Raw genomic sequence first — 57,671 nt, 5'->3', positions numbered from 1 at the left:
ATCTGCGCGCTGTCGCCCTTGTCCGCGGGGCCTGCCACGTACACGTTCCGCAGGGTGACGGAGCCGACGGCCCCGCTCACCGAGTTGGTCGTGGTGCGGGCGGCGTTGGTGAGTGCGTCCGTCCCGGAGGCGCACCCACTGAGGGCGGACGCGGCGATGGCTGCCGCGGCGAGAGATGACGTGACGATGGCCCGTCGACGCGCACGGCTGCGGAGACCAACGGTTACGTCGGCCCCGGCCGTGGTGTGCAGCGGACCACTGGTGTCGGTGGCTTCGGCGGGCGACGTCCCCTCGAAGGTGGACATCGCGGAACGAGCACCCAGACGGCGGCTCACGGCTCGGTGGCTCCTCCTGCGCAGGGACCGGCGCGCCTTGCGCGTCGGTGCCGAACGGTCGTGACCGGTCAGGTGGCCGTTGCGGGGATTCGCAGCGGCCGGTGCGCGCCGGTGTGGCCGCGGACACATCCGACCAGCGGAAAGTCCATGGCACACCGGAAGCGCACCCGTGCCACCCGCGAGACCCAGGCCGGGCCGCGGGTGCGGGGCTAACACTAGCCACCTCGGCCCGCTATGTGCGGCCCCAGCGTGTTGGGCGCGACTTCACGGACCTATCGGACGGCTTACGGCGGGCCCGAACGGCCCGTGCCGGACCGGCGTAGGCCCGGACCGGCCGACGCCGAGCGGTGTGAGCCGTCGGGAACCCGCGGCTGTGGCCCGGATGACTGCTGTCCAGCTGCTGTCCGCCCGGCCCGCGGGTGGAGCTGACCAGCCCGCGGGCTGACCTGGCCGGCGGGTGGAACTGGCGGAAGGGCTGCCGGCCGTGGGGGGTGGGCGATCGAGAGCATTTCGTTTCCGGCCCGTCCGGTGCAAGCCGATGCGGATGTCGTGGTCCGGCGGCCGCATGATCTGGCTCGCTTCGCCGGGCCAAGGTGGGACGTCGGACGGGGGTGCTCAGGCGGGCCTGGCACTCGAGGGGGAGGCCGGCCGGCCCCCGCCGGTCCGGTTGGAAAAGGCAGCAATGCCCAGGGATTGCAGGCCCTTGGTCACCCCACGGCGAGGGCCGCCGGCGTCCGCGATCAACGCTGTCGTCGCGCCTTCTGTGGTCCGTCGTGTACCCCGCTGGCCGGTGCCGGAGAGTGCTGGGAGGCCGCGGCTGCGGGGCCGGACCTTCGTGCCCTGCTGGGCCGGTGCGACGCCGGCCGGGCGGTCCATGACGCTTCCCGGAGGTACGCGGTGGACGGAGCCCGCGGAGCGGGCGGGCCGGGCGATCCATGGTCGACACGCCCGGCGGCGTGGGCGGCTCGCGCGGGGCCGACGGCGGGTCGAGCGCGACCGTTCGGCAGCCGGCGGTAGTGTCRCGACGCCCTTGATACCAACAACCGGACAACTTCCGCCGCATCACCATCTGTTTCGCTCGGCTGGACACCTCGCCCGCTTGATAGGCCCCGACCTGCGCGGATCCGGTCGGCCTGCGCGCCGGCCCGGTCGCGTGCAGTACCTGTCCGTCTCGGAGGGTGGCCGGAACACGACGATCGCGCTGTTCCCCGCCCTCGCCTGCAGCGCGCGTCTGACCTGCGGCGATGCGTGCGTGTTACGCTGGTAGAGGCGGAAGGGGCACGTGACACATGGCGTTCCAAGTCGGCGAGACCGTTGTTTACCCGCATCATGGTGCTGCTCTGATTGATGCGATTGAAACGCGCGTCATCAAGGGTGAAGAGAAACTTTATCTCGTCCTGAAGGTTGCCCAGGGCGACCTCACTGTCCGTGTTCCAGCCGACAATGTCGGCATGGTCGGCGTGCGTGATGTCGTCGGTCAGGACGGCTTGGAGCGTGTGTTCGAGGTGCTGCGCGCCCCGCACACCGAGGAGCCGACCAACTGGTCGCGGCGCTACAAGGCGAACCTGGAGAAGCTTGCCTCGGGTGACGTCAACAAGGTCGCTGAGGTTGTCCGTGACCTCTGGCGGCGTGATCGCGAGCGTGGTCTTTCCGCGGGTGAGAAGCGCATGTTGAGCAAGGCTCGGCAGATTCTTGTCAGCGAACTGGCGCTCGCCGAGGGCACCAATGAGGACAAGGCCGAAGCCATGCTCGACGAGGTTCTCGCCGGTTGATACCGGCCACCTCCGGCATGTGCGGTCGGTAACACCCGGGTGGGTATTGCGCACCGTTCGGTGTGAGCACAAGGCTTGATGTTTCCGACCGAATCCTGGATGCGGCGGATATCCATACCTGTGGGAGTGCCCCCGAAAGGGGGCCTCTCACCCGCCCGGGACCGCCGGGCGGCGATATATCCATGGACGCCGCGGAGGCCTTAGTTGGTGAACTCTCGGGTAGGGGCGGTCGTGCCGGCAGCGGGCCGGGGCGAGCGCCTCGGTGGCGGCACGCCCAAGGCGTTGCGGCCGCTTGCTGGTCGCCCGATGCTGCTGCGGGCAGTGGAGACACTGCTGTCGTCCACGCTCGTCTCCCAGGTCGTCGTCGCGGCGCCGCCCACCCTCGTTGACGTGGTGGGGCAGCTCCTCGGTTCCGGGGTGCGGGTCGTGCCAGGCGGCGCGGAGCGAGTGGACTCCGTCCGGGTCGCGCTGGACGCGCTGGACGACGACATCGGCGTCGTGCTCGTGCACGACGCGGCGCGCCCGCTGACCCCGGCCAAGCTGGTGGACGCGGTCGCGACGACGGTCCTCGATGGTCATCCCGCTGTGATCCCCGTGTTGCCGGTGACGGACACGATCAAGGAGATCGACGCGGACGGCCGAGTCGTGCGCACCCCGCGCCGGGACGGCCTGCGTGCGGTGCAGACCCCACAGGGCTTCCGGCGCGACATCCTGCGGGCCGCCTACGCGAACCGGGACCTCCCCGTCACGGACGACGCGGGCCTGGTCGAAGCTCTGGGTGTGCCGGTGACGACGATTCCCGGCGCCGAGGAGGCGTTCAAGGTGACCCGGCCGGCTGATCTGGTCCTGGCGGAGGCGCTGCTGGCGCACTCCCTGCCCCGTGACGGGCACCGGTGACCGCGCCGGCACTGCCCCGGGTGGGCACGGGCGTGGACGTCCACCCCTTCGAGCAGGGCCGCGACTGCTGGGTCGCCTGTCTGCTCTGGCCCGGTGAGACGGGTCTCGCCGGGCACTCCGACGGCGACGTGGCCGCGCACGCGGCGTGTGACGCGCTGCTCAGCGCGTCGGGCATCGGGGATCTCGGCGCGGTCTTCGGGACCGGACGTCCCGAGTGGTCCGGCGCGTCCGGCGCGGCGCTGCTCGGCGAGACGGCGCGCCTGCTCGCCGAGGGCGGCTGGCAGATCGGCAACGTTGCCGTCCAGGTGGTCGGCAACCGGCCCCGGATGGCTGCGCGGCGTCTCGAGGCGCAGGAGGCGATGGCGGCGGCCCTGGGCGCACCGGTGAACCTCTCTGCGACGACGACAGACGGCCTGGGCCTGACCGGTCGGGGTGAAGGGCTGGCCGCGGTCGCCACGGCGCTGGTGGCCCGGCTCTGACGGTCCCGGGTGGCCGACGCTCCCGGGGTGGCTGATTCCGCCGGCGGGTCCGGTTCCGGCCCTTTCCCGGGGGCGCCTCACCGTGGGCACCCGTTTTGTCGCATACTCGGGCATGCCTGACCCGCATCAGACGTAGGTTGGTGCCAGCGGGATGAGAGGGTGTGCCCGGTGAGCGAGTCCCGGAGGAGTGTGATGGCGGCGCGTCTTCCCGAGGCGGTCAGGGCTCTCGCGGATGCTCCGACGTACGTGACGTTGGCGACCATCCGGCCGGACGGGTCGCCTCGTCTGACCGTGCTCTGGATCGCTCGCGATGGCGACGACCTGCTGCTCTCGACGGTGCGCGGCCGGGCGAAGGAACGCGACATCGCCCGGGACCCACGGGTCGGGCTGATGTTCCTCGACCAGCAGGACCCGTACAGCTATGTGGAGATCCGCGGTGTCGCGACGCTCTCCGAGCAGGGCGGCAAGGAGCTCATCGATCTCCTGTCGGTCAAGTACAACGGCTCTCCGTACGGCTGGGACGGGCCGGACGAGGTCAGGCTGGTGATCCGCGTCGCCGCGGAGCGCGTTCTCACCACCGGCTGAGCCCGGGCGGGTCGCGGGATGGCGGCGCCGGATGGGTGGGGCCGCAGCCGTTTCGAGGGCCTCCCTTCGGCGTGGCGATGGCCGAGGCCGTTACCCTTGACAGATGGGTCTTCGCCTCTATGACACGCGCACCCGGCGCGTGCGGCCGTTCGTGCCGCTGCGCCCCGGTCATGTGGGTGTGTACGTGTGTGGGCCCACTGTCCAGTCACCGCCGCATGTGGGCCACATCCGCACCGGGCTGGCCTTCGACCTGCTGCGCCGCTGGCTGACGCAGAGCGGGCTGTCGGTGACCTTCGTCCAGAACGTCACCGACATCGACGACAAGATCATCATCAACGCCGATCGGGCGGGGACGACGGTCTGGGAGCTCGCTACCCGTCAGACCAGAGCCTTCGACGAGGCGTACCGGGCGGTGGGCGTGCTGCCACCGACGATCTCTCCGCTCGCGACCGGGCACATCCCGGAGATGCTGGAGATGATCTCCGTGCTGGTGGAGCGCGGGTTCGCCTACCCCGGCGCCGGATCGGTGTGGTTCCGGGTCGGCGCGTTCGCGGACTACGGCGCGCTCTCGCACCAGCGCCCCGCCTCGATGCATCCATCCCCGGAGGCCGAACCGGGCAAGGCCGACCCGCGCGACTTCGCGCTGTGGAAGGCCGTCAAGCCCGGGGAGCCGTCCTGGTCCTCGCCGTGGGGCCCGGGGCGCCCTGGCTGGCACCTGGAGTGCTCGGCGATGGCGGGCAAGTACCTCGGTGGGGTCTTCGACATCCACGGTGGCGGGCTGGACCTGGTCTTCCCGCATCACGAGAACGAGCGGGCCCAGACGGTGTGCGCGGCCGGCGGGCCGGCCGGCGGCGAGATGGCCAACTACTGGATGCACWTCGGCCTGCTCACCACCGGCGGGACGAAGATGTCCAAGTCGTTGGGTAACTCCTTCTTCGTGACGGACGCGCTCGCCACGGTTCGCCCGCAGGTGCTGCGCTATCACCTGCTCTCCGCGCACTACCGCTCGTCGCTGGAGTACAGCCCGCAGACGCTCGACGAGTCCGGCGCGGCGCACGACCGGGTCGAGACCTTCGTACGCAACGCTCTGGACATCCTGGGCGGGCCGGCGGAGGCCGCGGCGCTGGCAGGCACCGAGGCGGGCCAGGCGGGGTCGGCGGGCCCGGGCACCGTGGCCGGTACCGCGGCAGAGGGCGACCTCACGCCGGAGCTGGTCTGGTCGGAGTTCGCCGCGGCGATGGACGACGATCTCGCCGTCGGCCGGGCGTTGGCCGCACTGTTCGGGGCGGTCAGCCGAGGCAACCAGGTGCTCTCCAAGGCCCACAGCCGGGAGCTGGCCGGCTGGGTCGACGTGACCCGTCGGATGCTCACCGTGCTGGGCCTGGACCCGGTGGAGCAGTGGCCCACGGCCGGCGCCGAGCTGCGCCCGGCGCTCGACAGCGTCATGGGCATCCTGCTCGATCTGCGCTCGTCGGCCAGGGCTCGGCGGGACTACACGGAGGCGGACTCCATCCGCTCCCGCCTCGCCGCGTCCGGCGTCGTCATCGAGGACACCCCGGAAGGCCAGCGCTGGCACCTCTCCTGAGGCGGCCGGCACTGACCTCACTGGAAACAACGCAGCTCACTGGGACAACGCAGCTCACTGGAAACAACGCGGCTCACTGAAAACGACGAAGTGCACTGAAGCGATGAAGTGCACTGAAACGACGAGCCGGCACCCGGATGGATCCGGGTGCCGGCTCGGTCATACCGGGCACAGATCACTGTGCCCGAACATCCACCGCTCTCACTGTGCCCGAACGGTGATCCTCGTCCACGCGCCCACGTAGACACGGTCGCCGTCGCGCAGCGGAATCGCGCGACCGGGCTCGATCGGGTCAGGCTCGTCGTTGAGACGCGTCCCGTTCGTCGAGCCGGGGTCCCGCACCGCGTAGGTGCCGTCGGGCATCCGCTCCAGGGTCGCGTGCGCGCGGGAGATGCCCGGGTCCTCGGGCGCGCCCGAGAGGTCGATCTCCGGGTTGATCCCCCGCGACTCGCTGCGCCGGCCGATCAGCATCTGCTGCTCGGTCAGTGGGAAGACCCTCCGCGGGTAGAACTGGGGGAACGGCACGCGATGGTCGTCGCCGCTGTCGTAGTACTCGCGCTCCGCCTCGATGACGGCTTCCCACGCTCCGCTCGGCGGGGCGTCGTCCCAGTCATGCCCGCGGCTGCCGGGACGCCGGTCGTCCGCCAGGCGTGGGTCGCCCATCCTGTCGTCGCGGTGCTGCTCGCCGAACCGTGGGTCGGGCATCCGCGGGTCGGTGCCGTGGCGGCCCTCCGCGCCGCGCCGCGACCCGGTCTGCCGGGACGTGGCACCCGCGTCGTCGAGCGCTGACGGGCCGGCCTGCCCAGGCAGCTGACCGGTGCTGAAGTCGAGCCCGCAGGTCTCGCAGAAGCGCGCGGCCGGGTCATTGAGCGAACGGCAGTTCGGGCAGGGCGCGTAGCGGTCCGCGGCCCGGTTCCGGCCACCCGGGCCACCCGGGCCACCCGGAACCGGTGTGGCGCCACCGCCCGGCCCGCCCAGCGGATCCGAGTCGTAGCCGCCTCCGGGCCCGCCGAACGAGCCGTCGCGGTAGCCCCGTCGGCCGTCGGTGTCCGGTGCCGGCCGACCCGGGTCACCCGCGCCGTATCCGCCCCGGGCCTCGGGGCCGCCGTAGCCGCCGCGGCTCTCCTGCGCGCCGTAGCCGCGGTCGTCGCGCCCACGGGCGAACGCGGGCTCGGGCTGCTCACCACGGCCAGCCGCGTAGCCGCGCTCCTCGCGCCCGTAGCCGGGCGGCGTGCGGTCGTCACGGCCGCCGAAACCGCCCTGGTCGTCACGGCCAGCGAAACCGCCCTGGTCGTCACGGCCGCCGAAGCCGGCGCCGCGATCGTCGCGCTGGTACGGATCGTGCCGTTCCTCGCGTGGCCGCTCGCCGCGGCCGTCGGGCCGAGCGCGGTCGTCGGGCGCGTTCCCGTACCCGTCACGGGCGTACGGGTCCACCGGATAGCCCCGTGCGGACCGTGGCTCCTCGGCGTAGCCCTCGCGGCCGTAACCGCCGTACGGGTCGCCGCCGCGGCCCTGGCCGCGCGGCGGATCCGCGACACCGGCCGCGTCGCTCGGGGTACGACGGATTCCGAGCGGGTCGTAGCCCGCCTGGGCTCCGCCATTGGCCTGGGGGCCTGAGGGGTCCCGTTCCGGTGCCCGCCGTGCATACGGATCCGCGGAACGCCCGGCAGGCGCGCCGGCCGGATAGGCGGCCCCGCGGCCGCCCTCCTCCTGACGGAAACCATAACGATCCTGACCACCCACGATCCGAAGCCCGCACTGATCGCAGTAGTCGGGATCGTGGGACAGGTGCCCCTCCGGGCAGCGTGCGCTCACCTGATCACCTGTTCACCCGGACAGTCCTGGCCGACATCGACGAGTCGCGGACCATCATCTCGTCCATCTTCTCGACGTATTTCTTCAGACGAACCGTACCTGTTGTTGGAATGTCGATGTGAACCACCTCCCGTAGGAGGCAGCGGGTTGCGTCGTTGCCCCGGGCGAGCGCGCGCCGAAACACACGCCCACCTGCTGGTCTGGCAGCGATGTCGCTCCGGTCGGTGACCGGCGGCCCCGACGCGGGCAGCATTGTCAACCCGTCACCCTGGCCGCGACCACGGTGATGTTGTCGTGGCCGCCCTGGTCGATCGCGAAGTCGACGAGGTGGCGCGCGACGTCCAGCGCGGCGGCGTCGGGATCGAGATGGTTCACCAGTGAGGCGAGGACGTCCGGGCGGGACGAGTAGTTCCACAGGCCGTCGCTGCAGACGACCACAGTGGCCGGCGTCTCGATCGGGAAGGCGGCGGTGTGCGGGGTCACGTCCTCGGCATCGCCACCCAGCCAGCGCGTCAGGGTGTGTGCGCGCCGGTGGGTCTCCGCCTCCGAGGCGGGGATCAGCCCGGCCCGCGCGGCCTCGGCCGCCCAGGTGTCGTCCGCGGTGAGCCGCTCACACCAGCGGGGACCCAGGAGGTAGACGCGGCTGTCGCCGACCCACCCGACGGTGACCATCCCCGGGCCGTCCGCCGAGGGCTGGGTGATGATCGCGGCGGCGAAGGTGCAGGACGGGGCCATCCGGCCCTCGGCCGCACTGAGCTGGGCGATGGTGGCCTGGGCGGCCTCCACCGCGGTGTGCAGGGCGGCGTCGGCCTCGTCCGGGCCGAAGCCGCCGGAGATCCGCCGTGGCGCGGTTCGCGGCTCGTCGAACTCGGAGTACTCCTCCAGCACGTCGAGAACCTCGCTCGCGGCGCTTTTCGACGGTTCCTTGTAGGGGACCGCCTCGCCGGGCCCGTGGGCGCGCACAGCGTCCGCGAGGATGGCTGTGGCGGTGGCCGCCGCGGCCGCCGAGGCCTCGCCGGAGCCGGGAGTCGTCGAGACGCCGTCGCACACGACGGCGATCAGAGTGCCGTGGACGATGGCGACGCCCATCGCGTCCTCGTTCGTCGTGTGCCGGACCCCCCGGTCGCAGACGCCGGCCAGCGGCCCCAGGTCGATCTCGCGGTGGTCCTCGTCGCCGCCGCTGACCGGCGCTCCGGTGAACGCGAAGCCGCACGCCTCGCAGTACCGTGCGTCGGTGTAGTTGGGCGCGGCACACACCGGGCAACGCATGATCTCGTCGTCGCCGGACTCGTCGCTCGGGGTGCCGTGCTGCGCCAGCAGCATCGTCGCGGCGTCGGAGTCCGCCGGGTAGCCGTCCTCGGTGAATCCGCCGCCGGAGTACCCGGGGCCGGGATAGGCCCCGGCCGGATACGACGACGACTCATACGCGCGCTCGGAGTATTCTCCGTGATACTCGCTGTCACGATAGGTGCCGGGTTCCGGGGTGTAGCCAGCGCCTGGATACGCATCGCCCGGGTAGTTGTTCTCCGGGCCCGGGTACGAGTTCTCCGGGTAGCCGCCGCCCTCCCCGTAGGAGTTCTCGGAATAGTGTGCGGCCCTGAAACGGCCGGCTGAGTAGCCTTCCGCAGCCGGATCGTCCGGGTGGTACTCCGCCGAGCCATAGCCCTCGGCGTAACCCGCGGTGGGTGCCTCGTCGCCGTGATAACCGCCGGCGTGGCCGGCCTCTTCCGGATACCCGTCGCCAGGATGGTGGCCGCCCGGACGAGCCGGAGGGTAGCCGTGCCCGGGGTAGCTGTGCCCGCTGCGGGAGTTGAGGTCCATGGTCAGGCCACCGGCCGCTGCAGCGGCCCGCCAGTGACAGCGAGTCTGGGCGGTGTGCGCGGAGCCGTGTGGCGCGGAGCCATGTGGTTAGTGCCTCCTGCCCGTCCTGTGGGGACCGGATATATCACGTCGACCTGCTCAAATCCAAGGACGCCGAGATGAATAGTGGCATGATCCGTCAGATGCGTCGACGCCGGTGATCGCGGTGCCCGCCTGGGTGTCAACGTCCGGCCGTCCTGCGTGGATTGTGGGGAGTCCTGTCCGCAGTACGCCCGCCATCCGTGTGCGCTCCGCAAGCGCCGCCACCTCCTGGGCCTTTTGGCTGGTGGGAGGGCTCTTCGGGGCCCTCGGCCAGGCCCGCGGGGCGCGCCGGCGCCCAGCTGGCGCCGGCACCTGCCGCGACCTCGCCGAGCGCCGAGGCCATGTGCGCGGCACCGGTGAACCGGCTCCCCGGGTCGGCGGCGGTGGCACGAAGGAGGAACCGGTGCAGCGGTGCGTGCCGAGCCAGCACCTGGTCGACCTCCTGCGTCGGAAGGGTGTATCGATATGTTGACGTTCGGTGCGGAAAATCGAGTGCCGCGGCGGCCAACAGCCTGCCGAGAGCGTAGAGGTCCGAGCCCACCGACGGGGGGCTCATGGCAAGCTCGGGGGCGTCGAATCCCGCCGTCACGTGGAACGCGCCGAGGTGGCGGCCGGCCGGGCGCAGCGACTGGAGATCGACCAGCGTGACCTCCTCGTCGTTCCAGACCACGTTGCCGGGCGCCAGGTCGCAGAAGAGATAGCCACGCTCGTGGACGTACCGCAGCGCGGACAGCAGGCGCATCGCCCCGGCGATCGCAGCCGGCACGGGCAGCGGCGCACTCGCGACGGCTCCGGCCTCCCGCCGGGAGCGGAGCAGCTGCGACAGCGACGGGCCGGCCACGAACCCCATCACCGCGAAATCCGTGCCGCCGTGGCAGACCTCGCCCAGCATCGGGACGATCGCCGGATGCCGCAGCGGTGGGTCGGGCGGCAGGCGCCGCGGCACACGACAGGCTCCGTGCCGGCCATCCGGGCGTGACCGCGCGCGCCGAAGGCTCTTCAGCACCACCTGCCGCCCCGCACGGCGGGTGCCGTCGGTGACGCCGGTGTGGCTGGTTTCCGGTGCGGCGGCGTCACCGGCGCGTTCGCCGGCCTCACCCAGGTCGACGGCCAGAAACACCCAGCCAGCCGGCCCGGGGCCGCCCGCGGCGAGGCAGTCGACGACGCGGTAGCCGCCGACGACGTCCCCGGCCTGCAGCGGCGGTGAGAAGGAATAAGGCGTCCGGCATCGTGGGCAGAACCCGCTGGCCCGCGACCGCGGGCCGAAGCTCGCCCGACCGGCGACGCGACCGACGGGGCCGGCGCACACCGGGCAGCGGGCGCCAGCCGCGCCGCGCACCGGGGCTGGGCCGGGGCCCGCCCAGGAGAAGCCGCCCACCTGCCCTCCAGACACGTGCCCGCCCATCCCACTGAGGATAGGTAGCAAGTCGCGGATTCGCGGAGCCTCTCGGTGAACTCGTGGGGTCCACCTGTGCATCGAGTGGTCTGGGACCACTCGATCGGGCCGGACGTACCGCGCAACCGGTTTCGCCGACGTCCGACAGCCGTCCGACAGCTGTCAGACAGTCGAAGTCTTTCCCGACGCCCATGTCGATTTCGACGCGGGTGTCGCCGTGGGCAGTGCTGGTCGATGTGGGCATTGGTGATGGTGTCCGCCGCGTGGCGTGACACGGCCGGATACCGTTGGGGTACGGCTGTGTCGCGGCTGGCACCAGGCAGCGCCCGGCACGACCAGATGATCAGTTGGCTCGCGGGGCGGGTCGACGGCCCGAACACGCGAGTTACGAGGTGGTCTGTGATGGCCGGTGGCCAGAGCCGGGGTGGCGGCGGAGTCGCCCGTGGCGGGCAGGGAGGCCGGGCCGCGAAGTCAGGTTCCCACCGCAAGGGTGCGGCGATCGGTAGCGGCGGGCAGCGCCGCAAAGGGCTGCAGGGCAAGGGGGCGACACCACCGGCCGAGCAGCGGACCGGTCATCCGGCGCAGCGCCGTGCCGCCGCCGCCGCTGCGGCCGCCCGGGGCGGAGCAAGGCGTCCGAGTGCGCAGGGCCAGGCGGGGTCGTCGGCCGGCTCCGGCGCCGCCGCCGGCGGGAGCGGCGGTACCGGCGCACACAGCGCGCGGCGCGGCGAGACCGACGAGTTCGTGGTCGGCCGCAACGCGGTGGTCGAGGCGCTGCGGGCAGGGGTGCCGGCGAGCTCCCTGCTGATCGCCGGCGGCCTCGAGTTCGACGAGCGTCTCGCCGACGCCCGCCGCCTCGCCGGCCGTGCCGGGCTCACCGTGGTCGACGTCGGGCGGGTCGAGCTCGACCGGCTCTGCCCGAACGCACCACACCAGGGGCTCGCGCTCTCCGTCCCGCCGTTCGAGTACGCCCATCCGGACGATGTGCTCGCCGCCACCCAGGCCGCGGCGCCCGGTCTGGTCGTCGCGCTCGACGGCGTCACCGACCCGCGCAACCTCGGTGCCGTCGTCCGTTCGGCGGCGGCGTTCGGCGCGAACGGTGTCGTCGTTCCTGAGCGGCGCGCGGCGGGTATGACCGCGGCGGCATGGAAGACGTCCGCGGGCGCGGCGGCGAGGCTGCCCGTCGCCCGAGCAGTGAACCTGACCCGTACCCTGCGCTCGTTCGCCGAGGCCGGCCTGTTCATCGTCGGCCTGGCGGCAGACGGGGAGGTCGACATCGACGATCTCCAGGTTGCCGCGGATCCGCTGGTGCTTGTGGTCGGTTCGGAGGGGCGCGGCCTCTCGCGGCTCGTCGGCGAGTGCTGCGACCTGAAGGTCCGGATCCCGATGGCCGGAGCCATGGAGTCGTTGAACGCCGGGGTCGCCACGGGCATCGCGCTCGCTGAGATCGCGCGCCGTCGTCGCCTGGCGGCGCCCGCCTCCTGACCGGCCCGCCTTCTGACCGGCCTGGCTGTAGGCCAGCCAGCGGTAGCCGTCCTGTCAGCGGTACGCCGGCTGCCCGCCGCAGCCCGCGACGGTCGGCTTCCGCCGTGCGCCATGCTGCCGCGGGGCCCCGCCATGCCGTCATGGGCTGCGGGCTGCGGGCTGGCGGCGCACCATCGGAAGGGAACGCCGATGCGCGAGCGCTGCCGGCCGGGAGGTGTACGCCGTGAACGATGTTGTGACCGGCGGGGGGTGGGAGGCGCCAGCAGGCTCCGGACCGCCCGGGAAGCCAGCAGGCTCCGGGCCGCCCGGGAAGGCTGACGACCGAGCATCCGGTGGGCACCCGGCTGTGGAGGGCCCGGAGACGAGGGATCACAACGACGAGATGAGGCGCGTCCTCGACCTGGCGCGTCGTCATCTGCGGACCGATGTCGCCTGGCTGGCCAGGTTCAGCGGCGACCACCAGGTCATCGATCTCGTCGCGGGCGACGGTGACCTGGTCGAGAGCCTGGTCGGGTACCGGGTCGACAAGGAGCAGACCTACTGCGCCCGGGTGCTGGACGGCCGTCTTCCCGCGGTGGTGCCCGACGCGCGAGCGGACAGCCGTACGGCCAACCTGCCGGTCACGCGTGATCTGGGCATCGGGTCCTATGTCGGCACACCTGTCCATCTGGACAACGGCGAGCTCTACGGCATGCTGTGCGCGCTGGGCACCGAGCCGGACCCGAACCTGGGTGAGCGGGACGTCCGTTTCCTGAGCCTGCTGGCCGACGTCCTCACCGACACGGTGTCCGCGATCCATCGCGGCCACGCCGATGACGATCATGTCCGGTCCGTGATCGGGGAGATCATCGATTCCGGTGGGCCGACAATGGTCTTCCAGGCGATGTTCGACCTGCCGACGCATGGGATCGTCGGTGCGGAGGCGCTGGCGCGCTTCCCGCGGTTCCCATCGCCTGACGGCCTGCGGACCGCGCCGGGAAGTGGGTCCAGCGGCGATCCTGGTGGGCGGCGCGCCGACGGCGTCCTGTCGCCGGCCCAGTGGTTCGAGCAGGCGACGTCGGTCGGCCTGGGCATCGATTTGGAGCTGGCCGCGATCCGTGCGGCCCTGGCGGAGCTGCCGCGCTTCCCACGCGGGCTGGCGCTTTCGGTGAACGCGTCGCCCGCGACCATCGCGTCCGGGCGGCTCACCGAGCTGATCGACGGCCCCAGCGCCGACCAGGTGGTCGTCGAGATCGCCGAGCGCGAGGGCAACCACGAGCTGCCGACGACGCTCGACCGCCTGCTGGAGCTGCGTGACCTTGGGACCCGGATCGCGGTGGACAACGTGGGCGTCGCCTATGCGAGCCTGCGGAGAATGGTGCAGTTCCTGCCGGACGTCGTGAAGATGGACCGCTGGCTTTCGATGAATGTCGGTTCCGACGCGGCCCGGCGGGCGCTGGTCGAGGCGCTTGTCCACTTCAGCCGGCAGATCGGTGCGACGCTGGTCGCCGAGGGTATCGAGACCGCGGACGAGCTGCGGGTGCTGTCCGCCGCCGGTGTGGACCAGGGGCAGGGCGAGTTCCTCAGCCCACCCGGACCGCTGCCACTTCCCGCCCATGGCCGCTGCGTGGCCGTGAAACGCAGCCGACTGGCCGCCACGGCGATGACCTGAGGGTGCAGGAAGATGTGGTAGCTCTGGTTTCTGATGGGTCGGGATAATTGTCCCGGTGTGGTCTTCAGGAATTGTGATGGCTCTGCCGGCTTTTGTCATTGCCAGCGGAGGAGGCGCCCCTGCACAGTGTGGGCGTGAATATCTCGCGAATGAGTGGACGGACTTCCCGGGCGGCCCAGGCGGCCCGGGCGGCCCGCGTGGCACCGCCTCGGCCCGGCCGGACCAGTCGGCGCCGCCGCCGGATCCTGCTGGTTCCGGCGCTGATCAGCGGGTGTGCCTGCCTCGCCGCCTGTCTGGAGTCGGCGGGCGGTCGGGCGCCGGACGGTCAGGACGAGGGATGGGAGATCACGGTCTACTACACGGCGGTGGAGAGCTTTCACGAGGGGACGCCGCCGACCGTGGTCCGCGGCTGCCGCCAGCGGGAATGCTCCTTCGGTACCGATCTGCTCGGCACCTTTCCCGCCGGTTTCGTCCAGGCGGTGCACGACGAGGGGACCGGCCGGATCACCAGTGCGCCACTCGCCGGATCCATGCTCAACTGGTCCTACGACACCGGATTCTGGCTGGACGACATTCCAAGCGATACCGCGGGCCGGGCACTGGTGCCGTTCCGAAGTGCCGCCGCCGATTCCTCCGTGCTGCCGGCCGGCACCACGTTCGTGATCGAGGAATGTGGTGTCGAAGAGGACGGATCCGAGATCGACCCGAGTGCGTGCGAGGCGTTGCGGCGGGCTTCCTGGGAGATCCGTGACGAGTTCACACCCGGGCTCGGTGGTGAACGGCATCTGGACCTGTACATCGGCGAGGAGAACATCCCGGACTTCACCGAGAACAGCCCGCTCTATCTGACCGGAATCGGCGCGAGAATCCGTGTCACGGGGCCGCGGCAATCACAGTAGAACAGCAGGAGGCGCCATAGCGATGGCGGTGGCTGGCCGGCGGGCACGGAAGCCCAGGGGAGCTCCCGTGCCCGCCGACGGTCCAGCGGATCAGAGCCGATCAGCGGACCGACTGACCGGCCGGGGTCAGACCGCGGAGGCGGCGATGAAGGTGTACCCGAGGGCCTTCACGCCCTCGACCGTCTGCCGCAGATAGTCGACCCCCAGATACGGGTGGTAGAACATGCTCGCGAAGCCGTCCCGGACGATCAGGTTGCGGCGCGCCGCGTCGATGAGGTCGGCGGGAAGCCGGGCCGGGTGGTTGTTGAACGCCTCCGGCTCCACGTTGCCGATGTTCTCCGGAATGATGAACGAACCGTGGACGTCGGTGACCGGGTAGGGGAAGAACTGGCCGCCGAACTTCGTGTGGTCGATGGTGCCGCCGGCCAGCTGGTTGCGGAAGTACAGTCCGCGGTCGTAGCGGCGAGGGAACTTCGCCTTCGCCGCGGCGTAGTCAGGTGCGGAGGCCGCGTAGTGCGGGAACTCGAAGACCGTCGGCACCGACAGCCCGGCGGCCGTGAACGCGGCCGCGGACCCGTCCATCCGGCCGGCGGCCCAGCTCTGGCTGTCACCGGGTACGGGGCCGTCGTAGACCACGTTGTCCTGGGCATCGACGTGGGCACGGAAGAACTCGAAGTCGTCGGCGCTCGCACCGGAGTAGGGATTGGCGACGTTCGAGAACTGGTGCGTCCAGCCGTGCATGATCAGGGTTCCGCCGCGCTGGGTCATGTAGCGCAGTGCGGTGACGACGTCCGGGCGTGACGCGAGGGTGTAGTCCTGCGCCACCCCGTTGTTGTAGGTGCCGTTCGCGTCGACGTAGCGCGGGTAGACGGCGACCGAGAACGGAACGTTCACCGAGGAGAGATAGTCGGCGATCGCGCGCAGCTCGGCCGGGTCGGCGTCGGGCCCGACGTCCTCGATGCGTACCAGTGCCCGGTGCCGGGTGGCTGTCTGCGGGGCCAGCGCGTCGAACAGGATGTCGGCGAAGGCGAGATAGCGGTCGGTCATGTCGGCGTAGGCGAACGGGATCTCACCGATGTAGGTCAGGTTGTTCGAACGAAGTGCCCAGGGGAAGCGGGTACCGTTCGCGCGCACCGCCTCGGCCACCACCGTCGCCTTGGCCGGGTCGACGGTGCCGTAGTTCATGATCCCCGCGGCGTTGGTCGCGAGCCTGGTCAGATCGGTTCCCTTGTACCGGACCGCTCCGATCGACGTGGTGTCGAAGCCGGACCAGTTCCAGCCGTAGGTCGTCGCGAAGTTCGGCGCCTGTGCGGTGAGCTGCCAGATGTTGTCGTACATCCACAGCACCGGCCTGGTCCCGGCCAGGACGTCCGTCAGGAAGGCCGTGGGCACCTGCTCGTCGTAGGTCGATCCGATGTAGATCACAGCCGCGTACTGCGCCATCTGGCCGGCCGTGTACGACCTGACGGGCCGGGCCTGCCAGGTGCCGAAACGCGATGCCAGGTTCGCGGCCTGCATGGCGTACTGCTCGCCCAGCCATCCCCAGGTGCCGGTCGTGTCGTAGAGGATCAGCGTGCCCTGACCGGTCGTCGCCGCCGCGGCCAGGGGCGTTGCCGCTGTCGTTGCTGCCGCCGTTGCCGCCGCGGCCGATGACCCGGTTGCCGGCGTGCCTGACGATCCGGTCGCCGTGCCGGCGATGGCGGCGTCGCCGCGGCCGGGGGGCACCGGGCGCGGGGCCCGGCGCGGTGGTGGTGTTCGTGGTGGCGCCGGCGGGGCAGGCAGCGTGCTGAGCCCCTTGCCGCCCGGATGTACCTGTGGGGTCGCGGCCCGGGCGTGGCGGGGTGGATGCGGTGATCCGCCCTTGCCGCCGGCGGGTGCCGCGATGGCCGTGCCGGCTCCCACGGTGAGCGCGAGCAGGCCCGCCGCGGCGGCGGTCGCGGCCCCACGGGTACGCCGCCGGCGCCCGGCCGAGCTTCGCTCCCCGCAGGTGCGGGTGCCGGTGTGAGTGCGGGCGCCGGTGTGGGCGCGGGTGCTGGTGCGGGCCGAGCTCCGTGCGCCGCGGCTGCCGGCGAAAAGCTGTGTCAGGCGGCTCACGCGCCGGCCTCCTCGAGTCGTGCCGAAGCGCCGGCGGCGGTCTGCTCGGCCAGTACCGCGCTGGTTCCCAGCGTGATCACCCCCGAATGCGTCGGTTGGCGGGGAATCCGCAGCGGAATGTCGATGGCGCGGGCACCGGGGACGAAGGGGTCGGGCGCCGGTGTTCCGCACAGGCGGTGCTCGATCGCCGCGACGGCACGGCTCGCGGCCTGCCCGTCGCCGTACGGGTTGACCGCCTCCGCCATGGCCGCGTAGGCGACGGGATCGTCCAGGAGCTGGCCGACGGCGGCGACGATCCGCTCCGTGTCGGTGCCGACGAGGCGGGTGGTGCCCGCGCGCACACCTTCCGGCCGCTCGGTGTTCTCCCGCAGGACCAGCACCGGCTTGCCGAGGCTGGGGGCCTCCTCCTGCACCCCTCCGCTGTCGGTGACGATCACGGTCGCCGCCGCCATGAGGTGCGTGAACGCCGAGTAGTCGACCGGGTCCGCGACCAGCACGTTGGGCAGTCCCGCGATCGGCGGCAGCACGGCTTCCCGGACGGCCGGGTTGCGGTGGACCGGCAGCACGACCAGCAGCTCGGGCCGTTCGGTGGCCAGCCGGGCCAGCGCCGCGCCCACCTGGGCGAGCGGCTCGCCCCAGGACTCGCGGCGGTGCGCGGTGACGAGCACCATCTGACGTCTGCCGACCCCCGCGGGCTCGTCGAGCCTGGCCAGGTGGCGGACCTCGGCGAGCAGCGGGTCGTCGGGTGGTGGCGCCGCCGCCACGTGCAGCAGGGCGTCGATCACCGTGTTGCCGGTGACGAGAACCGACTCGGGACGGATGCCTTCCGCCAGCAGGTTGGCCCGGGCCGACGGGGTCGGTGCCAGGTGAAGCTCCGCCAGCTGGGCGGTCAGCCGCCGGTTGATCTCCTCCGGGAACGGTGACATCGGGTCGTCCGTGCGCAGCCCGGCTTCGAGGTGCACGACGGGCACGCTCTGGTAGAAGGCGGCGAGTGCGCCGGTGAACGCCGTGGTCGTGTCGCCCTGGACCACGACGGCATCCGGCCGCACCTCGGCCATCACGGCCTCAAGGCCGCCGAGCGCACGGGTGGTCACCCCGGACAGGGACTGCCGGTGCTGAAGGATCTCCAGGTCGTAGTCGGGGACCAGCCCGAACAGGTTGTTGACCTGGTCGAGCATCGTCCGGTGCTGCCCGGTGACGGCGAGCACGGGACGCAGCGACCTGGTTCGGCGAAGCTCGTGGACCACTGGCGCCATCTTGATCGCCTCGGGTCTCGTGCCGTATACGAGCAGCACCGTGTGACCGGTGGAGCGGTCGGCCACGATGAACCTCCCATACTTGATCTTCTATCGGTGGGTCGACTGTTGGTTGCTGGGACTGGCTGGTTGGTGCGGTGTCGCACCGGAGCGCCGGGCAGCTCGAGGCCGCCGGACGACCCGGTCGAATCAGGACGGCTGCCCGTCGGGCGGCCGTAGCTCGCGCGCGGCGGTTCGGCGGAACTCGACGACGGCGTCCTCGCAGTACAGGCCGATCGAGCCGGCGAGATACGGGCGCTCGGTGTCCTGCATCCGCACGGTCGGGACGCCGTCCACCGACACCGCCATCGAGTCCCCGGCGTGGACCACGTCGACGGTGTGCCAGCTGCCCAGCGTGCCGCGCGGTGATGGTCCGCTCGCCAGGAACCGCTGACCGCCGGGATAGGCGGGGTCCTGCTTGCTGAGCTCCCAGCCGTTCGGTTTCAACACGAAGGCGTAGAAGTGCTGCGGGTCGGTGTAGTTCCACAGCACCCAGCCGACCTCCCAGGGGGCCGGCGAGTCCTGGCGCAGCTGCTGGACGGTGCGGATCTGCGTGGAGAAGCGCACGTTGCGGTACGTCTCGGCACTGACGACGAGGCCGGCATGGGTGTGGTCGGGACCCTCCGCCGCCCGCGGGGAGAGCGTGATGACCAGGCCGTCGTCCGCCGCGTGCGCGGTCGTGTGCCCGTAGCCGTCGAAGATCGCGAGCCAGGGGCCGTGCGCCGATCCGTCCCGCCAGCGGGTGGGGCGTCCGTCCGAGCTGAGCTGGATGATCGCCCACACCCCGGACATCGCGGCGATGGCTCCCAGCAGCAGCAGGAGCAGGATCTGGAAAGGATGCCGGTGCCTGGCTGGCCGCTCCGCCCGGCCGACCAGAACGCGATCATTCCGCTGGTAGGGGTGATGCCCACTGCTCACCCTCGGTGTCCGTCCGAGGCTGCGGGCATCGGCGTGCGGGTGTCGGCACGGGGCGGCTCGGGTGTGCGGGCGGTCTTGTGCCAGCTGGTGCGGCGACCGACGACCCGGGCGAGTGCCCACCAGCCGGCCACGAACCACACCAGCGCATACAGCATGTAAAGGTGCACATAACCGGCCAGCCGCAGCATGCCGACACCGGTCAGCGGCTCACGTGACCGGTAGATCAGCCCGCAGACCAACGCCGGGCCCGCGGCCATCAGGTACGCACCGAGGAAGTAGCGCGCGTCCGGCGCGGGGCCGCCGGCGAACCAGCTCGTGAGCACCGCCACCGTGCTCAGCACGAAGGCGGCGGTCAGCAGCGACGCCAGCAGGATCAGCAGCGGGCTGGACAGATGGAAGAGCATGTCCGGCAGGGCCCGTGCCCGCGCCTGGCGCAGCACCCTGGGCATCAGCGTCCAGGACTGCAGATGGCCCTGGAACCAGCGGGAACGTTGCCGAAGCAGCCGGCCCAGCCGGATGACACCCTGCTGATGGACGTCGGCCTGCGGGCAGAACTGGTTGCGCCAGCCGGCGAGCAGCAGGCGCACGCCGAGATCGAGATCCTCGGTGAGGCTGTGCGACCACGGGGATCCTCCCAGCGACCGCAGGGCCGACAGCCGGACGAACTGGCCGTTGCCACCGAGGCCCACGTTGTCGAGCTGGCCCCGGCCGCGCTGGAAGACATCCGTGTAGATGACGAACTCCATGTCCTGCAGCCGGGCCAGCAGGCTGGTGCCCCGGTTGTTGATGCGGACGCCGGTCTGCACCCCGGCGGTTCGGGGGTCGGCGAAGTACGGGGCGACGGCCTCCACCGTGTGTGGGTCGAGGCGCCCGTCCGCGTCGACCACGGCGATGATCACGTCGCTGGGGTCGCGGGCGAGGATCTCCGCACGGGTCGCCAGATCCCCCATCGCCGCGTTGAGCGCGGCGCCCTTTCCCTTGCGGGCATGCGGTGGCGTGCGGCGCAGCAGCCACACCCTGTCGTCGGGCACATCGAGCACCAGCTGGGACGTCCGGTCGTCGGAGCCGTCGTCTACGACGAGGACCCGCCGGTTGGCGGCGGGGGACTGCAGGAGCCGTGCCAGGCTCGGCCCGATCACGGCCTCCTCGTTGAGGCACGGCATCACGAAGACGAAGAAGAGGCCGTCGGGTGGCGTTCCGGTCCAGGCGCGATGGACCCGGGCGAGCACCAGCATCACGCAGAGGTAGAGCATGCCCAGGATGATCATGACGGCGGCGAGCAGCCGGGCGCCGCCGCCGTCGGGGTCCAGCAGGTTCACGCGGCAGCGTCGGGGCCAGGCCGGGACGGCCGCCTACCCACCCGCAGCAGGAGGGCGACCAGGACTCCGAGCAGGCCTGTGCACGCGTACAACAGGAAGCCCAGCCCCACCACGCCCGTCAGCAGGCCCGAGAGCAGATCGAGCACGGCGGTCGCATGGTCGGTCGACGCCTGGTGGGTGATCGGGACAGCCGCGTCACCCGCTCCGGCCTGGAACGGGTGAACGGGACCAAGCCCCGGGCGGGCCAGTGCCGCGCCTGGGGGCAGGGTGACGTACATGGATCCTCCGAGCGAGTTCAGGCCCACCGCGCCGGGGTTTGGGCAGGCCGCGGCACGGCGGTGAGGTGGCCGTTGGTCGCGGACCAGCGGCGTCCCATGCCGTGGCTCGGCGAGCCATGGCATGGGCGTGGCGGAGCTGTTCCTCGGCAGGCCGTGACGGGGCGCCTTGGAACAGACCTCGGAAGCAACTGCCGCGGAGCAGGCTGGAACCGGCGGACCTGGGTTTCGCGGCAAAAGGACCTGCCGGGCCCAGGGTCGCGGATGACGGCGGCCAGCGTGCGTTGCCGGCAGGATTAGCCCGGTACGGAGACCTGGGCTGAGGTGGCCGTGCGTGCGATCAGGTTCTCACTGATCCYTTTCCGTCTCACGATGCATGATCAGGTGTGCCGCAGGCCCGAGTCGACGATGGAAAGGACTCACAGTTCCCGGTTCTCGGAAAGATGTGTGGGTGGCCGCCAGGGATGCGCGGCCCGATGACCTGGACTGGTGGTGGCTCTCAGCATTCAGTGGCTCGGCGCGATAATCTCGTCCGTGGTATGACGATTGCCGTGCCTGACATCGGCTCCCGCCCGCGGAGCTCTCTGGCAGGAGGTATCGCCGTGCCAGGAGGCAACGCCGGGGCGGGCGGTTATCGCCGGGCTGTGTGGGCGGCGAGGATGGCTGATGCGGCGCCAGGCGGCCGGCTCGATGGAGCGGCTGCGGCCTGCGCACCACGCGATGCGACCCTTCTGACCTGCGCCGCCGCGGCGCAGACGGGTCCTGCGGGCGTGACCGGCGTGACGTCGCCGGGATATTTTTGCCGCCCGTCGGCTTTTGCTTGCTCAGATCTTCCCCCCCATGGAGCCGTGCCTCCCCGGGACTGCAGGGCGGTCGACTGTGGACGACGGCCTGCGGTCTCGCTGAATCCTTAGTGGATCAGGGCGGGAGGGCGCCCCGTGCCTTGCGTGTTCGACTTCATTCTTGCACGTTGTGCGACCGCAGTGGTGGAGGTACTCGACTTTTCTTGTCGGCACCACTCGCATGACACGATGTGGTCTCGTGAGATTCAAATCTGATGAATATAGATAATTTTAGATGGGTGCTTCTGCTGGGTATTCCTGGTGTCGGCCCGGTCGGTCCTCGGTGGCGCCTGGCCAGTTCTGGGCCCAGCCCTCTCGGCGCCCGGTAGAACTTCAGGCGCCACAGCATGAACGGCATTGCGATCGGGCTGGATCGGTATTCCCCGGTCGTGGGTGACCGGGGCCGGTGGCCACGCGGGCCGGGTTGGGCGGGGCTGCCGCGCCGGCTGCTCCCAACCCGGCATCCGGGGGGCATCGGGAGCATTCCGTCGCCGCGCGACCCGGCTCCGTGGGCGCCCGCGGCGACGCCCTGGGCCGGGTCGCCATGAACCGTGGTCCCGTGATCTCGGATCACGGCGGAGCGGACGTCGCCCGCTCCGCCGGAATGAACCCCGGATGCCGTGACTGTTCACCGGGAGGTGCACGGCGAGGGGTGTTGAATCGGAGTGTTTCCATAGTGAAGTGTCGCCGGCGGTTATCGGTCGACTCTTGACGAGGGCCGGGAACCACGCTTCTCTGCGTTCCGGGGGGCGAACCGGACGCGGCTCGCCACCCCCTGCCATTCCGGCGGACCTGCCAGCGCAACGCTGGTCAGCGCGCGGCGCCGTCGACCCGCCCGGGGCGAGTTCGCCGTGCCGCCCGATCGAAAGGAGCGCCCGTGACCGGTCCCGTCGACGCGGGCGCCGGAGCCGGCGCGAGCATGGAGACCGGCGGGAGCAGAGGTGTCGGCGGGAGCAGAGGTGTCGGCGGAAGCGTGGATGCCGGCGGGAGCGTGGGCCTGGGCACGGGTGCCGGTGTGCGCGTGCACGCTGACGGCGCTGAGCGTGCGGGCACCGGCGCGGCCGGGCGCGCGGGCACCGGCGCGGCCGCGGAGCCAGTCCTGGCGCTGGACGTCCGTTCCTGGCGGCGCGTGCTGTTCCTGCTTCTGGATCTTCCGCTGGGGCTGGTCGGGTTCGTCTTCGTCGTCACGTGGTTCTCCCTCGCGCTGGGCCTGGCCATCACCGTCATCGGCCTGCCGTTGCTCCGCATCGGGCTGGTCGTCACCCGCGCGCTCGGCACGGTCGAGCGGGCGCGCGCCCGGGTGCTGCTGGGGCTGCACATCCCGGCGGCGTCCCGGCCGGCGCCACCGCCGCCCGGCTCGATGGCGCGACTGTGGTCCGCGCTGGCGGATCCGGTCGGCTGGCGGCATGTTCTGTACTTCTTCGTCCGCCTGCCCTGGGCGATCATCACGTTCGTCGTGACGCTGGTGTTGCTTCTGGTCGCCTGGCCGGTGCTGCCGGTGGTGACACGGGCCCTCGGCGCCGTGGACAAGGCCATGATCTCCGCGCTGCTGTCGCCGTCCGACCGGATGGAACGCCGGATCCGGGAGCTGGAGGCGGGGCGGGGCACCGTCGTCGACACGGCTGCCGCCGATCTGCGCCGCATCGAGCGAGACCTGCACGACGGCGCGCAGGCACGGCTGGTCGCACTCGCCATGGGGCTGGGGATGGCGCGGGAGAAGCTCGCGGAGGACCCCGAGGCCGCGGCGACGATGGTCGAGCAGGCCCATGACGAGGTGAAGCTGGCACTGCGCGAGCTGCGGGATCTCGCCCGCGGGATCCACCCCGCGATCCTGACCGACCGCGGCCTGCCGGCGGCGGTTGCCTCGCTCGGCGCGCGGTGCACCGTTCCGGTGCAGGTCACGGTCGAGTTGGCGCGGCGGCCGGCCCCGGCGATCGAGGGCATCGTCTACTTCACCGCGGCGGAGCTGGTCACGAACATCAGCAAGCACAGCCAGGCGGTCTCCGCGGCTCTCGACCTGAACCGGGTCGGGGGCCGGCTGCGGCTGGTGGTGACCGACGACGGCCGGGGCGGGGCACGGGTCGGCTCCGGGAGCGGGCTCGCGGGGCTGGCGGAACGACTGGGCGCGATCGATGGCACCCTGCTCGTGCACAGCCCGGACGGTGGGCCGACGCGTGTCGAGGCGACGGTGCCCTGGCGGGATCGGGAACCGTCGGGGCGATAAGCCGCCGCACGACCCCCGGCCGGCCGAATTCGAATCTCTTTCCGGCCGCTCCGGCGGGCCCCGAAAAGCCCGCCGCCGGGACGGCCGGTGATTACTGCCGGGGCACCAGAAGGCGGGCGAGTAACGATCGAGTTACCGGCCGGTGCACGGACCGGGCTGTGTGACGCGGCCCGCCGCGGCCGTCCGCAACCTTTTGACGTGGGCGGACGTCCACCCACTGAGCCCCGATGTGCTGGCGTTGGCGACCGTTGGAGCCATGGTCGCGCAAGCGGGATTCGGAACAGATCTGCCTTTGAATACACCATGCAAGACCATGACAACGCAAATGATCGATCATCTTTGCGTGCACGTTGTGGTGTTGCGGGAATCTCCCGGCAATTTCCCGCGAAGCCATTGAAGAGTCCTCGGAGCTGTTATAGCTTGCCGTAACCAGTCGTAATCGGTGCGTCAGTGCAGTGTCGTGTCTGGCGCGTGCCGCAATTTCCGGTAAATCCAGCGGAGTGTTTCCGGGACGTGTCTGGAATGTTCGTTGCCGGTGCCGCCAGGAGACGGGAAGGGGTGTAGATGCGCCTGTCCGAACTCGGATTCGATGGACTGGATGAATTCTCAGACGAGGTGTGGCGGGCGGTGGCACGCCACCCCTACAGCGGGGTCGACCTGCTGGCCGAATGGCTGCGCCGGCCGGAGCCGATCGTCCAGGCGGAGATGGAGCGGCTGGTAGAGGCCGGTCTCGTCCGTCAGGTCGGGCACCAGTGGGAGCCTCAGGATCCGGCGCGCGTGTTGCAGGCACGGCACGCGGTGCGTGAGGCGGCGCTGGTGGCCGAACGAGCCCGAATGGCGGATGAACGGGCTCAGCTCTACCGTTCGGGGCTCTTCGGGGACTACGTCGCCGGCCGCCGCAGAGCGGGGACGAATGCCGGCATCCAGGTTCTCGCCCGCGATGAGATCTTCCCGCGAATGGCCGAGCTCACCGGAAAGTCCACGCAGTCCATCCGATTTCTGCTCAGTGGTCCACCGCCGCCCGGCCTCGGTGGGGACGTCCCGGATCTGCTGGTCCCGGCCGCGGGCCGGGGAGTGCACATCGCCAGCGTCTGGACGCCCGGTGCGGTCACGGTGGCCAGGCGGCGAAACGCCGGGCGGCGGCTGCCGCCCATCGGTCAGGTGTATGTGGCCCCCGCGTTGCCGATGCGGGCGATCGTCTGGGACGCCACCGCTGCCCTGGTTCCCGTGCGGGACGACGATCTCGACGACGGGGCGTTCGCGGTCGTCGCGCCGACGCTCGTCCTGGCGGTCGCCGACATGGTGACCCGCACCCAGCGGGCGGCCGCTGTCCGCGGCAGTGCGGAGGTGGTCGTCGACGAACCGGCGACGATGCGCCGCCAGCGAGCACTGCTGCGCCTGCTCGACATGGGTCTGGACGACAGCCGGGCGGCCCGGGAGCTGGGGGTCTCCGATCGCACCGTGAAGCGTGACGTGGCCGAGCTGTGCCAGCGCTTCGGCGTCCTGAGCAGGTTCCAGCTCGGTGCCGCCGCCGCCCGGTCCGGATATCTGTCCAGGGGCGGCCGGGGCGCGGAGCAGGGTGGCGCCGCTGTCCCGCCAGCCGTGGGCGTCCCGTCAGGCGTCCCGTCAGCCGTTCCTTCGGCCGTTCCGCCAGCCGCGCCGCCGGCCGCTGGGATCCCGTCGACGGTCCCTGCCGCCGGCAGTCGAACGGTTGGAATGGCATGAACAGGACACGGCGTCCCTTAAGCGTCACATGATTACTCTTCCGGTCAACCGTCAACCACGACTACCGTCCTGCTCGCCGACGGGATCGAGATAGCTGCTCAGAGTTGCTCCGGCGTGGTGGATGTACTCGGCACGCGGCCGTGGAGCCACCCAGAGCGCTGACGGCTGGGCGTGGCGTGTCCCCTCCCTGCCACGCCCCGGTCCCGTCGGGTGACTTGACGTCCGGCGGACCCCGCGTCCCGACGAGAGGTGGCGGAGTGCGGAACTGGCCCATTCGCTACAAGATCACCGTGGTGCTGCTCCTGCCACTGCTTGCTCTGGTCGGCTTCGGTGGCTGGGTCGTCTCCGGTCAGCTCGCCGCGCAGCGGGCGAGCGAGCAGACGCGCACGGCGGCCCGGTTCCTCATCCACGTCAACGATCTTGTGTACTCCCTGCAGACGGAGCGGTACGCCGTCTCCAGCCTGGTGGGCTCCGGGTACCGGGAACGCGACTTCGCGGTCCGTTCGACGAACGCGCGAGGCCCCGTCGACGAGGCGCTCACGACCGTCACGAAGACCGCCGCGGAGCTGCCCGCCGGCCCGCGCAACCAGGTCCGGGACGCGGTCGCCGCGGCCCAGGGCCAGATGGGGGGCCTGGCGACCGTGCGGGCCGGGGTCGACGCGCAGACCCTGCAACCCGGGCCAGGGACCGTCACCTACAACCAGATGATCTCCGGCTGGCTGGACGTCGGCGCCGCCATGGTCGGCATCGGCAGCGAGGACACGGACGTCGTGCGGGTCGCGACCGCGCTGTCCGCGATCTCCCGGGTGGGTGAGTCGATCAGCCAGCAGTACGGGTACGTCTCGTCGGCGGCCGTGCTCGGTACCGCGGTGCCCGACAGCGTCACCCGGGTCCAGTCGGCGATCGGTACGGAGACCGCCTGGATGACCCAGTTCCGGCTGTCCGCCACCGCAGCCGAGGTGGCCCTCTACGACAAGCTGGTCGGCCCCACCCAGGCGGCGGTGACCGAGCTGCGCGACAAGGTGCTGCACGGCCAGCGGATCGACTTCAGCGCCTGGGCGGCGGCGAGCGGGGCGAAGTCCGAGCAGGTCCGCGCGGTCCAGCGGCAGGTCGTCGAGGAGCTGGAACATCGCAGCGGGACGCTGGCCGACGCGGCGCTGCGCCAGGCCGCGCTGTCCGGCCTGCTCGCGGCCGGTGTCCTCGCGTTGTCTGTCGCGGTGTCCGTCGGTGTCGCCAGCCGGATCGTCGGCGGGCTGCGTAACCTGCGCACCGGTGCGCTCGACGTCGCCCAGCGCCGACTGCCGGAGGTCACCTCGAAGCTACGGCAGGGCCAGCCCGTGGACCTTGAGGCCGAGCCCGCAGCCTTCCCGACCGCCGGCGGCGACGAGATCGGTGACGTCGCGCGCGCCTTCAACGTCACCTACTCGTCGGCCGTCACGGCGGCCTACGAGGTCGCCGAGGGCCGCAGCGTCGGCGCCATCCTGCAGACGCTGGCGCGGCGCACCCAGGGCCTCATCCAGCGCCAGCTCCGGCTGATCGACGAGCTGGAGCGCGACCAGCAGGACGGCGAGATCCTGACCAAGCTGTTCGGCGTCGACCACCAGGCCACCAGAATGCGGCGGCTGGCCGAAAGCCTCATCGTGCTGTCCGGCGGCCAGCCGGGACGCACCTTCCGCGGCCCGGTCCGGCTGGTCCAGGTGCTGCGGGCGGCGGTCAGCGAGGTCGAGGACTACACCCGGGTCCATGTGCACCTGCCGACGTCCGATGTCGAGATCGTCGGCTCCGCCGTCGGTGACCTCACCCACATGCTCGCCGAGCTCATCGAGAACGCCACCGCCTTCTCCCCGCCCGACACGCCGGTGACGGTGCAGGCCAGCCGGGTCGGCCAGGGCTGGACGGTGGAGATCGAGGACCGCGGGGTCGGCCTCGACGACGAGATGTACGCCGCGACCAACCACCGCATGGCGAACCCGCCGCCGTTCGAGGCCTCGACGCACGGCAGCCAGATCGGCCTGTTCGTCGTCGCGCGCCTCGCCGCCCGGCACCGGATCGCGGTGCGTTTCAAGCCCAGCGTCTACGGCGGTGTGCACGTGGTCACGATCATTCCCGCGGGTCTCATCCACACCGAGGTCGCCCACCAGACCGCGATGCTTCCGGCGGGCCGGGCGGGCGGCACCGGTAACACCGGTGGTACCGGTGGTGGTCCCGACGATCCGGGGCGGCGCAGGCCGGAGCTGGGCCCTGGGGGCGGTCCCGGTGGGGATCGCGGCACCGGTGGCGGCCGGCATGCGCCCACCGAGGAGTTCGCCCTGCCCGTCGGGACGGGAACGGCGCCCCACCCGGTCGGCGCGCGGGCCGGCAGCGGCATCGGTGTCGATCTGACCGGCGACGCGGACGGCCGTTCGAGCCGCTCCGGGGACACCGTCCGCGTGGGCCGGGGCGGTGACAACGGGCACGGCGACGGCTATGGACGTCCCGACGGGTTCGGGGCGGACGTGCGCCTCGGCGGGTTCACCGAGGCGACCCACGGGGCGCACGCCGCTCACAGCGATCACGGGGCCAACGGGGCCGGCGAGGCAGGCATGTACGGCACCCGCGACTTCGCCGAGGGCGCTCGGGGCTCGGCCGGTTCCGGTGCGGCCGCCCGGTCCGGTGCGGCGCCCGGTTTCGACCCGCTCGCGGCGGGGGCCGGCGCACCGCTGGGCTCCGGGGGACCGGGCGGGCACGGCGGTAGTAGCGGGTATGGCGGCAGTGGCGGGTATGGCGGCCAGGACGGATACGGCAGGCACGACGGAAACGGCAGGCCGGGCGGTTACAGCGGCCAAGACGGCGGTGGCAGCAGCGGCGGCAGTGGCGGCAGTGGCGGCGGCGGCCGGCGCGGCGGGTACGGCGAGTACAGCGGATACAGCGGTTCGAGGGTGCCACCGGACGACGTCCGGCCGGTGCGCCTGGATCCGGACCTGGACCCGTCCTCGCGTCGCGGCAGCGAAGGACGTCCGCCCGGCTTGGCTGCCCACAGCGCCATGGACCTGGCCGACAGCGGCGTCTTCGACCCCCTGTTCGGACCGCTGCGGGGCAGCGACGGCGCGGCCGCGACCGTGCCGGGCGGCACGGGCGGTGCGGGCGGCACCGGGGGCCATCCACGGCTTGAGGATCTGCCGCGCCGCCGCCGCGGGGCCCATCTCGCCGAGAGCCTGCGCTCCGAACCCGATGTGGAGCAGCCGGCCCGCCGCACCGCCCGCCCGCCCGACCCCGAGGCCGCCCGCGCGCTCGCCCAGGGCTTCACCAGCGCATTCGAACGCGGAATGCGTGACGCCGACGACCTCGACGGGAGATAAGCGATGCACCGACAGCCCGACCTCTCCTTTCTGCTCGATCGCCTGCGCGAGACCGTTCCCGACATCCTGTGCGCGGTTGTCCTGTCCGCGGACGGACTGCTGCTCGCCACGTCGAGCGGGATCGAACGCACGGCGGCCGACCAGCTCGCCGCGGTCGCGTCCGGCTTCGACGCACTGGCCCGCGGTGCCGCTCGCCAGCACGGCTGGGGCCAGGTCAACAAGACGATGGTCGACATGGAGAACGGCTACCTGTTCATCACCGCTGTCGGCCACAGCGCCTGCCTCGCCGTCTCCAGCACCGCCGACGCCGACGTCGGCCAGATCGCCTACGAGATGGCGCACCTGGTCAGCAGGGCCGGCCGGTTCCTGACCCCGGAGCTTCGCAGCCAGATGCGGGCGGCCCTGCCGTCCTGAGTCGACCTGGACCGCGTGCAAGCGGGGGAGGGAGGTAGACGGTGCCCGAGGACTGGTCCGGGTCGCCGGCACCGGGCGAGCACTGGGACGACGCAGAGGCGTTCGTCCGCCCCTACGCGGTGACCCGAGGACGCACGACGCCGGCGGTGCCGCTGGAGCTCGTCGCGCTCGTCGCGACCACCGACGGCGGCATGGCGGCGATCCGGCGGCGCGGCCGGCTCGCGCCCGAGGAACACGACATCGCGATCCTGTGCATGCGAATTCACTCGATCGCCGAGATCTCCGCCCGTCTGAAACTGCCGTTGATGGTGGTGCGGGTACTCATCGACGACATGGCGCGGGGCGGAATGGTCTCCGTCCACCGCCCCGAACATCCTGATCGACCCAGCCCGGAGCTCCTACGGAGGGTTCTGCATGGTCTCACCACTCTCTAGACGCGCACCCACCGCGGTGAAGGTGCTCGTCGCCGGTGGCTTCGGAGTTGGCAAGACGACGTTCGTCGGGTCGGTGAGCGAGATCGAGCCGCTCACCACCGAGGCGGCGATGACCAGCGCCAGCGTCGGCGTCGACGACACCAGCGCGGTGAACAGGAAGACGACCACCACCGTGGCCATGGACTTCGGTCGCCTCACGCTCAGCAACAACATCATCCTGTATCTGTTCGGTACTCCCGGCCAGGACCGGTTCTGGTTCATGTGGGACGAGCTCGTCCGGGGCGCGATCGGCGCGGTGGTGCTGGTCGACACCCGCCGCATGGCCGACTCGTTCCCCGCCATCGACTTCTTCGAGAACCGCCAGGTGCCGTTCCTGGTCGCGGTCAACCGCTTCGAGGCGAACTCCCATGAATACCCGCTCCCGATGGTCCGTGATGCCGCCGACCTCGCTCCGCACCGGCCGGTGATGTACTGCGACGCCCGGCGCCCGGACAGCGCGCAGACGACGCTCGTCCATCTCGTGCGCCATGCCCTGGAACTTGCCCTTACCGGAGAACCACTGGATGGTCCGTGACCGGCCGGGCTCGGCGGTGACGATCAGCTCGGGGGGATCTCAGGAGGCCGTGATGTCAAGCCACAACCTCGACCTGCCCCGGCCGCGTGGCCGAGTGCCCGGAATCGAGATGGAGGTCTATGTCGRCTGGGAGGACCAGATCGAGGTCGAGGACCCGCCGAACAGCCGGCGCCCCGCGGTCATGGTGCGCATGCCGGCCTATGTAGCCGGCGGGCTCTCCCACGAGCTGCACAGCCTGGAGACGATCCGCGGCGCGATCGGCGGTGACTGCAGCGAATGGGCCCAGGTGGCTCGGGCGCTGCTGGCCGCGGCCCGGATGGCGGCCGGCTCGGACCGGCATCCCGAGCTGGCCGATCTGCCGGCGGCGCCGTTCGCGGCCGGCCCGGACCGGCATCCCGAGCTCGCCGACCTTGCCGACCTCGCCGATCGGCCGCCGACGCCGTTCGCGGCCGGCTACCAGCGGATGGTGCCGGTGGACGGGCCTGTTCCCGGAGAATGCGCGTGACTCTGCTGCTGTTGACGGCCGAGGCCGGGACGGTGTTCGGCGTGACGGTCTGGGTGCTGCTCCGGATCTGGGCCCGAACGCGGGACATCAGCCTGGCCGACGTCGACTTCTACGACCCGCTGGCAGAAACCGGCCACCCGTTGGCAGGAACCGGCCAGGAATGCGGAACCGGCATGATTCCCGCCGCAATCACCACCACCTTCAGTGAACCCGCCGGCAGTCGGCGCCCCGGTAGTACCGACACGGCGGCGGACGGATCGGGTCAAGTGGGGCGAATAAGACTGCCGCGAAGTCCGTCGGCCGGTCCGTGGGTGATGGACGAGAACGGCGTGGCGGGATTTGCGCGTTCTCCGCTCGGCGCGGTCATCGGCGCTGTGAACATCGCCTTCCAGGTCATAGGCATGGACGGCGTGATCACCACCTGTCGGCGGATCGCCACCCAGCAACAGGGCGCTGACCTGCGTGAATGTTCCATGGATGAGCCCAGGAGGGGTTCCGGTCACTGGCCGGCGGCCGAGTCCGGTTCAGGAACCGATCCGCGTCGGCGGGGCAACCAGGTGAACGACTCCGACCGTAAAGAGGATCACGGGTCGACCGGGCGAGCGGTCGGCAATCTTACCCGCCGCACCTATGAGCAAATTGAGATCACCGGATGGAAGCTTGAGAGCTATTCATCAGGGAACGCGACGGTACGGTATGTTCTCACCCGGTTCGGGGGCGGCGATGACGTCGTCTCGGTGACGATGCGGGTCGAGGTGAACTGGGCCGATGGCGACTGGCGGGTCGTCGCTCCGCCTACGGGGGAGTGGTTCGACGCGTTCAGTGCGGACGGCGATATGTCCGGTTTCATTCTCTTTCCCGCACACGTTACGTCGCTGTCGTCGCCGCGCCGCTGACAGGCGGGTCCTGCCAGCCGTGGAGTCGGGGGTTCGTGCCCGCACAGGCCGACACGAACCCCCAACACCACGGACGGGGGGCTGGAGTCCCACATCTGTCGCGGGGTGCGAACGCGTGCATGGCGCCGCCTGAGCGTGCACGTCTGAAAGCCCCCGACATCTTCGCGCCAGGTCCGGGTGTTCAGGCGCCTCGATGCTGACGGCAACAAAGGAGCACATGAATGTTGAGATCGTCCGTCCGCCGCGCTTCCGCGCGCGCGACGCTGATCCTCGCGGCGCTGGCGAGCATGCTCGCCCTGACGGTCGGCGCGGCGCCGGTGGCTGGGGCGTCCGCTTCGGTGTACTACCTGCCGGTCGGCTGCTGGTCGGGCACCGCCACCACGGCCCTCGGCGCGACCGAGTCGGTTGAGTCGCACTTCTACCTGAACGGCAAGTTCGAGGTCTCCACACCCACCGGCGACTTCACGGGCAGCTGGAAGTCCACTGGCCCGCGCACCTTCACCTACGGGTTCGTCCGGACCCTGCCCGGCCCCGGCGGCGTGGTGATCGGCACCATCGACATCAAGCACTCGGCCACCTTCACCGCGTGGAACACGTACACCTCCACCGGGACGGCCACTGCCTACGACCTGAACGGCAACGTCCTGTTCTCCGGCCCGGTCAGCTCCACCGGAACGCGCACCTTCTAAGCGGCACCACGCACCCGGCGGCCGCACTGGCCGCGACGAGCAGCCCGACCGGCCGCATCCGACCCAACGGCGAGACCCGCCGATCCGGCCGGACGCGTCAACCGGATCGGTCGACCAGAGCGGTCGGTCGGGCCTCAGGTGCCCGCGATGCCAGACAGTCACAACACCCAGGAGCCCCGGTCCGCCGAACTCCCGGATTGATGCGCTTTCCTCCCCTACTGTGATCTTCGGTGGGAGGGGGAAAATTCATGAATCACGCCGCTCTGTTCTCCGCGGTGTTCATCGCGTTATTTGTCGGTCATCACCTTGGTGACCACGTCGCGCAGACCGACTGGCAGGCAGCCCGCAAGCACGGATCCGGCTGGGCCGCCGCCCGGGCGATGATCGGCCATCTGTTCAACTATCACCTGTGTATCTGCGCCGCGCTGCTCGGGCTCGTCGTGATCGACGTCCCGCTGCGGCCGGCGGGCATCGTGGTGGCGCTGATCTGGTCCGTCCTCACGCATGGATTCATCGACCGCCGGTGGCCGGTACGCGTGCTGCTCCAGCGAGGGCGGTCACCCCTTTTCGCCAAGAGCACCAGCAGTGGCGTGAACGGAATCTACCTCGCTGACCAGTCGCTGCATATCGGCTGCCTGTTCGTCGGAGCGCTGCTGGTGTCCGCGCTGAGCTGAGCCGATTTCAGGAATCCCGGCCTTTGGCGCCGATGAAGAGATGGTATTCCCCGACGACCCCGTCGCCCGGCGCCGGGGGCATGACCTGGCCGAAAGCCGCCTGGCCGCAGGTGAGGCGCTGCAGCACCGCCGAGGTCACGATTTTCGTGCCTGGGGAGAGCGCCTGCAGTGTGCGGCAGGTACTGCTCACCAGCGGCCCGGCCAGCCCGAAATCCGGAACGAACAGATCGCCGTGCGCGATGACGGCGCTGAAGGCGAACGGCGGCTGTCCGGCCTCGTCGGCCCCGTCGGCATCGTCAGGTTGGTCGGCCTCGTCAGGTTGGTTGGTCCGCGCCGTGGTCGGCGGATCTGCCGGTAGGCGGGAGAGCCGGTCGAGTGCGATGAGAAAGGCCGCGGCGTCGTCCGCGTTGTCGTGGGTCGCGAGGATGTTGTCGCCGGCGACGGAACGCAGCCGGCCGTGGGTCGTGCCCAGCGCCTCATGGTGAAGCTCGACCCAACGATGGAGCCGTTCGTTCAGCGTGGTCAGGGACACACGGGCGGCGAGGGCGTTCAGGCCGACCAGGTCGGTGACGGTGAGGAACGCGTTGCGCTCTATGCCGCGGTAGCGGTCCGCGAGGAGGCGGTGCACCTGCACCGGCCGGGGAATCCCGTTGAGAGCCAGTTCCCCGACGAGGTCGAAGCCGAACTCCGCCGACTTGGCCGCGTCCCGCGTGGTCGACGTCACGTACACCTCGTTCGTGGGTACGTGCTTCTCCATCCGCGCGGGCACGACGACGCCCTCGCCCAGCAGGTCGTTCTCGAATCTGATCGTGTCGCAGGTGTGGATCGCGACCCGGCAGCCCTCCACCCAGTCGCCGATCGGCAGACGCGGGCCGGAAATGAACAGGTTGACGATCTGTGCCGCCGCGTGCAGCGAATCGGTGGCGGAGCGGAAAGCTGTCAGATATCCGTCACCGGTGAACTTGATGATCTCGCCGCCGAGCTCCTCCACGATCCTCCGAATCGGCAGGACCGCCTCGGTCATCATTTCGGTCATACGAACCCGTGGAACGGAGGCCATGGCCCGGGTGGAGCCCACCAGATCCACGACCAGCACGGTCGTGGTTTCCATTCTCACTATGCCGCCTGCCTTCCCGAGACCCGCCGCCGCCGCGGGCACGGCCGGAATCATAGCGGCGTGCAACGGCCAGCCATGGCGGATTCGAGGGAGAACCCGCGGGGCTTCACGGGGTATCCACCCTGGCCTACGTAACCGGCCGCGGTGCGCCCGCGGTCCGGTGCAAACTGTGCTAGCCCACTTCGGCCGGGACCCGCACCGGGCCGCAGGCCCTTCCCCTGGTCAGCGTCAGGACCGTTCTCGTGGTCGTCCAGTCCGGGTGATCGGGTGACCCCGGTCCGCGCGAATCGGCCCGTATGCGTGCCACGGCGACCGGCCGCATATGCCGTTATTCCGGGTTGCTGCCGGGTATGTCCATTTTCTGGGAGGGCGGGGAGAACGAGACGAGGGCCTGTGGTTCTCAAAGCGAACCACAGGCCCTCGGTTCATGAGCTCTGGATGACGCTCCTGGAAGGCAGGCAACCGTGATCTCGGCGGCTTCGGTCCCTGCTGGTGTCTACCAGCCCCAACCGCCGTGCCGACCCCAGCCGCCCCAGCCGCCCCAGCCGTGGCGCCAGCCCCAGCCGCCCCAGCCCCAGCCGTGGCGCCAGCCCCAGAAGAACGTTCCGGTGACGTCTCGGAAGTAACCCTGTGCCCGTATCGACGGTGCCGCGTACCTGTCCTTCATCGCCGCTTCCTCATCCCGAGTCCGCGTAGGAGTGATCCTCCTTCCGCTGATCGGCCGCACGCCCGCCAGCCCTGCCGGTGCGGTCGGGCGCGCCCACCAGGGTCAGGGCGCTCAACCGACCACCTCTCATCGTCGCTCGGCCGCCTTCACCAGTGGTTCAGAAAGGGTTCATCGCTGAACCGTTTCCCTCTCACGGCTCGTGGCCAGGGCCGCCGCAGGCCTGGGTCGACGATGGAAGAGGCTCGCTCTCCGGCCACGAGACCGGCGCGAGGCTGATGGCCAGATCGTGGATCTCACGCCGCCCATGACCCAGGACCCAGATCTGGGTGCCGGCCCGTTCAAAGCGCACATGGCCCTGATCGGGGTCGTCGGCAGGGGACCACCAGCGTGCCGGCGTGCCGTCCGCCAGTGCGATCGGCTTCCATTCGGCGGGGTCCGCCATCCGCGCGCCCCGGGACTGGACAAACCACACCCGGCTGATCGGGAGACGTCCTCCGTAGGAATGCGCGACTATCGCTGGCCCGTCCTCGTCGTTCTCCAGAACACCCGCGTAGGTCAGGTCGCGGGGGGCGAGCACCGTGAAATCCACCTCGCGGGCCAGCGCGGCAAGCGGTCGGGCCTGGCCGCCGAGGCGCTCGGATTCGGCGACGGCGCCGACTGAGCCCAGATCGAAGCGACGCGGGTCGATCGGCGCGTCGAACCGCGGGGCGCGCAGGCTCAGCTGCTCGGTCTTCCGCTCGCCGGACCAGGYGGTCAGCTCCAGCAGCACGCCGGTGGCATCGTCCACGACCAGGTCGTAGGAGTCGCCTTCCGGCAGGTTGTGCAGGCGGGGGGCGAAATTCTGGTCGCGCGGAACCCCGCGTACCCAGGTCGCCGTCCGTCCGTCCCGTTCCTGCGCATCAGGCCGCGGGGCCGCCAGGTCCAGACCGGACAGGACCAGCCAGGGCCGCACAAGGACGAGCTCGGATATCCCCACGGCGGTCAGCCCGAATTCGGCGGCGGCGGGCCGCGAGCCGTAGACCTTGCCGCAGTGACGCCGCCGCCACTGCAGGCCCCGCACGACGACGCCGTCGCTGTCGAGGTCGCCGTCGCTGTCGCCGTGCCAGTCGACCCGCAGCGATTCGGGCGTGGCCTGGAGCGAGCCGCGCCGCGTGTCCATCCCGGCAGGAGCCTGCTGGTTGCCCGGCGCGCCGGGTGGTGAGACCACGACGCGGAAACCGCGGGTGGCCTGCGCCATGCTCGCCGCCGCCACCGCCGCGTGGTCGACCCAACCCCGCAGGTCGGCCTGTAGCGAGCTCCACCGCCGGGCCGACGTGGACATCGCCTCCAGCGTGTCTCCCAGGGCGGTCACCGGGCGGATCCTGACACAGGATCCGCCCGGAGCGCAGCCCGTCACATCCCGGATGGAGAAGTGGCCGCCGCCGCGGAACCGTTGGTGGACAGGAACATCCGTCTCGCGACAGATGTCAATGCCGGGTTGGGTCCCGGCGGTCGCTGCCGGGTGCCTATTACCTGTCGTGTGACCGGTCGCGGTGAATCCGCGGCAATCGACGCTTCTCCGAAGCGCGGCGAGACCGACCGGGTACGACTCGTGGCGCGGCCGCCTGCCGCACCGGCTGGCTGTCCGGCGGTGTCCCACACGTGGCATATTCAGCCTGCGTGGAGTATGCGCGCCGCGTGACCCCATAAGTCGTAGCCCGGACCTCTGAGGAGCGCCACCGACGATGACCGAGACCGGTGTTCTCGTTCAGGAGCCTCGGCCTGGCGACCCCGAAGTGCTTGGGCGGCACCGGGTTCTGGGCCGGCTCGGCGCCGGTGGCATGGGTGTCGTCTATCTCGCTGAAGGTCCGTTCGGGCGGGTGGCGGTCAAACTCGTCCGTGCGGAGCTGGCCGATGACGCGGATTTCCGCCGCCGCTTCCAGCGCGAGGTCCAGGCCTGTTTCCGGGTGGGGGGCGCACGTACGGCCCGGCTGGTCGACTTCGAGCTCACCGCCGACCGCCCGTGGCTCGCGACAGAGTTCTTCGACGCTCCCAACCTGGCCGAGCAGGTGCGGGCGGACGGCCCGCTCGCCGCGGACGCGCAGCTGGTCCTGGCCGCGGGGCTCGCCGAGGCGCTGCTCTCGATTCACACGACGGGTCTGGTTCACCGCGACCTCAAGCCGTCGAACGTGCTGTGGACGCCCAGCGGGCCGAAAGTAATCGACTTCGGCATCGCGGCCGTGACCGACACGGTCGCCCTGACGTCGACCGGTCATTTCGTCGGCACCCCTGGATGGCACTCGCCGGAGCAGATATCCGGCCAGGAGGTCACGGCCGCCGCGGATATCTTCGCCTGGGGCGCGCTGCTCTGCTACGCCGCGAGCGGAAAGGCGCCGTTCGGCACCGGCAGCCCGGAGGTTGTGCTGGCCAGGGTCGCCGTCGCGGAGCCCGTGGTCGACCGCGAGCTGATCGCACCTGCGCTGCGTGATCTGGTGACGACCGCGATGATTCGTGATCCGGCGAGCCGGCCGACCGCCGTGGATCTTTATGAAGCTCTGGTGGGGCTGGTGCCCAGCGACGCCGCCTTCCCGGTGACCCGGGTTCTCGGAGCCAACCTGGCGGACACCCCACCGTCAACCCCGGTGCGTGCGACCTGGACGGATCAGCCTTCGGCGGATCAGCCCGCACGGGAGAGCGTGCCGCCGGCCGCTCCGCCCGCAACCGGACCCAGCGGACCCAGCGGACCCAGCGGACCCAGCGGTGCGCGCCGGCTCGTCGCGGTCCTGGCCGTGCTGCTGATCGCCGCGGTGGGTGGGATCATCGGCCTCGTCCTGACTCAGAAGGACGACACCGGGTCGCCCGCCGAGTCCGCCGAACCCGCCGATTCCGCCGAATCCGCCGAGTTCACAGCCGGCGAGCCATGGCGCATCACCATCGACGACCAGATCGAGGGGAATGACGACACAGGCTGCACGGTGACGGTGCTGGACGCGGATGGTGCCGTGGTCCAGCTGTTCGAGGGGGTCTACAGCCGGAAGGCCTACCAGGTCGCGGACACCGGCGTGTTCCACTGGACCGTCAACAATGACGGCTGCCTGGTGAGCGCCGACGAGAGCCCGGCCAAAACCGGGCTCCCCTTCGTCCAGATGGCCTACAGCGGGGACACCTCCGTGTTCGACACGTCGGGGAGGATCTCGGTCGACCCGATCGACTTCGGCGACGCGACGGACTGCGAACTCACGCTGCGTGCGATCGACGGTCGGTCGCTCGACTTCGTCACGGCGCACAAGGGCGACGGCCCGGTCGTGCTCAACGCGGGCGGTCCTGACAAGGTTTACCTCGCCGAGGCCGGCTGCGCCTTCAGGGTCTCCGTGCAGTCCTGAGCGCGGCGGGTTCACTCGGTTCGCGCCCAGGTCACGGCCGGCAGTGCGTACCAACGCCGGTGCCTGCCCGGGGGTGCCTGTCTGGGTCGGAGGTGCCTGCCCAATAGATGACACAGGCGGGTGCCTTCCGGGCGAAGGGGTMATTCTGGACCGACCCGGCTCAGGTCATGTCGACCTCTGCTCGAGACGTGTCGACCTTGCGTGGTGGAAGGCAGGACGAGGAAACATGACCAGGCAGCAGCGGACACCCATGGTCAGGGGCGGGATCGCCCTCGCGCTCACCGCGAGCGTGCTGACCGGTCTGACGGCCTGCGGCTCCAAGAACGACGCGGACAAGTTCGCCGAGAAGCTGCGCACGAAAGGCTACGGCAAGGTCCACGTGTCCGCGGACATCGAGCGCAAGGGTGGGAAGAAGCGCACTGTCGCCTACGACGCGCACGTCCTGGTGAACACCGACGCCGACCCGCAGACCTGCGACGTCGAACTCGAGAACGACGTGCGCTCCTCGGGCCGCGGTCTCGTCGACTACTTCGACGTCGACGAGGTCCGCGACGCCCGCGGCTCCGGGCGCGAGGTCGAGGACGACCGCACCTGGCCGGACAACCCGACCCTCACCCAGCTGCGGGCCGAACTCACCGAGCATTCCATCGACTGCTGACGTCCGACCGGACGCGTCCACCTCCACCTCCACCGCTTCCGAGTAAGAAGCGAGGGTTTCGGCTTCCGCAGAGCTTTTCGCAGAATCCTGAGACGCGACGGATCCGGACCAGCAGCATGGGCTTGGCGGAGCCGTGCTGACGGAAGGCGAACCGCACCCGCACCCGCACCCGCACTGCCACACAACACCGGCATTTCATCTCAAGATACGCAAAAGGGGCGCAGATTCGCCTGGCCGTGCGCAAGGGTGAAGGATTTTGGTCGTCGGAACAACCAAAATCCTTCACTCTTGCGACTCGCCAAACCGCGACAGGCTCTGCGGCAGTCGAAATCCGCACTTCTTGCGAAGCGTCAAGCAACTCCATGGGCCCAGTTTCTCCTATTGGGGTGAATTGCTCGCGCTGTTTGGTGGCGCGGGATGCCCAGTAGGACATCGTGCGGCGGATAGCGCGGAGTGACGGACTGCCAGGTCGATATCGGGGGCCAGCACGATCAGTGCCAGCACTGCCCGCGTCGGCCGCCCGTGCACGCCGTCAGGTCAAGGACTCCGTTTCGTCCGCGTCTTCATCCGCGGCGTCGACTTCGTTTTCGGTTTCAGGGGCCTGGCGCAGCTCGATGCGCAGTGCGGCTGCGTTGGCGAGGATCGTGAGCGCGCACCAGAGCCGCCGGGGAGCGGCCAGCGGCCCGGTGATCTCGGCGAGGGTCGCGCGAAACTCCTCGGCGTAGCGTTCCTGCCGCCGGTCGTCGACCGCGATGGCCGCCGCAGCCGTGATCAGGCCCTGGGTGAAAGCGCCGGGCCGAAGTTCACCGGCGAGCGTTCGGACGGACAGCGCGGTTCGGTGCAGGCCACCTCCGGCTGGCACGAGCCGCCAGGTGGAACTGGGCCGGCGAGTGGCGATGACCGCTCCGACGGCGGCGCAGACCGTGACGGTCTCGAGCGGTGGCATTCCGAGGGCAAGGCCCGGAAGCGTCACCCCGATGAAAGCACCTGCGAGTGCGCCGAAGCCCGGTCGGCTCCGCAGCGGATGGCGATGGGCGAGTACGCCGAGAACCAGCCCACCCACCACGCCAGCTCCACAGAAGCCGAGCTGGAAGTACACGTGGTGCGCACCTGGATCTTCATGTCGGTAGTGCACGATCTGGAACTGCAGGGCTTCGGCGGCTGCCTCGCCGCCCAGCAGGCCGAGGGCCACGCCCAGAACCGTCGTCGTGGGGCGGGCGTACCGGTTGGCGAGCAGGCCCAGCGCCAGCCCGACGACAGCACCTGCGGTCGCACCTATGACAGGGGCATAGCCGGCATCGCTCGGCTGCTCGAAGTGGTAATCGACCACCCGCAGATAGGCGTTGAGCGCGGCACTGCTCGCCACGTAGCCGGTGAGCATGCCGAGAGTGATTCCCGCCAGTGGCCTGGCCAGGCGCGGCCGGCGGGCGGCGACCGGCCAGAGAACAAATCCGGCCAGCATGCCCACCGCAAGGATGATGAAGGGGACGTAATCTGTGTAGAAGTAGCCTGTGGGGGCGGACGGCGCTGCCCGAAAGCTCCAGATGTACATATAGGCGGTGGCGACCTGGAAGCCCGCAGCGCTTCCGGCAGCCAGGCCGAGCCGAGATACCGCGGGGCGGAATCGTCGGAAGGCCCGTGCCCCGATGATCAACCCGACGGCGGCGCCGACGGCCATTCCGAAGATCGGCTCATGGCCGCGCAGAACGTACCCGACCGACGTTTCTGAGAAAACAGCTGCCGCGTCGAGTCCGTCGCTGAACTCGTATTCGTTCCCGTCTGCCGACCGCGCACCGAGGAAGAGCGCGAATCCACCGAACGCGCCGATGGCCAGACCTGACCAGGGCCTGACCAGTGGTTGGAAGCGGATGGCGAGCGCACCGAGAAACTGGCCGAGCGCAGCCGCCACCGCGATCCAGACCATGGGCGGGCAGCCGGCGACGTTGTCGCTGGCAAAGCCGGAAAAGATCATGCGATCGGCACCGTCGAAGGCCGCGAAGCTGGTTCTGCTGGTGGCGGACCCGACACTGCCGGCGACCACACCCAGCGCGAGCCCGAGCGGGACTGCCGTCCACCGGGGGCGGCGGCGAACAACGAGGCCGAGCAGCAGGCCGAGCGCCGAACCGACGGCGACCCACGCCAACTGCTGGTACCCGTCGGGAACGGCTGTCGACGTAGCCCGGCCGGCGAACCGCTGGATGCTGCTGTCGTAGTAGACGGCGGCGTTGCCGGCCCGGCAGGCGAACTCCGCGAGGTGGCCTCCCAGCCCTCCCAGCACGACACCCAGCAATGGCGAGGCCAGCCGCGGGCGACGTTCGACGAACGCCCCGGTAACCGCCCCGATGCCGGCGCCCAGCAGCATCGAGAACGCCGGGCCATATCCGAAGTCGAAGCTGTCACTGCGGAGGTAGGTGATGGCGTTCAGAGTCGACATGATCGGGTAGACGGGATGCGCCAGGTATCCGGCCAGCAGGCCGAGCCCCGCTCCCAGGGCGGGCTTGGACAGCCGAGGGCGGTGCGCGGCGGCCGCGCCGAGGATCAGCCCCAGCGCCGCGCCGACGGCGGTGACGGTGTAGGTCAGACCCGCGGGAAGTGCACGGGCCAGCAGGTTGGCGAGGCAGGCGCCCGCGATGACGCCGAAGACCATCCGCCGTGCCAGGGTTCGGGGCGGGGCGGCGGGAGCCGTGTGTGGTGTGGCGCCGAAACCCAGGCGCGGTGCGACGTCCGGAGCCGTGGTCATCGGGGGCCCTCCGGCGCCGGGGTGAATCCGCCCAGCCCACGGCGCCGCCCGGCATCGCGGCCGCGGCGTTCGGCGAGCAGCACCCGGGCGCCGGCCATCCCGTCCGGGGTGAACCGGTAGAGCCGTCGACGCGCACCAGGGCGGTCGGTGTCCTCCCAGTCCGAGGCGACCCATCCCAGGCGTTCGAGCCGGGCCAGGATCGGAAACACGCTGCCGGTCGCCAGCCCGGCCTTCTTGGCGATCGCCAGGCCGTACGGTTCGACCTCGTCGTCGAGGAGCACCTCGAGGACGTCGAGCGTTGCGGGCGTCACCCGGGACAGTCCTGCCATGGCCATAAATCTAGATATGTAGAGATAGGGGAGTCAAGATCTCGGCGGGCTCGGATCGGTCGCCGACTGGTCCGGCCTGGTCCGCGGGCGTTGCTCGGTCCGCGAGCTTCGCGAGCCCGGGTCGATCGGTGGAGCAGGAAGCTTCAGCATCCGAACGGCACCGCTCGGGAGCCGAACGGCGGCAACCGCACGCCGGTCGGCCGAACGCCCGGTCCGTACGGCGAACGGCCGTCTCGGCAGCGTGTGCGTCAGGAGTTCGGCCACGGCAACGATGCCGAGCGTGGTGCGGACGGACTCGGCGAAGGCACGCCCGTCGGCGACCGGGCCGCGCGGTGGCGTGCCGGCCGCATATTGGGCGAACCGGTCAGCGAAGTCGGGGATCCGCGCAAGTGCCGGCCACACGGCTGCCACCTCGCGCGTCCGCTTGTCCAGCAGGGCCGCCCGAGTGGCCGCGAGACCGGCCGGATCAAACGCGGCCGGGTCAGGCCCGCCGTCGACCAGCGCTCGCACCAGATCAGCCTGCTCAACCGCCAGATCAGCCTGCTCAACCGCCAGGTCGCGCTGCTCAGCTGCCAGGCCGCGCTGCTCAGCCGCCGGGACCCGCTGTTCGTCCGCCGGATCCGGTTGCTCGGCAGCCAGATCCGCCTGTGGGGCCGCGTTCCAGCCGCCAGCCGGCTTCGCGGCCCGGCGCGAGTCGGCAAACCGCGGCGCGGGCTGGGCCGCCGGCGTGACTGACAGGACGCCCGCGATGGCGTCGAGCTCGGCGTTCATCCGGGCGGCGCTGGGATAGTCGCCGTCGCGTTCCAGCATGACCGGTAGGTGGTGCGGGCATCGGCGGACAGTCTCGGCCAGCAGGCCCAGCACCGCCGGGGGCACGGGGTGGCGGTGGGTGTCGTGGTAGCGGCCGTCGTGTTCGACTCCGCCGGCCACGTGCACGTAGGCGATTCGCTCCCAGGGGAGCCGGTCGAGGAACCGAGCCGGGTCGAGGCTGTGGTTGTGCCGGTCGGCGTGGAGATTGGCCACGTCCAGGATCAGCAGCGCGTCGGTTCGCTCGGCCAGCTCGGTCAGGAAGTCCGCCGGATGCAGATGGTCCGCCGGCCACCGCAGCAGGGAGGCCGGATGTTCCAGCGCCAGTGGCACACCCAGCTCGGCGGTGACCGCCCGGACGTTGCCCGCCACCACGTCGAGCGACTGCCGGGTCAGTGGCACCGGCAGCAGGTGCCCCGCCTCGAGGCCGCCGGCGCGGACCATCGCGACATGCTCGCTGACCAGTGGCGCCTGGCACCGCTGGGCCACCGCGGCGAGGCGCGCGACGCGAGCAGGCTGCGGACGCTCCGTGCTTCCCAGGGACAGCCGGATCCCATGCGGGACGATCGGGACGCCCCGGCCGGCAATGCTGGCGAGTGAAGCCGGCAGTGGTGCCCGCGGGTCCACGGCCTCGGCGATGACCTCGACGAACGTCAGGTCGGCGCGCTGCGCGAGCACGTTCGCCAGCGGCGGGCGCCACCCGGCACCCAGACCTGGGCTCAGCCCGGATGGCTGTTGTCTCCCGCCACCGTCACTCACTGCGGTTCTCGTCGTCTACCGCAGGCATGGTCATCCACCGCAACCACCTCCACCGCAACCGCCGCCACCGCCGTCCCCGCCACCACCACCGTCGCTACCGCCGATCGACGGCCGGTTGAACCCCAACTGCCCGGCGAGGGCCTCATCGGCAGCCCACAGGGCGGCCGGCCCGAACAGCGACACGGCCAGCGCGCGCTCCCCCTGCAGGCTGCCCGAACGCAGGCCGGCGAAGTCCGCCCGAGCCCGGCTCACCACATGACGGCCGGTCGAGGTGAGTATCGGGTCCTGCCAGGGAGCGGCAGCCGCGATCATCACCACTCCGGTGGCCAGCAGTTCGAGCAGCAGGAAGCCGACCGGTCGGTGCCGGGACGCACCGAACACCAGCCGGATCAGACCGATCGCCAGCAGAGGGAGGAAGTACCTGGCCAGCGACCGGACCGCTCGCGCCTGCGCGGGTGTGGCAACGAATCCGAACCCGACCAGATGGTGGTGCACAGCCATGACCCGAGCGTCCCCGCGGAGACGACGCACCAGATCAGCCGGCCGTGCGGCGCCCAGCGCACCGACGAGATCGAACACCATCTGCTCGAACGGGCCCACCGCGCCCGGCCCGGGGGACTGTGCGACGTCCACTTGTCCGCGCGACGGGCCCGGCCGTAGGAAACCCTGTTCGCACAGCGAGACGACGGCGACGTTCACCGCCCGTTCCAGGCCGCCGGTCAGATAGGCATAGTCGCCGTGCAACTGGCTGCTCGAGTGAACCGGAGAACCATCGGCGCGGCTCAGCGTCCGCTGCCGCATGAGAAAGACAAGACCGGCGACTCCCGCCAACGCCCAGCCGTAGATGGTGAGGAAGGCAGGGCCGCTGATCCCCCAGGTATCGCCTTGCGCCGCGAGCATCTCGACTCCGCTGGCTGTCACGGACCGATCGTGCGGCAGCGCGCTGGGCGGCGTCCAGGAAACCCCGCCCGCGCAACCAGTCGGCTCAATGACTGCCGTTTGCCGGTCAGGTTCCTTGTCGGCAGCGGTTTCAGCTCGGTCTGACCCACCTCCGCCACTCGTCCTGTGACTGGAAGCCGGCGGTTCGCCAGAAGGTGTGGCCGAGCTCGTTGTTCTCGAGCACCATCGCATCGAGCCGGGTCGCCCCCAGCGAGCGGAGCCGGAGGGCCGCGGCGTCGAGAAGCGCGCGGCCGATGCCCTGACGTCGGACGCCGGGGTGAACGGCCAGCCGGTAGAGGTGCGCCCGCCAGCCGTCCCAGCCGGCTATGAGCGAGCCGACGATACGGTCGCCCTGCCGCGCGACCAGGCAGACTTCGGGGTCGCGGGCGAGCATGGTGCGGATGGCGTCCGCGGTGTCCGCCGGCCTGGCCTCGTTCTCGGCCGCGGCTTCCCAAAGCGCGAGAAGCTCCTCCGCATCGGCGAGAGAAGCGCTGACGATCCGGACGCCGTCGGACTGCCGATCGTCATCGGTCGTGCCATCGGTCGTGACAGCGGACACCGCCCAAGTGTCCCGCACCACCCGCTCGTCATCCGGGCGGTTCCCGGTTCCTGTGGGGCCGGGCTGGTCAGAACGTGAGGGTGCGTCCTTCGGGGGCGGTGGTGTAGGCGACGCCGTCGACCTTCAGCCCGTCCGCGTTGACCAGGGTGATGGTGCCGCCGCTGTTGCCGAGCGCGACCGGTGCTGGGACGGGGATCCGCACCGCGTCGCCGGCGGGAAGCACCGGGCCGGTCAGGCGGGCGCGGTGGCTGGCGCGGTCGAGCAGGGACCAGCCGGCCAGATCGACCGGTTCGGCGGTGGTGTTGAGCAGCGTGACGGTTTCGGCCTCCGGGGCGGGACCGAGCGGGTTGACCAGCGCGGCAATGATGCGGATCTGCCGGTCGGGCTCGCCGGGGGCGGGGTGGCCGGCCGGGCCCGCGGGCGGAACGCCGACCAGGGTGTGGCCGGTGCTGTCGTCGGTGTGCCACATCTGGTTCTGGAACGCGAGGAAGATCGCGACCCATCGGTCTGCGAACGCGAGCAGGAGCCCGCCGTCCTGCCAGACACCGTCATCCCGGGTGAACTGGCGGCTGTTGCCCTGGTTCATGTGGATGTCGTGGACGCCGTTCCCGGGAAGAAATCCGAAGATCTTGTCGGGGGTGGTGGGTTCCGGGCCCCAGCGCTCCCCGAAGGCGTACAGCCGGGCGGTCGAATCGGCCTCGGCGCGTTGGACGTAGTGGTCGAGCTTGTCCGCCAGGTCGTTGTCGGGGCCGGGCTTGTCCGACGGCAGTGCGCGCAGGCTGGTGCGGTCGAACAGGTTGCCGCGAATGAAATCCAGCGCGAGCCCACCCGGTGTGCTGTCCAGCGGGTTGAATCCGTCGGGCAGGGCCGCCAGCCCGGGCAGGATCGGATGGGCGAAGGCCTCGGAGGCGGTGTAGAGAAGCTCCGCCGGGGCCTGGGAGGACAGCACGTTGACCGCCACCCGGAACATTGTTCCGGCCGCGTCCACCTCGATCTGGTAATGCGGGCTGTCCGCGCCGCCCTCGCGGCGGTGGTCACGTATGCGGCCGGCGAGAACTCCGTAGGATTTCAACGGCATGACAACCTCCACCTGATTTTCCCCGTGGTTGCAACGCTCACGCGGAGCGTAGCAGCACCACCGAGGGCCGAAGACCTCGGCTACCGCGTATCACGCGCCAGGAAAATGCATGTGCGCAATCGCCCGACCTGCTTTCGTCCGCAGAAATTCAGGGAGCGTACATTCTCAGGAAACCTGTGATTTCTACGAACGCAGCCGGGTCCGGAGGACGTCCAGCTCGGGGTCGGTGATGCCGTGGGCGGCGGCCCAGCCGGTGGCGCCGCCCCACTTGTCGTCGAGCCGCTCGAAGAACGTCCACATGGTTTCCGGGCGGCAGCTGATGTCCCGCCTGGCCGGCCGGCTGCCGTAGGTGGGCAGTGAGGCGAGCCGTTCCGCGATCAGTGGCAGCCGCTCGTTGGTGAGGACGTAGTCGTCGACGATCGCCGACCGCTCCACCCCCGCGATGTCGAGGACGAGCGCGGCGAGCACCCCGGTGCGGTCCTTGCCGGCAGCGCAGTGGAACAGCGCCGGCAGCTCCACCGGCCGGGTGAGCAGCCGGACGGCGTCCGGCGCCTCGCTGCCGGGCCGGAGCAGATAGTCGAGGTAGTGGTCGGCGACCTCCTGCTTCGACCGGCGCTCGACGATCACCTTGTGCTCCGGGTCGCCGGGAACCAGGTAGGAGTCCGGCACGAACGCCAGGTTGTGGTAGCGCACGTCGGTCTCGGCGAGCAGGCCACGGCCTTCCGCCGCTGCCTCCCTCGGGGTGCGCAGGTCCAGCACGGCGCGCAGGCCGATCCCGTCAACCAGCCGCCGGATGTCGTCCAGGCTGAGCAGCTGCACTGTGTCGGTCCGGAACAGCACACCGCGGGCGGTCCGGCCGCCGCCCGTCAGCGGCAGACCGCCGAGGTCCCGCGCGTTCACACACCCGTCGAGCTGGATCCAGCGATCGGTCACGAGCCCCATTCTGCCCTGACCCCGGGTGCGAGCCGGGTGAATCTGGAACCAGCATTCCGTACCGGCCGGACGTCGCGCGCGACTCGGGGTGACGGGTCAACGCGACTCGGCCGGTGATCGAGTCGATCACCGGCCGAGTGCGGTGTTTGCGCTGCCCCGTGCGCGCTACCTGCGCGCGCTCCGCGGGTTTGTCATTCGTCCTGTCAGGGCTTCGGGGCCAGTGACGGTGTGGGGGTCGGTACCGGGGTCGGGGTTGGGGTTGGAGTGGGCTCCGGGGTCAGCGGGACGGTCGAGATCGCAACCGCCGCCGGAGATACAGCCGCGGCCGAAGCGGTAGTCGGCGCCGCAGCCGCAGCCGCAGCCGCAGCCGGGGTGCTGGGAGGCGTCCAGGTGATCGTGACCGCACCGTTGCCGTCGTTGACCGTGCCTGAGTTGACTCCGGCGGTCAGGATGGCGTTCACGACGTCCGACGCGGCGAACGAGCTCCCGCCACCGCCGCCACCGCCGGCACCACCACCGCCGCCGAAGGCGCCGCCGCCACCGCTGCCGCCGCCGCCAGCGAAGTAACCGCCGCCACCGCCGCCGCCCGCGCCACCGCCGGAAGTGGTGGCGGTCGGGTTCTGGCAGGGCGGGACGTACACCCCGTTGCAGGGCAGGTTGCCGGCCCCGCCGATCCCGCCGGCCCCGGCAGCGGCGTCAGCGCCGTCCCCGGCGCAGCGCGGATCGGTCAGCGGGTCGCTGGGCGGGGGACTCCCGGCGCCGTGCCGGCAGGCGTTCAGCCCTCCGATGCCGCCGGCCGTCTGGGTGCCGCCCTTGCCGGAGAATCCGGCGTTGCCACCATCGACCGTGGTCCCGCCGTCGGCGCCGGCGTCACCGCCACCGGAACCGCCGGCCCCGCCGAGCGCGTTGCCCTGGCCCCCGGTGCCGCCTCCGCCGCCGCCGCCGCCCGCGCCGACCAGCATCCGGGTGGACAGGTCACAGGTCAGCGCGGCACATCCCGCCGTGGCCAGACGGACGTCCGAGGAGCCGCCGCCGCCGGAACCGTTACCGCCGTTGAAGGCCGTTCCGCCGTTCGCGCCGGAGCCGTCGCCAGGCCCGCCCGGCACGCCGCCGGTGGACCCACCGAACCCGCCGAGTGCGCCGGAACCGCCGGACGGGCCGTTGCTCATCCCGCCCGAGCGTGAGGCACCGGTGCCGTTGGCGCCCTTGCCCGCCACGTCCACCTGCAGGACCTGGCCGCTCGTGAGGCCCGTCAGTGTCCCGGATGCCTGGCCACCGCTCCCGCCGGGACGTCCGGTGATGTCACCGGTCGGCGAACCGCCATGAGCGGCGTCGCCGGCGATGAAGTAGTGCCCGCCCTGGGCGCCGGTGACGACGACCTCGACCGAGCCCACGCCCGCGGGCACCCGGAAGGTGTCCGATCCAACGGAGTGATACGTGCAGGTCAGGGTCGTCGTCCCGGACAGCACACCGGTGCTCCCGCACACCGGTGCCGGGGTGATCGCGATCCCCACCGGCCGGTCACCCACGGGGATGGGGGTGCCGGGGGCCTTGGTGGCCAGATCGATCGGCGTCACCGTGTCGCTGTCGCGGTTGACCGCGTAGGCGGCCACGCCGTCCGRCGTGATCGCGATCGCGAACGGCAGGGTGCCTCCGGTGGTGATGGTGGCACCGGGGGTGTTGGTGGCCACGTCGATCGGCGTCACCACGTTTTCGCGCTCATTGGTGACGTACACGGTTGTGCCGTCGGGCGTGATCGCGATTCCGACCGGGCGGTCACTGACCTTGATGGGGGTACCGGGGGTGTTGGTAGCCACATCGATCGGTGTCACCGTGGCACTCTCGGCATTGGCGTTGTCGGTGACGTACGCGGTTCTGCCGTCCGGCGTGATCGCGATCCCCTGCGGGTTGTTCCCGGCGGGGATCGGGRTGCCGGTGGTGTTGGTGGCCACGTCGATCGGTGTCACCGTGCCGTCGGCGGAGTCGGTGACGTAGGCGGTCCTGCCGTCGGGTGTGATCGCGACACTGTGCGCGTTGTCCCCGACCGGGATGTTGGCGCCGGGGGTGTTGGTGGCGACATCGATCGGCGTCACGCTGTCGCCGACGTTGTTCACCACGTACGCGGTCCGGCCGTCGGGAGTCACCGCTATTCCGAACGGGGACTCGCCGACCGGGATCGCGGTACCAGGGGTGTTCGTGGCCGCATTGATCGGCGTCACCGTGTTGTCGGACCGGTTCGTCACATAGACGGTCCTGCCGTCAGGCGTGACCGTGATTCCCCTCGGGGTCTTACCGACCTGGATCGGGGTACCGGCGGTATTGGTGGCCACGTCGATCGGGGTCACCGTGTTACCGAAGTTGTTGATCACGTAGGCGGTGGCCGCCGCCGGCTTCGGACCAGGCCCCTGGGTCGGCTCCGTTGTCGGGGTCGTTGTCGGTTCCGGTGTCGGTGTGGTCGTCGGTCCCGGGCTCGTTGTCGGCTCCGGGGTTGTTGTCGGTTCCGGCTCGGTCGGGTGCGTGGGCTTGGGCTCGTTGGAGCTGCCCCACGTGATGATCACCTGGCCGTTTCCGTTGTTGACGGTTCCGGTGTTGATACCAGCGGTCAGGAGGGTCGAGCTGATGTTCGCGTTGGATGCGGCGAAGGAGCTTCCCCCGCCGCCACCGGCACCTGCTCCGCCGCCGCCGATCGAGAGGCCTCCGCCACCCGAGCCGCCACCGCCGCCGAAGTAGCCGCCACCACCGCCGCCACCGGCGCCACCACCTGAGGTCGGATCATCGGGGTTCCTGCAGGGCGGGTTGTGCACACCCAGGCAGGGCTGGTTTCCCGCGCCCCCGACGCCTCCCGTGCCAGCGCTACCGGCGCTGCCATCGCCGCCGAAACGCGGATCGTCGGGCTCGGGAGCGGGCGGAGTCGCGTGCCGCCCGGCGTTGAGACCCGCCGCACCACCCGCGGTCTGGGTTCCACCGCCCCCAGGAGTCCCCGGATGGCCACCGTCGACGATGGCGCCACCAGCGGCGCCGGCGTCACCGCCACCGGCACCGCCGGCCCCGCCGAGCGCATAGCCCTGGCCCCCGGTGCCGCCACCGCCGCCGCCGCCCGCGCCAACCAGGGCTCGAGCCGACAGGCCGCACGTCAACTTTGCGCAGCCGCCGGTAGCGACCCGTACATCCGAGGAGCCGCCGCCGCCGGCACCGTTGCCACCGTTGTTGCTCGAGGTGCCGCCAGCAGCACCGCCGGCGTCACCCTTACCGCCCACGACACCACCGTTGGAGCCGCCGAACCCGCCCGCGGCACCCTGCCCGCCGGACGGCCCGTTGTTCTTTCCACCAGACCGGCTCGCCGCAGTGCCGTCAGTACCCTTGCCGGCGACATCGACCTGCAGCACCTGGCCTGCGGGCAGACCCGATATCACGCCGTACGCACGGCCGCCGGCCCCACCCGGACGGCCGGTGATATCGCCCACCGGCGAGCCACCGTGAATGTCGTCACCGGCGATGTAGTAATGACCACCCTGGGCGCCGACAACCGTGATCTCGACCCATTTTGTGCCGCTGGGAACGGTGAAGGTGTCCGAACCGACGGTGCTGTAGGTGCAGGTCTTCTTGTTGAGGACACCCGAGCTGCCGCAGGCTTTTTTCGGAGAGCCACCCGCCGGAAGGTCCGGCACGCAGCTGGTCAGCGTCATACTCAGCAGAACACCCAGCACCGAAACAGACCACGCGAATACGCGACGATTACGTATGACGATCATCCCCCTCTGGTAAAACATTCATGAACCATGAGAACTCGCCGGCCCGGCCTCGCCGGCCCACCGCGACGCCGGGCCGCCACCGCCACCGCGAACGCGGCAGCGTTCCGTCATTGCCGGCACTGCCCCCCGGTGTGGTGCCGGCAGTGAGGTCGTGGATGCCGTGGGGCGTGGCGATCGCCACGATCGCCGCGCTCCTCGGTGAGAAGGCGTGCGCCGGGAACGGCGCCGGCTGTCCCGTGCCGCGCCCGTGCCGTGCAGTGCCGTGCCGTGCCCGCACCATGCCATTGCCGGCCGCCGGCCGTTGGCCGCGTATCGCCGGGCCCCTTTTCTTCTTCGTCACGTCACGCGGCGCAGGGCCGGGCGGGCCGTGCTCGCTGCCATGCCCGCCCGGGGTCCGGGGCTAAAGGTGTTTTCAGACTCCGTCGTCGGCGCACAGCGCCCAGACGTCGGAATAGGTGCTCGGCGAGCTTGAGCCCCCGGTATGGGTGAAGGCCGTCCAGTACGCCGCCGTGGTGGTCCCGTCGCTGACCGGGTTGCCGCTCGAATCGCTGGGGAAGCTTCCGTTGAGGTGGTCGCCGCCCGAGCCCGGTCCGGTGAAGTTGGTCGTGGTGACGCTGCCTCCGCTGATGGCGGCGCCCCCACTGATCAGTTTCCCGTCCCCGCCGGAGCAGCCGACGGTCGCCTTCTGGCCGGTGCTCGCCGTGGTCGGGCCGCTCGCCTCGCTGAAGCGGACCTTCACGGTGACGCCGCTGACGTTGATGTTGTTTCCGCTGCAGATCGCATATGCATAGGTGTAGTTGGTGCTGTTGCTGCCGTTGGCCCACCCGACAGCGGTCCAGGAATCGGGGTTGGTCTCACCGTCGGCCGCGGCTTTCTGGCCGTAGTTGTGGGCGGAGTTGTTGAAGGTGGGGAAGCTGGCGATCGGCTTGAAGTTGCCGATGGTGCCCGGGGTGGTGCGCGCACCGCCGCCGAGCAGGACCGTGTTCGCCGGGCAGGTCGCGGTGACCAGGCCCACCGTCGTCGCGGTGGTGGGTGCGTTGGTCTTGTTCATGACGACCTGGGTGTGGTTGATCAGATTGCTGGTGAAGCACACCGCGAAGGGCGTGGTGGAGAAGCCGCTGTCGACCTGGCCGCCGCTACCGCCGATCCCGAGCCAGTGCGTCACATCGGTGCCGACGACCCCGGTGGAACCGGTGTATTCGGTGGTGCCGTCGGAGCTGGGTGAGGTGCCCTTCACGTGATTGCCGTTGCCGCTGCCGGTGGCCTGGTTGATCCCACCGCCGGAGATCAGGCCGCTGCTGCAGTCCGCGTGGGTGGAGATCTCGGAGTTGGCACTCGCGGGACCGCTGGTAGCCCCGGGTGTCTTCACCGTGACGCCCACCGTGTTGGCGTGTGCCGCGCCCGGGAAGGCCACGGCCAGCGCGGTGCCCAGGACCAGTGCTGTTGCCGCGGCGTGCTTGCGCACGGACAGATGTGATCTCACGTTGACCTTCGCGTCAGGGGTGCGCGATGCGAGCACATGTGCCCGTCCACACCGGGGGTGACAGCTTCTGCGCTGGTGGAGCGCAGGGCGTGCGACGCTGCACGGGATCCGCAGATACGGAGCCATCGGCGACTATAGGCCGTATTTGCGCAGGACTTGTGGCAGTTGTGTCGACTTGAAGCAAGGAGGTTGCAAGCCGTCGATCAATTGCCCGGAGTTGTCCGTTTTGTCCAGTGGTGCGCCGGATCTTCTCCCGGCACCGCCCCCGGACGGGCGACACCCGCAGAACGGGTCATGTCACCGACTGGGGCCAAGCCCTTCCCGAACGGCGGCTCGGACGAGGCGCACGAGCCAGGTGGCGGCGTTCGTGGCACGGTCGGCGTCGAAGTGCCAGACCGTGGTCAGCCGCTCGAAGGAGGGCACGCTCCACAACACGTCCAACATCGCCGCGGCGGTCTCGCGATCCTCGTCCGACCAGCCGTCCGCGGACTCTGTCACCGCGGCGATCAGCGCCGCTCGCCGGCGTTCGTCGGCCGCCGCGAAGGTGGGGTCGTCCTGTGTCGGCGGACTGATCGGGAAGGACGCCAGATAGGTGAACATGCGCCGGATCAGGTCGTCGAACGTATCGAGCTGAAGGTCTTCCAGCTCGATGTCGGCCTCCTCCTCCAGGCGGCGCATCACCGCCTCATGGAGCCGCCGGTCGGTGGCGAAGTGCCGGTAGACGGTGGTCTCGCTGACTCCGGCGCGACGCGCGACCGCCCGCACCGTCAGGTCGCGCCAGTCCCAGCTGGCGAAGCCGTGGACCATCTCGGCGCCGGCCGCGACGATGCGGTCACGGGTCTGGGCCGCCTGCTGGCGACGTGTCGGGCTCTCGTACGGGCGCCGCTTCGGCGGGGGTGCGTCCATTTCTTCCGCCGTGCCCGACTCGCCGCGGTCGGGGTCACTCACAGGTGCCGACCGCCCGGCCGTCCGACATCGTCACCCATCCTTGCGCACCGGAGTAGCGGGGGCCGGCGCCGCTGGTCGGCTGACCGCCGCTCCCGAACGCGACTCTAGTTGCCTCGTGTCGTGTCGTGCCCTCCTTGCCGGGGGCGGCCCGACGGGTGCCTCCCGCGATGGGAACGGTGATCGAGGCTGAGCGGCAATTCGCGTGTGATGTCTAACGCGAATTGCGCTATGCTGCGTCCGCCGACGATCAGGCTCGCTCTCCCGCCCCGGCTGTGCGACCTGCGACCGGATGTCCACACGAGAGGGGACCGAGATGGAAAGCGCGCCTCCGGCCTTACGCATACCGGCGGACTGGGACGACGTCACCGCGGAGTGGATGACCGCGGCCCTGGCCGCCGCCTTTCCCGGCGTGAAGGTCCGTACGGCGGACCTCGTGCTGCGGGACGACGGCACCAACCGGCGCGCGCGCTTCGCGCTCTCCTACATCGGCGAGCGAGGTCCGTCCGCTGTCTTCGTCAAGGCTGCCGACCCGGCCCACGCGAAGCTCAACGCGATGACCGGCGGACTGTTCAACGAGACCCGGCTGTTCAGCGCCGGTGTGCGGCTACCGCTGGAGCACCCGGCCGCGTACTGCGCCCTCATGGACGAGCCGACACTCGACTTCGTTCTCGTCATGGAGGACGTCACCATCCGAGGCGCGGAGCCTCGAGACGCGACCACACCCATGAATCCCGACCAGGCGGCCGACGCCGTCCGAAGCCTTGCCCGGCTGCACAGTGCCTTCTGGGGGCATCGCCTCGACCGGGAGGACCTCGCCTGGGTCCAGCCCTTCGCGGCGTGGAAGGGGATGCACGGCATCGAGACCGGCCTGCGCAGGGTCGCCGAAACCGTTCCACCGGCGGTCCGGTCCCTCACCGGCGCGCAGATCGAACAGATGTGGGTCACCTATGTGGGCACCCTGACCGACGGACCCCAGACCCTGCTGCACGGCGATGCCCACATCGGCAACACCTACACCCTTCCCGGAAACCGGGCGGGTTTCCTCGACTGGCAGGTGCTGCGCCGCGGAAATCACGTCATCGACCTGGGCTATTTCGTGCAGAGCGCACTCACCGTCGACGACCGCCGGGCGTGCGAGAGCGACCTGGTCGACGAATACCACCGCGCCCTGGACCTGCCCGCCGAGGAACTGCCGACCCGCGACGGCATCTGGCTCCGCTACCGGGCCTCGGTGGCCCACGGCCTCGCCATCTGGATGGCCACCGCCTCCGCCGACGGATGGCAACGACCAGAGGTGTCCATCCCGCTCGCGCAACGCTACGCGGCCGCGTACGTCGATCTCGACACCGCCGGTGCCCTCGACGCGCTCGCCTAGCCCGATGTCGCCCCGCACCCGCGTCGCCGGTGCGGGTGTTCGGGCCGATGGAGCGGCCGGACGCCGCCGGGCGCGGGGGTACGGCGCGGCGGCGGCGATCGCGGCCGCCGCCGTGCTCGCGGTGACCGCCTGCTCAGGCTCGGCCGGCGACGCCGAGCCACCGGCGGCGACGCCCGCCGGAAGCGCCGCCGCCACATCGCCGGCGGGTGGTGCCACATCCCCTGAGCCGCTCCGGCCGGTGGTGCCCGAGGAGGAGGTCGAAGCCCAGATCAGCCCGGTGTACCGGGGATCGGGCAGCGGAGGGGCGTACACGGCAGACTGCCCCGGCGACCTTCCCAACCAGATGGGCGCCGAAATGAACTGCCTCGCGACCCGCGCCGCGGACAACTCGACATTCAGCATTCACGTCTACGTGTCATCCGTTGACGGCGACCGGACCGACCTGGGCGTCTGGTACTCCGACGTGACGCGGGAGCCCTCCGCCCGCAGGCCGGCAGTCGCACCCTCGTGATCACACCGTGTGAGTGCCGGATGAATGCCATCGGATGACAGTCGGATGAGGGTCGGAGGACGGCGTTGGATATGGCAGGTCCGGTGAGCCGACCGGTACGGGCCCGGTTCCTGGTGGCGCTTCTCCTCCTGTCCGGGCTCGCCGCCTGCGGGTCCGAGGCGGCGGGCGCACCTCATCCGCCGACCGCGGCGCTGCTCAACGCCGCCGGCAGCCAGTCGGTCACCTGCGGGGGAGCCTCGGGTGCCTCGGGTGCCTCGGGCGCGCCTGCTTCGGCCGCAGCCGATGCAGGCGGTCCGCGGGGCCAGGCTCCGCTGCAGCCGTTCTTCACCGACCCGGCGAGCCAGGCGGCCGCCGCGGCCGCGGCGGACCCGGCCCACGCCGATCTGATCGAGCCACTCGTACGGACACCGACCGCCTTCTGGGTCGGAGACTGGCTGCCCGATGTGACGGCGGCGGTGCGCCAGCGCAGCGAGGCCGCGTCCGCGGCCGGCGCCACCGCGGTCTTCGCGATCTACGCGATCCCGCACCGCGACGCGGGCGCGGGCTTCTCCGCCGGTGGCGCCCTGAACGCCGCCTCCTACCGGGCCTTCACCCGCCAGGTGGCCGTCGGCATCGGTCCGAACCATGCGGTCGTCATCCTGGAGTCGGACTCACTCGGCCAGATCGACAGCCTCGCCCCGGCCCTGCAGGAGGAGCGTTACCAGCTCCTGAACGACGCCGTCGACGTCTACGCCGGACTGGGCGGCACCAGCGTGTACCTGGACGGGACGAACTGCGGCTGGACCGCTCCGGCCGCCATCGCCGAACGACTCCGGCGGGCCGGCGTCGCCCGCGCCCGCGGGTTCGCGGTCAACGTCTCCAACTACCACCGCACCGAGGACGAGGTGGCCCGCGGAACCGTCATCTCCGGCCTGACCGGCAACAGCCACTTCGTCGTCGACACGTCCCGCAACGGCCGGGGGCCCGCCGAGGGCATCGAGAACGCCTGGTGCAACCCACCGGGCCGTGGCCTCGGCCCGGCACCGACGACTGATACCGGAAACCCGCTCGCCGACGCTTTCCTCTGGATCAAGACGCCGGGAGCCAGCGACGGGGAGTGCGGTCGAGGCAACCCGCAGGCCGGTGCCTGGTGGCCGGAGCAGGCGGCTGAACTCGTCCGCAACGCGGCCTGACAGGCGGTGATCGGGTATGGATGGCCGCTCGGCGGTCCGTCTGTCCTCGGTCGCGAAAGGCCTACCGCCCGGACCCGCCCGGACCGCCTGGCCGGAAACGGTACGGCCGCTGGAACGCCCGCGGGTATGCCGCTCCCAGATCGCCCACGTTCGTCACACCGGCCGCTTCGACCTTCATCGGTACGTCTCGACCGCTACACCGAAAGGCCCGACGGCCGCCTGCGGGCGGTGGGCAGCAGGGACGGGTACTGGATGAAGTGATCGACCCCGGGCAGGTCCGAGCCGGGAGGCACGATTTCGTCGATGGCGTCGAGCACGTCGTTGCCGAGGTCGACGTCGGCTGCGTCGAGCGCGTCCTCGAGGTGCTTCATGGTCCTCGGCCCGATGATCGTCGAGGTGATCGCGGGATGGCTGGCGACGAACGCCATCGCCAGCTCGGTCAGGGTGAGGCCGGCCTGGTCGGCGACGGCGCGCAGGGCATCCACAGCGTCGAACCGGGCCGGGTCGGCGCGCTCGGCGGCCGAGCTGACCGTGCCCTGCATGAAGGGGCTGGCCGGGTCGTAGCGCGAGCCGTTCGCGGGCTCCTGGCCGCGCTGGTACTTGCCGGTCAGCCAGCCGCCGGCGAGCGGGCTCCACGGGATGACCGCCATCCGGTGCCGCTGGCAGGCAGGCAGCACCGAACGCTCGATCGACCGCGCGAAGATCGAGTACTGCGGCTGCTCGCAGACGAACCGTTCGCTGTTGCGGCGGGCGGCCGCCCACTGGGCCTCGACGATCCAGTCGGCGGGGAACGACGACGAGCCCAGGTAAAGGACCTTGCCCTGGCGTACGAGGTCGGTCAGCGCACCGAGGGTCTCCTCGAGATCGGTGGTCCAGTCGAGCTTGTGGATCTGGAAAAGGTCGATGCGGTCGGTGCCCAGCCGACGCAGACTGCCCTCGACGGCCTGCGTGATCCACCGCCGCGACGATCCCCGCTGGAGCCGGCCGCCCATGGGGAAGTAGCACTTGGTCGCCAGGACCACGTCGTCCCGGCGTCCGGCGACCGCCTGCCCGACGATCTGCTCGGCCTGGCCGCCGGAGTAGACATCGGCGGTGTCGATGAAGTTGATGCCGGCGTCCAGCGCCCGGCTGATCACCCGGACACTCTCGTCGGGATCGACGTTGCCGAGCCGGCCGAAGTTCATCGTGCCCAGGCACTGGCTGCTGACCTCGACGCCGGTTGTTCCGAACCTGCGGTATCTCACGTAGCCCCCGTCACTGGGATAGCTGGATAGCCGGATATCTGGATGGCCGGATAGCTCTGGACAGCTCAGGGGACCTGGACGACGATCCGCATCCGCTGTCAGCCGGGGTGCTTCTCGGCGTAAAGCCGAGCCCATTCCTTGCGGGAGCGGATGGCGGTGTCGACGTCCGTCGCGATGGCGCGCCGGGCACCGACGGTGGCCCGCTCGCGGGGGATCTCGGCGAA

General features: G+C 70.8%; 47 protein-coding genes (1 of these 47 running past the window's edge). 23 read left to right on the top strand and 24 right to left on the bottom strand.

Features of this window, described 5'->3' with window-relative positions:
• Window positions 1-335: the start of a hypothetical protein gene (locus CcI49_RS20865; protein WP_054569054.1), read on the bottom strand. 424 nt of this gene lie to the left of the window's left edge; 335 of the gene's 759 nt are visible here — the first part of the coding sequence; the start codon lies at window positions 333-335; the stop codon falls past the left edge of the window.
• A 1,289-nt stretch (window positions 336-1,624) separates the two neighbouring features.
• Between CcI49_RS20865 and CcI49_RS20860 the strand changes: the two genes are divergently transcribed.
• The 5 genes from CcI49_RS20860 (at window position 1,625) to cysS (ending at window position 5,653) form a co-directional block, all read left to right on the top strand.
• On the top strand, window positions 1,625-2,107 hold the full coding sequence (locus tag CcI49_RS20860; protein WP_006545253.1) for a CarD family transcriptional regulator: 483 nt from the start codon (window positions 1,625-1,627) through the stop codon (window positions 2,105-2,107).
• A 207-nt stretch (window positions 2,108-2,314) separates the two neighbouring features.
• Window positions 2,315-3,004, top strand: a complete 690-nt coding sequence (gene ispD / locus CcI49_RS20855) for a 2-C-methyl-D-erythritol 4-phosphate cytidylyltransferase (protein ID WP_054569055.1) — start codon at window positions 2,315-2,317, stop codon at window positions 3,002-3,004.
• Window positions 3,001-3,483 carry a 2-C-methyl-D-erythritol 2,4-cyclodiphosphate synthase gene (gene ispF / locus CcI49_RS20850; protein WP_054569056.1) on the top strand — a complete coding sequence of 161 codons (483 nt, stop codon included), beginning with the start codon at window positions 3,001-3,003 and terminating at the stop codon, window positions 3,481-3,483. The genes ispD and ispF overlap by 4 nt, the downstream gene beginning before the upstream one ends.
• A 192-nt stretch (window positions 3,484-3,675) precedes the next feature.
• Window positions 3,676-4,068: a PPOX class F420-dependent oxidoreductase gene (locus tag CcI49_RS20845; protein WP_006545250.1), complete on the top strand. Its 393-nt coding sequence runs from the start codon at window positions 3,676-3,678 to the stop codon at window positions 4,066-4,068.
• Between the two features lie 103 nt (window positions 4,069-4,171).
• The gene (cysS, locus tag CcI49_RS20840; RefSeq protein ID WP_076828779.1) at window positions 4,172-5,653 is read left to right on the top strand and encodes a cysteine--tRNA ligase; all 1,482 of its coding nucleotides are present in this window, start codon (window positions 4,172-4,174) and stop codon (window positions 5,651-5,653) included.
• A 201-nt stretch (window positions 5,654-5,854) separates the two neighbouring features.
• On the opposite strand, the gene CcI49_RS20835 is transcribed toward cysS, so the two are convergent.
• The 4 genes from CcI49_RS20835 to CcI49_RS20820 form a co-directional block, all read right to left on the bottom strand.
• Complete coding sequence (locus CcI49_RS20835) at window positions 5,855-7,468, bottom strand: FHA domain-containing protein (RefSeq protein ID WP_054569058.1); 1,614 nt, start codon at window positions 7,466-7,468, stop codon at window positions 5,855-5,857.
• 4 nt (window positions 7,469-7,472) lie between these two features.
• A complete protein-coding gene (locus CcI49_RS20830; RefSeq protein ID WP_158230793.1) occupies window positions 7,473-7,721 on the bottom strand; it encodes a hypothetical protein in 249 nt (82 codons plus the stop codon).
• 2 nt (window positions 7,722-7,723) lie between these two features.
• The gene (locus CcI49_RS20825) at window positions 7,724-9,289 is read right to left on the bottom strand and encodes a PP2C family serine/threonine-protein phosphatase (RefSeq protein WP_054569060.1); all 1,566 of its coding nucleotides are present in this window, start codon (window positions 9,287-9,289) and stop codon (window positions 7,724-7,726) included.
• Window positions 9,290-9,509: 220 nt separating this feature from the next.
• Window positions 9,510-10,763 (bottom strand): serine/threonine protein kinase, encoded by a 1,254-nt coding sequence (locus tag CcI49_RS20820; RefSeq protein WP_241840169.1) that lies wholly within the window; start codon window positions 10,761-10,763, stop codon window positions 9,510-9,512.
• A gap of 405 nt (window positions 10,764-11,168) precedes the next feature.
• Between CcI49_RS20820 and rlmB the strand changes: the two genes are divergently transcribed.
• The 3 genes from rlmB (at window position 11,169) to CcI49_RS20805 (ending at window position 14,798) form a co-directional block, all read left to right on the top strand.
• Window positions 11,169-12,248, top strand: coding sequence for a 23S rRNA (guanosine(2251)-2'-O)-methyltransferase RlmB (gene rlmB / locus CcI49_RS20815; RefSeq protein WP_076828774.1), 1,080 nt, complete (start codon window positions 11,169-11,171; stop codon window positions 12,246-12,248).
• A gap of 346 nt (window positions 12,249-12,594) precedes the next feature.
• Window positions 12,595-13,899, top strand: a complete 1,305-nt coding sequence (locus CcI49_RS20810) for an EAL domain-containing protein (protein WP_277872746.1) — start codon at window positions 12,595-12,597, stop codon at window positions 13,897-13,899.
• Window positions 13,900-14,048: 149 nt separating this feature from the next.
• Window positions 14,049-14,798 (top strand): hypothetical protein, encoded by a 750-nt coding sequence (locus CcI49_RS20805; RefSeq protein WP_241840168.1) that lies wholly within the window; start codon window positions 14,049-14,051, stop codon window positions 14,796-14,798.
• A gap of 126 nt (window positions 14,799-14,924) precedes the next feature.
• Here the strand turns inward: CcI49_RS20805 and CcI49_RS20800 are convergent, their stop codons facing one another.
• The 5 genes from CcI49_RS20800 to CcI49_RS20780 all read right to left on the bottom strand — a co-directional run bounded on the left by CcI49_RS20800 (window position 14,925) and on the right by CcI49_RS20780 (window position 20,702).
• Window positions 14,925-16,892: a polysaccharide deacetylase family protein gene (locus CcI49_RS20800; protein ID WP_076828771.1), complete on the bottom strand. Its 1,968-nt coding sequence runs from the start codon at window positions 16,890-16,892 to the stop codon at window positions 14,925-14,927.
• Window positions 16,889-18,214: a UDP-N-acetylglucosamine 2-epimerase (non-hydrolyzing) gene (wecB, locus tag CcI49_RS20795; protein ID WP_054569065.1), complete on the bottom strand. Its 1,326-nt coding sequence runs from the start codon at window positions 18,212-18,214 to the stop codon at window positions 16,889-16,891. Before wecB ends, CcI49_RS20800 begins: the two co-directional genes overlap by 4 nt.
• Window positions 18,215-18,337: 123 nt before the next feature.
• Entirely contained in the window at window positions 18,338-19,105 is a 768-nt protein-coding gene (locus CcI49_RS20790; protein WP_241840167.1) for a family 16 glycoside hydrolase, read from the bottom strand.
• A complete protein-coding gene (locus tag CcI49_RS20785; protein WP_076828769.1) occupies window positions 19,102-20,424 on the bottom strand; it encodes a glycosyltransferase family 2 protein in 1,323 nt (440 codons plus the stop codon). The genes CcI49_RS20790 and CcI49_RS20785 overlap by 4 nt, the downstream gene beginning before the upstream one ends.
• The gene (locus CcI49_RS20780; protein ID WP_054569067.1) at window positions 20,421-20,702 is read right to left on the bottom strand and encodes a hypothetical protein; all 282 of its coding nucleotides are present in this window, start codon (window positions 20,700-20,702) and stop codon (window positions 20,421-20,423) included. The genes CcI49_RS20785 and CcI49_RS20780 overlap by 4 nt, the downstream gene beginning before the upstream one ends.
• Window positions 20,703-22,514: 1,812 nt before the next feature.
• Here CcI49_RS20780 and CcI49_RS20775 point away from each other — a divergent pair.
• The 10 genes from CcI49_RS20775 to CcI49_RS20730 all read left to right on the top strand — a co-directional run bounded on the left by CcI49_RS20775 (window position 22,515) and on the right by CcI49_RS20730 (window position 33,014).
• On the top strand, window positions 22,515-23,765 hold the full coding sequence (locus CcI49_RS20775) for a sensor domain-containing protein (RefSeq protein ID WP_083473615.1): 1,251 nt from the start codon (window positions 22,515-22,517) through the stop codon (window positions 23,763-23,765).
• Window positions 23,766-24,392: 627 nt separating this feature from the next.
• Window positions 24,393-25,490 (top strand): LuxR family transcriptional regulator, encoded by a 1,098-nt coding sequence (locus CcI49_RS20770; protein WP_235498205.1) that lies wholly within the window; start codon window positions 24,393-24,395, stop codon window positions 25,488-25,490.
• 257 nt (window positions 25,491-25,747) lie between these two features.
• Window positions 25,748-28,828, top strand: coding sequence for a nitrate- and nitrite sensing domain-containing protein (locus tag CcI49_RS44200; protein ID WP_076828766.1), 3,081 nt, complete (start codon window positions 25,748-25,750; stop codon window positions 28,826-28,828).
• A 3-nt stretch (window positions 28,829-28,831) separates the two neighbouring features.
• Window positions 28,832-29,242: a roadblock/LC7 domain-containing protein gene (locus tag CcI49_RS20760; RefSeq protein WP_006545324.1), complete on the top strand. Its 411-nt coding sequence runs from the start codon at window positions 28,832-28,834 to the stop codon at window positions 29,240-29,242.
• Between the two features lie 41 nt (window positions 29,243-29,283).
• Window positions 29,284-29,676, top strand: coding sequence for a DUF742 domain-containing protein (locus CcI49_RS20755; protein WP_006545325.1), 393 nt, complete (start codon window positions 29,284-29,286; stop codon window positions 29,674-29,676).
• Window positions 29,657-30,250 carry an ATP/GTP-binding protein gene (locus CcI49_RS20750; protein WP_006545326.1) on the top strand — a complete coding sequence of 198 codons (594 nt, stop codon included), beginning with the start codon at window positions 29,657-29,659 and terminating at the stop codon, window positions 30,248-30,250. The genes CcI49_RS20755 and CcI49_RS20750 overlap by 20 nt, the downstream gene beginning before the upstream one ends.
• A gap of 52 nt (window positions 30,251-30,302) precedes the next feature.
• Window positions 30,303-30,755, top strand: coding sequence for a hypothetical protein (locus tag CcI49_RS20745; protein WP_076828830.1), 453 nt, complete (start codon window positions 30,303-30,305; stop codon window positions 30,753-30,755).
• The gene (locus CcI49_RS20740) at window positions 30,752-31,651 is read left to right on the top strand and encodes a hypothetical protein (RefSeq protein WP_131831148.1); all 900 of its coding nucleotides are present in this window, start codon (window positions 30,752-30,754) and stop codon (window positions 31,649-31,651) included. Before CcI49_RS20745 ends, CcI49_RS20740 begins: the two co-directional genes overlap by 4 nt.
• 221 nt (window positions 31,652-31,872) lie before the next feature.
• Window positions 31,873-32,340, top strand: a complete 468-nt coding sequence (locus tag CcI49_RS20735; protein ID WP_054569071.1) for a hypothetical protein — start codon at window positions 31,873-31,875, stop codon at window positions 32,338-32,340.
• Between the two features lie 248 nt (window positions 32,341-32,588).
• Complete coding sequence (locus CcI49_RS20730) at window positions 32,589-33,014, top strand: DUF3307 domain-containing protein (RefSeq protein WP_054569072.1); 426 nt, start codon at window positions 32,589-32,591, stop codon at window positions 33,012-33,014.
• A 7-nt stretch (window positions 33,015-33,021) separates the two neighbouring features.
• Here the strand turns inward: CcI49_RS20730 and CcI49_RS20725 are convergent, their stop codons facing one another.
• From CcI49_RS20725 to CcI49_RS20720, 3 genes are all read right to left on the bottom strand, one after another.
• Window positions 33,022-34,125, bottom strand: coding sequence for an adenylate/guanylate cyclase domain-containing protein (locus CcI49_RS20725; protein WP_076828764.1), 1,104 nt, complete (start codon window positions 34,123-34,125; stop codon window positions 33,022-33,024).
• A gap of 502 nt (window positions 34,126-34,627) precedes the next feature.
• The gene (locus CcI49_RS40690; RefSeq protein ID WP_116437458.1) at window positions 34,628-34,798 is read right to left on the bottom strand and encodes a putative RiPP precursor; all 171 of its coding nucleotides are present in this window, start codon (window positions 34,796-34,798) and stop codon (window positions 34,628-34,630) included.
• A 190-nt stretch (window positions 34,799-34,988) separates the two neighbouring features.
• A complete protein-coding gene (locus tag CcI49_RS20720; protein WP_076828762.1) occupies window positions 34,989-36,149 on the bottom strand; it encodes a hypothetical protein in 1,161 nt (386 codons plus the stop codon).
• Window positions 36,150-36,522: 373 nt separating this feature from the next.
• Between CcI49_RS20720 and CcI49_RS20715 the strand changes: the two genes are divergently transcribed.
• Window positions 36,523-38,160 carry a serine/threonine-protein kinase gene (locus tag CcI49_RS20715; protein WP_076828760.1) on the top strand — a complete coding sequence of 546 codons (1,638 nt, stop codon included), beginning with the start codon at window positions 36,523-36,525 and terminating at the stop codon, window positions 38,158-38,160.
• 226 nt (window positions 38,161-38,386) lie between these two features.
• A complete protein-coding gene (locus tag CcI49_RS20710; RefSeq protein WP_076828757.1) occupies window positions 38,387-38,818 on the top strand; it encodes a hypothetical protein in 432 nt (143 codons plus the stop codon).
• Window positions 38,819-39,350: 532 nt separating this feature from the next.
• Here CcI49_RS20710 and CcI49_RS20705 read toward each other — a convergent pair.
• From CcI49_RS20705 to CcI49_RS20660, 10 genes are all read right to left on the bottom strand, one after another.
• Window positions 39,351-41,558 carry a hypothetical protein gene (locus CcI49_RS20705; RefSeq protein ID WP_076828755.1) on the bottom strand — a complete coding sequence of 736 codons (2,208 nt, stop codon included), beginning with the start codon at window positions 41,556-41,558 and terminating at the stop codon, window positions 39,351-39,353.
• A complete protein-coding gene (locus CcI49_RS20700; RefSeq protein WP_054569189.1) occupies window positions 41,555-41,887 on the bottom strand; it encodes a helix-turn-helix transcriptional regulator in 333 nt (110 codons plus the stop codon). The genes CcI49_RS20705 and CcI49_RS20700 overlap by 4 nt, the downstream gene beginning before the upstream one ends.
• A gap of 33 nt (window positions 41,888-41,920) precedes the next feature.
• Complete coding sequence (locus tag CcI49_RS43470; RefSeq protein WP_076828752.1) at window positions 41,921-43,453, bottom strand: DUF692 domain-containing protein; 1,533 nt, start codon at window positions 43,451-43,453, stop codon at window positions 41,921-41,923.
• A gap of 30 nt (window positions 43,454-43,483) precedes the next feature.
• Window positions 43,484-44,374 carry a TIGR04222 domain-containing membrane protein gene (locus tag CcI49_RS20690; protein ID WP_158230792.1) on the bottom strand — a complete coding sequence of 297 codons (891 nt, stop codon included), beginning with the start codon at window positions 44,372-44,374 and terminating at the stop codon, window positions 43,484-43,486.
• Window positions 44,375-44,483: 109 nt separating this feature from the next.
• Entirely contained in the window at window positions 44,484-44,969 is a 486-nt protein-coding gene (locus tag CcI49_RS20685) for a GNAT family N-acetyltransferase (protein ID WP_241840165.1), read from the bottom strand.
• A 49-nt stretch (window positions 44,970-45,018) separates the two neighbouring features.
• Window positions 45,019-46,029 carry a DUF2278 family protein gene (locus tag CcI49_RS20680; protein ID WP_076828828.1) on the bottom strand — a complete coding sequence of 337 codons (1,011 nt, stop codon included), beginning with the start codon at window positions 46,027-46,029 and terminating at the stop codon, window positions 45,019-45,021.
• A 183-nt stretch (window positions 46,030-46,212) separates the two neighbouring features.
• Window positions 46,213-46,962, bottom strand: coding sequence for a tyrosine-protein phosphatase (locus CcI49_RS20675; RefSeq protein ID WP_241840164.1), 750 nt, complete (start codon window positions 46,960-46,962; stop codon window positions 46,213-46,215).
• A 203-nt stretch (window positions 46,963-47,165) separates the two neighbouring features.
• A complete protein-coding gene (locus CcI49_RS44195; protein ID WP_277872744.1) occupies window positions 47,166-50,648 on the bottom strand; it encodes a beta-propeller fold lactonase family protein in 3,483 nt (1,160 codons plus the stop codon).
• Window positions 50,649-51,126: 478 nt separating this feature from the next.
• Window positions 51,127-52,197 (bottom strand): hypothetical protein, encoded by a 1,071-nt coding sequence (locus tag CcI49_RS20665; RefSeq protein WP_054569191.1) that lies wholly within the window; start codon window positions 52,195-52,197, stop codon window positions 51,127-51,129.
• Between the two features lie 297 nt (window positions 52,198-52,494).
• Entirely contained in the window at window positions 52,495-53,145 is a 651-nt protein-coding gene (locus CcI49_RS20660) for a TetR/AcrR family transcriptional regulator (protein ID WP_083749642.1), read from the bottom strand.
• A 313-nt stretch (window positions 53,146-53,458) separates the two neighbouring features.
• On the opposite strand from CcI49_RS20660, the gene CcI49_RS20655 reads away from it, so the two are divergent.
• The 3 genes from CcI49_RS20655 to CcI49_RS20645 all read left to right on the top strand — a co-directional run bounded on the left by CcI49_RS20655 (window position 53,459) and on the right by CcI49_RS20645 (window position 56,203).
• A complete protein-coding gene (locus CcI49_RS20655; protein ID WP_054569083.1) occupies window positions 53,459-54,520 on the top strand; it encodes a phosphotransferase in 1,062 nt (353 codons plus the stop codon).
• A gap of 4 nt (window positions 54,521-54,524) precedes the next feature.
• Complete coding sequence (locus CcI49_RS20650; RefSeq protein WP_054569084.1) at window positions 54,525-55,031, top strand: DUF4333 domain-containing protein; 507 nt, start codon at window positions 54,525-54,527, stop codon at window positions 55,029-55,031.
• Window positions 55,032-55,102: 71 nt separating this feature from the next.
• Window positions 55,103-56,203 carry a glycoside hydrolase family 6 protein gene (locus tag CcI49_RS20645; RefSeq protein ID WP_235498211.1) on the top strand — a complete coding sequence of 367 codons (1,101 nt, stop codon included), beginning with the start codon at window positions 55,103-55,105 and terminating at the stop codon, window positions 56,201-56,203.
• Window positions 56,204-56,397: 194 nt separating this feature from the next.
• Here CcI49_RS20645 and CcI49_RS20640 read toward each other — a convergent pair whose 3' ends face one another.
• A complete protein-coding gene (locus CcI49_RS20640; protein ID WP_076828738.1) occupies window positions 56,398-57,447 on the bottom strand; it encodes an aldo/keto reductase in 1,050 nt (349 codons plus the stop codon).
• Window positions 57,448-57,671 lie beyond the last annotated feature (224 nt).

This window comes from Frankia sp. CcI49 (genome assembly GCF_001983215.1).
Taxonomy (GTDB): domain Bacteria; phylum Actinomycetota; class Actinomycetes; order Frankiales; family Frankiaceae; genus Parafrankia; species Parafrankia irregularis.
The sequence above is the reverse complement of the archived record's forward strand: the minus strand, read 5'-3'. Positions and strand labels throughout refer to the sequence as shown.

Excerpts from the sequence above, each read along its gene's own strand:
- CcI49_RS20780 (WP_054569067.1), bottom strand. The coding sequence starts at position 20,702 with ATGTACGTCACCCTGCCCCCAGGCGCGGCACTGGCCCGCCCGGGGCTT.
- CcI49_RS20650 (WP_054569084.1), top strand. The coding sequence starts at position 54,525 with ATGTCGCCCCGCACCCGCGTCGCCGGTGCGGGTGTTCGGGCCGATGGA.
- CcI49_RS20735 (WP_054569071.1), top strand. The coding sequence starts at position 31,873 with ATGTTGAGATCGTCCGTCCGCCGCGCTTCCGCGCGCGCGACGCTGATC.
- rlmB (WP_076828774.1), top strand. The coding sequence starts at position 11,169 with ATGGCCGGTGGCCAGAGCCGGGGTGGCGGCGGAGTCGCCCGTGGCGGG.
- CcI49_RS20705 (WP_076828755.1), bottom strand. The coding sequence starts at position 41,558 with ATGACCACGGCTCCGGACGTCGCACCGCGCCTGGGTTTCGGCGCCACA.
- CcI49_RS20845 (WP_006545250.1), top strand. The coding sequence starts at position 3,676 with ATGGCGGCGCGTCTTCCCGAGGCGGTCAGGGCTCTCGCGGATGCTCCG.
- CcI49_RS20730 (WP_054569072.1), top strand. The coding sequence starts at position 32,589 with ATGAATCACGCCGCTCTGTTCTCCGCGGTGTTCATCGCGTTATTTGTC.
- CcI49_RS20825 (WP_054569060.1), bottom strand. The coding sequence starts at position 9,289 with ATGGACCTCAACTCCCGCAGCGGGCACAGCTACCCCGGGCACGGCTAC.
- CcI49_RS20655 (WP_054569083.1), top strand. The coding sequence starts at position 53,459 with ATGGAAAGCGCGCCTCCGGCCTTACGCATACCGGCGGACTGGGACGAC.
- CcI49_RS20760 (WP_006545324.1), top strand. The coding sequence starts at position 28,832 with ATGCACCGACAGCCCGACCTCTCCTTTCTGCTCGATCGCCTGCGCGAG.
- CcI49_RS20860 (WP_006545253.1), top strand. The coding sequence starts at position 1,625 with ATGGCGTTCCAAGTCGGCGAGACCGTTGTTTACCCGCATCATGGTGCT.
- CcI49_RS40690 (WP_116437458.1), bottom strand. The coding sequence starts at position 34,798 with ATGAAGGACAGGTACGCGGCACCGTCGATACGGGCACAGGGTTACTTC.
- CcI49_RS20750 (WP_006545326.1), top strand. The coding sequence starts at position 29,657 with ATGGTCTCACCACTCTCTAGACGCGCACCCACCGCGGTGAAGGTGCTC.
- CcI49_RS20710 (WP_076828757.1), top strand. The coding sequence starts at position 38,387 with ATGACCAGGCAGCAGCGGACACCCATGGTCAGGGGCGGGATCGCCCTC.
- CcI49_RS20715 (WP_076828760.1), top strand. The coding sequence starts at position 36,523 with ATGACCGAGACCGGTGTTCTCGTTCAGGAGCCTCGGCCTGGCGACCCC.
- CcI49_RS20645 (WP_235498211.1), top strand. The coding sequence starts at position 55,103 with ATGGCAGGTCCGGTGAGCCGACCGGTACGGGCCCGGTTCCTGGTGGCG.
- CcI49_RS20725 (WP_076828764.1), bottom strand. The coding sequence starts at position 34,125 with ATGGAAACCACGACCGTGCTGGTCGTGGATCTGGTGGGCTCCACCCGG.
- CcI49_RS20680 (WP_076828828.1), bottom strand. The coding sequence starts at position 46,029 with ATGCCGTTGAAATCCTACGGAGTTCTCGCCGGCCGCATACGTGACCAC.
- CcI49_RS20830 (WP_158230793.1), bottom strand. The coding sequence starts at position 7,721 with ATGCTGCCCGCGTCGGGGCCGCCGGTCACCGACCGGAGCGACATCGCT.
- CcI49_RS20805 (WP_241840168.1), top strand. The coding sequence starts at position 14,049 with ATGAGTGGACGGACTTCCCGGGCGGCCCAGGCGGCCCGGGCGGCCCGC.
- CcI49_RS20700 (WP_054569189.1), bottom strand. The coding sequence starts at position 41,887 with ATGGCAGGACTGTCCCGGGTGACGCCCGCAACGCTCGACGTCCTCGAG.